The organism is Kitasatospora sp. NPDC005751 (genome assembly GCF_040630835.1).
GTDB lineage: Bacteria > Actinomycetota > Actinomycetes > Streptomycetales > Streptomycetaceae > Kitasatospora.
Window position 1 is genome coordinate 1 of record NZ_JBEXYC010000061.1, and the last position, 43,727, is coordinate 43,727.

The window sequence follows — 43,727 nt, forward strand, 5'->3', positions numbered from 1 at the left end:
GGCCGGATGTACCGCACCGGTGATGTGGTGCGCTGGCGTCAGGACGGTCTGCTGGACTTCCTCGGCCGTGCCGACGACCAGGTGAAGATCCGCGGCTACCGGGTCGAACCCGGCGAGATCGAGGACGCCATCGCCCTGGAGGCGGCCGTGGCCCAGGCCGCCGTGGTGGTCCGTGAGGACACCCCCGGCGTCAAGCGCCTGGTCGCCTACCTGGTGCCGGGTGAGGGTACCCTTATCGAGGCCGCCGCGGTCCGGCGTATGCTGGCCGCCCGGCTGCCCGAGTACATGGTGCCGTCGGCGTTCGTGGTGCTCGACGAGCTGCCGCTGACCGTCAACGGCAAGCTCGACCGCAAGGCCCTCCCCGCGCCCAGCGCCACCGACTTCACCGCGTCGGGACCGCTGCGCGGACCGAGGTACCCGAGCGAGCAGGCCGTGCACGCGGCGTTCACCGACGTGCTGGGCCTGCCCGCACTCGGGATCGACGAGAACTTCTTCGACCTCGGCGGCCACTCGCTGCTCGCGATGTCGCTGCTCCAGCGGATCCGGGCGGAGTTCGCCGGTGACTTCGGCCTCGCCGACCTGCTGGCCCGGCCGACCGTGGCGGCGCTCGCCGAGTTCCTCGTCGACCGTCTCGTCACGGCCTCGCTCGGCGAGGAGCCCGAGAGCACGCCGGCCTGTTCCGGCTGACCGCCCGTCCACCGACCACTACCCCAAGGAGACGACATGAGCGCCACCAACCCGTTCGAGGACGACGACGCCCGTTACTTCGTGCTCGTCAACGCGGAGAACCAGCACTCCCTCTGGCCCGCCTTCGCCGAGATCCCGGCCGGCTGGACGGTCGTGCACGGCGAGGACAGCCGTGAGGCGTGCACCGCCTACGTGGACGCCAACTGGACGGACATGCGCCCGGCCGGCCTGGTCGCCCGTACGGCCGCCGCCGGCGTCTGACCCACCACAGGGGGGACGGCCCGACCGGGCCGTCCCCCCGCCCCGTATTCGAATCAGTGACCAGACGGGCGAGCGATCGAGTGAGCGATGTGAGCAACCGACAGACGGAACCCGCCGCGGGGCCCCAGGACGGCCTGACGGCCGAGGACCTCGCGGACGAGGACCTGGCGCCCGGAGCACTCTCCCCGGAGCGCCGCCGTCGGGCCCGCGCCCTGCTGCGAAGCTCCCTGCGGCCCCACCGGGCCACGGTGGCCGCGGCGATGGTGGCGGCGGCGATCCGCCAGATCGCCCTCCTGGCCGTGCCGTGGTGCGTCAGCCAGGCCCTGGACGAGGGCATCAAGCCCGGCGACGGCGGCGCCCTGCTGCTCTGGTCCGGCGCCGCCGCCGGCGCCGCCGCGGTCCAGTTCGTCGGCCTCTACGGCTGGCAGTACTGGGCCGGCTACGCCGATGCCAAGGTGGGCGCCGACCTGAGGGGCCGACTGCTGCGCCACCTCTCCGGCCTCGACCGGGCCGCGCTCGCCTCGCGCGGGCACGGCGACCTCGCCATGCGCGCGACCCGCGACACCGACCTGGTCCGCGAGTGGGTGCACGGCCTGGCCGTCTGGGTGGTGCTGGCCACCACCTTCGTGGTCCTGCTGCCCGCCCTCGCCGCCCTCGACCTGACCCTGCTGCTGGTCACCCTGGCGACCCTGCCGTTCCTGGTCTGGGTCAACCTCCACTTCCCCAAGCGGTTCGCCGCCGCCAGCGGTGAGCTCTCCCGGGCCCACAGCGAACGCGCCGACGCCGTCGCCGACCTGCTCCAGGTGGGCACCGGCCTGCGCGGCACCGGCGGCCACCGGCCCCTGGTCGACCGCCACCACACCGCCAGCGCCGACGTCACCGACCGGACCGTCGTCGCTGCCCGGGTGGAGGCCGGCTGGGCGGCCGTGGCGCCGTTCGTCCCCCGGCTCGCCGTCGCGGCCGGCGTCGGCATCGGCGGCCTGGCCGTCCTCGACCAGCGGCTCTCCGTCGGCGACCTGGTCGCGTACACCTCCTGGATGGCGATCATCACCCTCGCCACCCGGGTCCTGGTGGACCGTCTGCTGGAGCGCGGCCAGGCCGACGTCGCGGCCGCCCGGATCGACGAGGCCCTGTGCATCCGCCCGGTGGTCGCCGAACCCGCCTCCGACCGGGCCGTGGACCTGCCCGCCTCCGGCACCCTGGTGCTGGCCGGCGCCACCGCCGTCCGGGACGGCCGGACCGTGCTCGGCCCGGTCGACCTGGCGGTCGGGGACGGCGAGTTCGTCGCCGTGGAAGGCGCCACCGGCTCCGGCAAGAGCACCCTGCTGCGCCTCGCCGTCCGCCTCGACGACCCGGACGCCGGAACCGTCTCCTACGGCGGCGTCGACCTGCGCGACGTCCGGCTGGACGAGGTCCGCTCGCGGATCGCCTACGTGTCCCAGCGGCCGGTCCTGCTCTCCGGCACCGTCGCCGACAACCTCCGGCTCGGCCGCGAGTTCGACGACGCGGCGCTGCACGAGGCCTGTCGGACCGCCGGCATCCACGACCAGCTCACCGCGATGCCCGACGGCTACCTGACCGAGCTGGGCGAGGGCGGCACCGCCCTCTCCGGCGGCCAGGTCCAGCGGCTGGCCATCGCCCGTGCCCTGCTCGGCGACCCCCGGGTGCTGCTGCTCGACGACTCGACCTCCGCGCTGGACACCACGACCGAGAAGCTCGTGCTGGAACGGCTGCGCGGCTGGGCCGCCGGCCGCACGGTCGTCTTCGCCTCGCACCGCGGCGCCGTCCTGGAGGCCGCCGACCGGGTGGCCCGGCTGCGCTCCCAGGCGTCCGACGACACCGCCACGACGACCCCCGGCACCCCCGGAGCCGACCCGACCGAAAGGCCCGAGAGCGCCATGACTGCGACCACCGCGGAGGCGGCCCATGGCTGAGCAGCCCCTGCTCCAGGACGAGGCGGACCACCGGGGGGTGCTGCGCCGGGCGGCGCCGTACCTGCGCCCGCACCGGGCCCGGCTCGTCGTCGCGCTGCTGGTCGGCCTCGCCGACTCCGCCGCGCTGGTCGCCGTCGCCCCGCTGGTCGGCGTGGCCGCCTACGCGCTCGACCACGAGGACCGCGGCGGCCTCGGCCTGGCCGTCCTGCTGCTCGCCGTGTTCGCGGTCGGCCAGCTGGTGCTGGCCCGGGTCGGCGAACTGCTGCTGATCCAGGGCGGCGAGCAGGTCGTCCGCACCCTGCGCGAGCAGTGCGTGGAGAACCTGGCGACCGCGCCGCTGCGCTTCCTGGAGACCCACCGCAGCGGCGAGCTGCTGCGCCGCTCGACCGGTGAGGTCGCCGCGCTGGCCGCGTTCGTCCGGCTGCACCTGCGCAGCCTGGTCGCCTCGGTGGCGACCCTGGTCTTCACCCTGGTGATGCTGGCCTGGTACTCCTGGGTGCTGCTCCTCGTCCAGCTGGTCGTCTTCGTCCCGCTGACCCTGCTGGTCACCCGCTGGTTCCAGCGCGACGCCGGCGCGGCCTTCGGCGCCAAGGCCGGCGCGGAGGCCACCGTCGCGGCCACCTTCTCCGAGACCCTGACCGCCCGTGAGGCCCTCCAGACCTCGCGCGGCCTGGCCGGGTGGACGCGCCGCTTCGACGGCGAGAACACCCGGGCGGTGCACGCCGCCCGCCGGGCGCTGCGGGTGGAGAACCGGATCGACCTGGTGAGCCTGATCGAGGGTCTGGCCCTCGTGGTGCTGCTGCTGGTCGGCGGCTGGCTGGTCGTGCGGGGCACCCTGACCATCGACGCCGTGGTCGTCTTCGTGCTCGCCAGCCGCAACCTCTTCGACTCCTTCGCCGACCTCTCGCAGCTGGTCGGCGAGGTGCAGACGGCGCGCACCGGCCTGGCCCGGCTGCTGGACCTGCTGGCGGCGACCGCGCCCGCGGACCGCCCGAAGACGGTCGCCGCCGCCCTGCCGGCCCGGGGCGACCTGCGCTGCGAGGGCGTCGAGTACGCCTACCGGGCGGACGGCCGCACCCTGCACGGGATCAGCCTGGACTTCCCCGAGGGGAGCCGCACCGGGGTCGTCGGTGAGACCGGCTCCGGGAAGACCACGCTGTCCAAGCTGCTCTGCGGCCTCTACCACCCGGACTCCGGCACCGTCAGCTTCGCCGGCACCGACCTCGCGGCCGTGCCCGAGGCGGAGCTGCGCCGCCGGATCGTGCTGGTGCCGCAGGAGGTCCGGATGGTCACCGGCACGGTGGCCGAGAACCTGGCCCTGGTCCAGGGCGCACCGGACCGGGCGGCCATCGAGCGGACGGTCGACCAGCTGGGCCTGCGGGCCTGGCTCGCCGAACTGCCGGGCGGTCTGGACGCGGAGGTCGGGCTGCGCGGCGGCAACCTGTCGGCGGGGGAGCGGCAGATCCTCGGCCTGGTCCGCGCGGTGCTGGCCGACCCGGCCGTCCTGGTCCTCGACGAGGCGACGGCCGACATCGACCCGGCCACCGCGGCCCGGCTGGAGCACGCCCTGGACGAGCTGCGGGCGGACTGCACGCTGATCGTGATCGCGCACCGGCCGGCCACCATCGCGCGGCTGCCCCGCGTCGTCCGGCTGGACGGCGGCCACCTGGTCGGTGACGAACCGGCAGGTGGACTGGCGATCGGGGCGACGCGACTGGTCTGACAATACGAGGTTAGGCTAACCTAATCGGAAGTGAGTGCTGGTGCCGCTCCCCGTTCACCGGGGGGCGGCTCCCGCGCCTCCCGGCCTGCGCACACCTCCCACCGGATTGGGCTGACCGATGACCACCGAAACCGCGCCGCCGCGCATGCGGATCGTTCGCCACCCGCTCAAGTACCGCCTGCTGGAAGTCCGGCGGGTCACCCGGGTCACGCCCGGCACGGTGCGGGTCACCTTCGGCGGTCCCGACCTCGAAGGTTTCTGCGAGCAGGCCCCGACCGACCACGTGAAGCTCTGCTTCGCCGAGGACGGGGCCGCCCTGCCGGTCGCGCCGGTGGTCGAGAACGACACCTGGATGGACGCTCCGGTCGAGCCGATCACCCGCGACTACACCGTGCGCCACTACCGGCGGGCCGAGCAGGAGCTCGACATCGACATGGTGCTGCACGGCACCGGCGTCGGCTCCAGCTGGGCCGAGGCCGCCGAACCCGGCATGCGGCTGGGCGTCCTGGGCCCGCGCGGGTCGGAGGAGATCCCCTTCGTCCACGACTGGTACCTGCTCGCGGCCGAGGAGACCGCCATCCCGGCGCTCGGCCGCTGGCTGGAGATGCTCCCCGCCGGCGTCAAGGTGATCGCCTTCGCCGAGGTGCCCGGGCCCGAGCACGAGCAGGTCTTCGAGACCGCCACCGACGCGACCGTCACCTGGCTGCACCGCGGCGACGCCCCGGCCGGCAGCACCGACCTGCTGGAGCGGGCCGTCCGCGCGGCGCAGCTGCCGCCCGGCCTGGGCTTCGCCTGGGTCGCGGGTGAGGCCAACGCGCTCAAGCCGATCCGCCGTCACCTGCGGGCGGAGCGCGGCCTGGACCGCCACCAGGTCGACGTGGACGGCTACTGGAAGCGTGGCGTCGCCAACCACGACCACCACGAGGGCGAGCACGAGCACGCATGACGACCGCCACTGTGCCGCGCGCCGCGGCTCCCGCCGCGGCCGGGGCGAAGACCACCCCGCCCGGGCGGATCGGCACCGGCCGGCGGCTGGCCTGGCTCCTCGGAGCACTGGTGCTGCTGGCCCTGCTCGCCCTCGCGGGCATCGCGATCGGCGCCCGTTACATCCCGCCCGGCCAGGTCCTGCACGTCCTGTTCCACCACGAGCCCACGTCCGAGGACTGGATCGTGGTGCACCACGCGCGGATCCCGCGCACGCTGCTCGGCATCGCCGTCGGCGCCGCCCTCGGGGTCGCCGGCGCGATGATGCAGGCGCTCACCCGCAACCCGCTGGCCGACCCCGGCCTGCTCGGCGTCAACGGCGGCGCCGCCGCGGCCGTCGCGGCCGGAACGGCCCTGTTCGACCTGCGGAGCTTCCACTCCTACATCTGGTTCGCCCTGGCGGGCGCCGCCGTCGCGGCCCTGGTGGTGCAGATCCTCGGTGGCGGCGGGCGGGCCTCGGCGACCCCCGCGCGCCTCGCGCTGGCCGGAACCGCCGTCACCGCCGTGCTGACCGCCTTCGTCAACGGCCTGATCCTGCTCGATCCGCTGACCCTCAACCGGTTCCGGTTCTGGCAGGTCGGCACGCTGGCCGGCGTCGACTCCGCGGTGCTCGGTCAGGTGCTGCCGTTCCTGGCGGCCGGCGGAGCGCTCGCCCTGCTGCTCGGCCGTCCGCTGAACGCCCTCGCCCTCGGCGACGACGCCGGGCACGCGCTGGGCGCCCACCCGGCCCGCACCCGGGCGTTCAGCCTGGTCGCCGTCACGCTGCTGTGCGGCGCCGCCACCGCGGCGGTCGGCCCGATCGCCTTCGTCGGCCTGGCCGTTCCGCACCTCGCCCGCCACGTCTGCGGCCCGGACCAGCGCTGGATCATGCTGCTCTCGGCGGTCCTGGCCCCGGTGCTGCTGGTCGGCGCGGACGTCCTCGGCCGGGTGCTCCTGCACCCGGCGGAGCTCCAGGCCGGCGTGGTCACCGCCTTCATCGGCGCGCCGCTCTTCATCGCCCTCGTCCGCGGCCGAAGGATCGCCCACCTGTGAACAGCCCCCTGACGGTCCCCCGGCCCGCCCCACCCGTCGTGACCGGGCCGGACGGGCCCGCCGCCCGGCCCCCCGTCCCGCTGCGCGCGCTGCGGCTGCCCGGCGGGCGCTCGCTGCGCTGGCACCGGCGGGCGACGGTGGTCGGCGGGCTGCTGGTGCTCGCGCTGCTCGGCGTCTGCGCCTGGCTGCTGACGGCCGGTGACTACCCGCTGCCGGTCTCCGACGTGATCGACGTGCTCACCGGCGGCGGCGTCCGCGCGGACCGCTACATCGTCATGGAGGTGCGGCTGCCGCGGCTGCTGACCGCCCTGCTGGTGGGCGCCGCGCTCGGCCTGGCCGGCGCGCTCTTCCAGACGCTCGCCCGCAACCCGCTGGGCAGCCCGGACGTCATCGGCTTCACGGTCGGCTCGGCCACCGGGGCGCTGGCGGTCATCCTGGTGATCGGCGGCAGCGCCGCCACCGTCGCCTTCGGCGCCGTGGCGGGCGGGCTGGTCACCGCGTTCCTGGTCTACCTGCTGGCCCGGCGCGGCGGCACCCAGGGCTACCGGCTGGTGCTGGTCGGCATCGGGGTCAGCTCGCTGCTCTCCTCGCTCAACGCCTACCTGATCGCCCGGGCCTCGTTCAGCGACGCGCAGAGCGCGGCGGTCTGGCTGACCGGCAGCCTCAACGCCCGGGGCTGGGAGCACTGCGGGCCGATGGCGCTCGCGCTGGCCGTCCTGCTGCCGGCGGCGGTGCTGCTCGGCCGCCCGCTGCGGATGCTGGAGATGGGCGACGACGCGGCCTCCTCGCTCGGGGTGCGCACCGAGCGGGTGCGGATCCGGCTGGTGCTGATCGGCGTCGCGCTGACGGCCGCCGCCACCGCCGCGGCCGGCCCGGTCCCGTTCGTGGCGCTGATCGCCCCGCAGGCCGTCCGCCGGCTGACCCGGGCCACCGGCCCCAACCTGGTGGGCTCCGCGCTGCTGGGCGCGGTGCTGCTGGCCGTCAGCGACCTGGCGGCGCAGCGCCTGCTCGCCCCCACCCAGCTGCCGGTCGGTGTGTTCACCGGCGTGGTGGGCGGCTGCTACCTGGTCTGGCTGATCGCCGGTCAGTGGCGGGCCTCGCGCGGCTGACCCCGCACAGCCGAAGTCCCCGGGTCCGATCACGGGCCCGGGGACTTCGGCGCTACGGCGGCGGTCTCAGCCCTCCAGCGTCCTGAGGAAGACCAGGGAGCGGCGGGCCGGGTCCAGCCGGCCGGCCCAGGCCCGCGGTGCGAGCGCGGCCGGGATCTCCTCGAAGCCGTAGCGGCGGAAGAGCGCTCCGCCGCCGGTGCTGGCGGTGACGAGGGTGCGCACCCCGTGCCGCCCGGCCTCGTCCAGCAGGGCGTCCAGGAGCTGCGAGCCGAGGCCCGCGCCGCGCAGGCCCTCGCGGACGCAGAAGTTGTGCACCAGCCCCGGGGCGGGGTGGGCCGGGAGCTCGGGGGCGAGCAGTCGCAGTGCCACGCAGCCGTCCGGTCCGGACGGGCCGTCGACCAGGAGGAAGCGGTCCTCCGGCGAGCGGTAGTCGGCCGGCCGGCGGCGGCGCAGCTCACCCGAGGCCATGGACGGCTCGGAGAGCGCGAAGAGCGCCGCCGCGTCGGCCGCCGTCGCCCGCCGTACCGGCAGGGTTCCGGTACCGGTGCGGCTCACCTGGTCCTCGACCGGTGTCCGGGTGCCATCGGGACCACCAGCGGGGTACCGGTCTGCGGGTCCTCGATCACCTGGCAGGGCAGGTCGAAGACCTTCTCGACCAGTTCGGCGGTGACGATCTCGCCGGGCGGGCCCTGGGCCACCACCGCGCCGTCCCGCATGGCGATCAGGTGACTGGCGTAGCGGGCGGCCTGGTTGAGGTCGTGGAGCACCGCGACGAGGGTGCGGTTCTGCTCCTCGTGGAGCCGGGCGCACAGGTCGAGGACCTCGACCTGGTGGGCGATGTCGAGGAAGGTGGTCGGCTCGTCGAGCAGCAGCAGCGGGGTCTGCTGGGCGATGGCCATCGCCAGCCAGACCCGCTGGCGCTGGCCGCCGGAGAGCTCGTCGACGAAGCGGGCGGCGAGGGTGGCGACGTTGGTGGCGGCCATCGACTCCGCGACCACCCGGTCGTCCTCCCTGGACCACTGCCGGAACAGCCCCTGGTGCGGGTAGCGCCCGCGGGAGACCAGGTCGGCCACGGTGATGCCGTCGGGCGCGGTGGAGCTCTGCGGGAGCAGGCCCAGCCGGCGGGCGAGTTCCTTCGAGGGCAGCGCGCTGATCTGCTCGCCGTCCAGCAGGACCCGGCCGGCGGCCGGCTTGAGCAGCCTGGCGAACGCCCGCAGCAGGGTGGACTTGCCGCAGGCGTTGGGGCCGACGATGACGGTGAAGGAGCCGTCCGGCACGCCGATCGACAGGTCGGTCGCGATGGCGCGGTCGCCGTAGCGCAGCGTCACGTGGTCGGCGTAGAGCCGCCCGGACTCCTCGGGCGCGGTCACGAGGCCTCCAGGAGCTGGTCGGTGGTCAGCACGACGGCGCACTTCTCGGCGGCCCAGCGCAGGCCCTCCAGGTGCTTCTCGGCGGAGAAGTCGGCGGTGGCGTCGGCCACCACGAAGGCCTGGATGTCGCGGCTCCAGGCGTCGGCCGCCGTCATCAGCACGCCGATGTGGGCGTAGACGCCGACCAGCACCAGTTGGTCGCGGCCGGACCGGGCCAGGATGTCGGCCAGTTCGGTGCGGGCGAAGGCGCTGTACTTCCACTTGAGCAGCAGGGTGTCGCCCTCGGCCGGGGCGACCGCCTCCGGGACGGCCTGCGCCCATGCGTCGGCGGGCAACCCGGGCCCCCAGAAGTCCAGTTGGAGGCCGCGCTGCTCGGGGGTCTGCCCACCGCGCTGGTGCGAGTAGACGACGGGCACGCCGTTCCCGCGGGCGTACTCCAGGACCTGGGCGGTCCGGGCGAGGGCCGGGGCCAGCGGCGGGCCCTCGGCGGGGAACGCGGACAGGAAGTAGTTCTGCAGGTCGTGGACGAGCAGGACGGCCCGGGCGGGGTCGACCCGCCACGGGACCTTGGGCGCGGGGAGCTGGTCGACCCGCGGGGGATCGTACGGGGCGATGGTGGGCAGAGCCATGGTGTCTGGACTTGCTCTCTTCCGGGGCGGAGCGTCAGGAGGTGGTGGTGCGGAGGTCCTTCTTGCTGACCTTGCCGATGCCGGTCTGCGGGAACTCGGTCACGAACTCGACCAGGTCGGGCACCTTGTAGTCGGCCAGGCCGCGGGCGCGCACGAAGGCCTTCAGCTCGACGACGCGCGGGCGGGGCGCCTCGGGGCGCAGGATCACGTAGGCCCGGCTGCGTTCGCCGAGGTGCTCGTCGGGCACGGCGACCACGGACACGTCGTGGACGGCCGGGTGGGCGAGCAGCACGTTCTCGACCTCCTCGGCGGCGACCTTCTCGCCGCCCCGGTTGATCTGGTCCTTGGCCCGGCCCTCGACCACCAGGTGGCCGGTGGCGGTCCGGCGGACCAGGTCGCCGGTGCGGTAGAAGCCGTCCCCGGTGAAGGCGGTGGCGTTGTGCCCGGGCGCGTTCCAGTAGCCGCGGATGGTGTACGGGCCGCGGGTGAGCAGGTGGCCGGTGGCGCCGTCGGGCAGGTCGCGGTCCTCGTCGTCGACCACCCGCACCTCGTCGGCGGGGGAGATCGGACGGCCCTGGGTGGTCAGCACGGTGTCCTGCGGGTCCTCGGGCCGGGTGTAGTTCACCAGGCCCTCGGCCATGCCGAAGACCTGCTGGAGGGCGCAGCCGAGCGCGGGACCGAGCCGGCGGGCGGCCTCCTCGCTGAGCTTGGCCCCGCCCACCTGGAGCAGGCGCAGACTGGAGAGGTCCCGGCCGGCGCCGGGCGCCGCGTTGGCCCAGGCGAGGGCGAGCGGCGGGACGACGCCGGTCAGCGTGACCCGCTCGCTCTCGATCAGCGCCAGCGCGGTGGCCGGGCTGGGCTCGGGGGCGAGGACCACCCGGCCGCCGGCGTGGAAGACGCCGAGGCTGCCGGGGGAGCTGAGCGGGAAGTTGTGCGCGGCGGGCAGCGCGCAGAGGTAGACGGTCTCCGCGCTCAGCTCGCAGATCGCGGCGGACTCGCGGACGCTGTACAGGTAGTCGAAGTGGTAGCGGGGGATCAGCTTGGGCAGACCGGTGCTGCCGCCGGAGAGCTGGAGGAAGGCCAGGTCGGTGGCGGCGGGAGGGTCCTGGACCGGGGCGGGCTCGTCGGCGCGCAGGTCGTCCAGCGAGGTGTGGGGCCCCGGGTCGCCGGCCACGAAGACCTCGGCGAGGGCGGGCACCGCCGCGGTGACCCGGCCGGCCATCTCCCGGTAGTCGAAGCCGGCGTGCCGGTCGGCCACGATCAGCGCGCGGGCCCCGGCGAACTCGCAGAAGTAGGAGATCTCGGCGTGCCGGTGGGCGGGCAGCGCCATCACCGGCACCACCCCGGCGCGCAGCGCGCCGATGAACACCTCGTAGAACTCGGCCACGTTGGGGAGCTGGAGGACGATCCGCTCGCCCCGGCGGATGCCCCGGGCCAGCAGCCCGGTGGCCATCCGGTCGGCCCGCCGGTCGAGTTCGGCGTAGCTCCACCGACGCTCCCCGTCGACGACCGCGATCTGCCCCGGCCGCTCGGCGGCGTGCCGGCGGACCATCTCGTCGAGCAGTTCGTCGGTCCAGTAGCCGGCCGCCCGGTAGCGGCGGACGTACTCCTCGGGCCAGTCGGTCACTTGTCGTCTCCCAGTCCGGCGGCGTGGAGAAAGGTGCGGAACTTCGCGCTGGTCTCGGCGAGTTCGTGCTCCGGCACGGAGCCCGAGACGACGCCGGCGCCGGCGAACAGCCGCAGGCCGTCCCCGTCGGCCTCCGCGCAGCGGAGTGTGACGACCCATTCGCCGTCGCCGTCGGCGTCCCCCCAGCCGACCACCCCGGTGTAGAACCCGCGGTCGAAGGGCTCCAGCGTACCGATCAGCGCGCGGGCCCGGTCGGTCGGCGTCCCGCAGACCGCCGGCGTGGGGTGCAGGTCGAGCGCGAGGTCGAGCGCGCTGGTGGCGGGGTCGCGCAGGGTGCCGGTGACGACCGTGGACAGGTGCCACATCGCGGCGGTGCGGATCACCGACGGCTGCTCGGGCACGACCAGGTCGTAGCAGTGGGGTTCGAGCGCGCGCCGGACGGCGTCCACCACGAAGGCGTGCTCCGCGAGGTCCTTCGGGGACTCCAGCAGGGCGGCGGCGCGCCGCCGGTCCTCGACCGGGTCGGCGCTGCGCGCGGCCGAGCCGGCCAGCGGGTTGGAGGTGACGGCGGTGCCGCGCCGGGAGACCAGCAGCTCGGGGCTGGCGCCGACCAGGGTCGCGCTGCCCTGGCCGGGGACGGCGAAGGTGTAGCCGTGCGGGTCACGGTGGATCAGCCGGCGGAGCATGGCCGGGAGGTCGGCGCCGCCGGGGGTGGACAGTTCCAGGGTCCGGGCGAGGACGACCTTGCTGAGTTCGCCGTCCGCGGCGAGGATCCGGACGGCGTCGGCGACGGCGTCCCGGTAGCCCTCGGGGGCCGGGACGGCACGGCTGGTCCAGACCGGGCCGGTGCGGTCCCCGGGCGCGAGCCGCAGCAGCGGGTCGTCGTGGACCGGCTGGGCCCACTGGGTCCGGTCGGGTATGAAGAGCGCGGCCGGGCGGCCGGGGGCGAAGGGGACGGCGCCGACCACGAGCGGGTCGGGCCGCTCCGGGGTGCGCGCCTTCCGCAGCAGGCGGGTGGCCTCGGCGGGATCTGGGACGGCCGCCCGGCTGCCCGTGGCGAGCAGCGTCCGTCTCGGACCGGCGAAGAACGCCCGGTCGGGCCCCGGGCGGTAGGCGGCCAGCAGGGCGCCGCCGACGCGGTGGTCCGCGGTGGTGCCGCCGGTCTCGTTCACTGTGGTCATGCTGCTCCGTTCGGAAAGGCGGGATCGGCTCTGCCCGGTGGATCGTCCGACCGGTGGATCGAGTGCGGGGGAGAGGACGGCTCAGGCGCGCAGGGTGGCGCCGCCGTCGACGTAGAGGTCCTGCATGGTGATGTGCCGGGCCCGGTCGCCGGCCAGGAACACCACGGCCTCGGCGATGTCCTCGGGGTCGGCGATCCGGCCGAGGGGTATCCCGACCCGGTAGCTGGCCGGGTCGCCGTCGATGACGCGCTGTTCGGCGGCGTCGTCGCGCCACAGGGAGCGCTGCATCTCGGTGTCGGTCGAGCCGGGGGAGACCAGGTTGCAGCGGACGCCCGACCGGGCGAGCTCCAGGCCGAGGCAGCGGACGAACATCGCGGTGGCGGCCTTGGAGGCGGCGTAGGCGGCCATCGTGGTGCGCGGCACCCCGGCGGCGTTGGAGCCGACGGTGACGATGCTGCCGGCGCCGCGCTCGGCCATCCGGCGTCCGACCGCCCGGCAGGTGTGGAACACCCCCGTGGTGTTGACGGCGAAGGTGGCCGCCCAGTCCTCGTCGGTGGTCTCCACGGCGAGGGCCGGGCGCAGGATCCCGGCGACGTTGACCAGGATGTCGATCGGGCCGACCGTGCGCTCCACGCGCTCGACCTCGGCCTCGACGGCGGCGGCGTCGGTGACGTCCAGCAGGCCGAGCCCGGGGCCGTCGGCCCGCCGGTCGGTGGCCACGACGTGGGCCCCGCGCTCGGTGAGCAGGCGGGCGACCGCGGCGCCGATGCCCTGGGCCGCGCCGGTGACGAGCGCGACGCGCCCGTCGAACTCCGCGGTGCGGTCGGGGCCGGCCGAGGCCCGGACTCCCGTGTCGGTGGCGGGCGGAGCGGGGGCGTCCACGGGGGAAGTCGGCATGAGAGATCTCCGGGAGCGGGCAGGTCGGTCGAATGGGCTGAGCGCAACAGTTCGGTAAGGCTAGCCTAACCATGTTTCCCGGGGGCGACCAGGGTGGGTGTGCCCCGGAATGCGAGCGGTGCCGGGGTGCGGCTCGGGGTGCCTCGCCCGGCGCGGCCTGCGCAGGTCGTGGTGCGCGGCTCGCCCTGAAGCCCCCGCCGGGCTCGCTGTCCCGGATTCCCTCGACACTCCTTCGGCCGCCGAGGGATCCTTGACGTGACTTCATTAGTGAGGCGAGGCTAACCTTATGTCGATCGGTCCCGGGTCACGGGCCGGCCGGGGTGGCCGAGGCCCGTCCCGCGCCCCCGTGCGGACGCGCGCACGCCGATCGGCTGCTCCCCGGCGGCGGGTCCCACGACCCGCCGGCCGTGGCCGACGTCCGGGCCGGCGGCGGCTCCGCCCCGCATGTGCAACGGCTCCCGTCCGGGCCCGTGTCCCGGTGAAGATTGGCTGACCGGATGAATCCCTCCGCACCAGGGCTGCTGACACTGAGCAGCTTTCTCATGTCCCGCACCGGCCAGGCCGCCCGTCGACGCCTCGCGACCCAGGCGGAGCGCCGCGGGCTCCGGCTCTGGCACGTGATGGTGCTCTGCGCACTGGAGGAGGAGGGCAGCCACTCCAAGGGCGAGCTGGCCGCCCGGCTGGAGATCGGCTCCAGTGACGTGATCAAGGTGGTCGACGACCTGGTCGTCGCCGGGTACGTCACGTGCACCCGCTCCTCGGCCGACCGCCGGCGGGTGCACGTCGACCTCACCGCGCCGGGCCGGTCGGCGGCGGCCGGGATCAACTCGGACCTGGCCGCCGCCGACGACGAAGTCCTCGCCCCGCTGTCCGGCGAGGAGCGCCTCCGGCTGTTCGACATGCTGAACCGGCTGAACGGCCACCTGGGGCAGGCCGAGGCCGGGCCCGACCGGCCCGCGCCCCGGCCCGCGCCCCGGCCGGTCCGCGGGCACGGCCGGTGAGGTGTCGGCCCGTCAGCAGCCGCACCCCCACTCGGGTGCCCGGGGCGTGTCGGGAAGCGCGGTGGCGCGGAGCGCCCCGGCGGGCGCGGGGTGGACGGTGCGGCCGGCCTTGATGGTCTCGACGACGGTGATGTCCTTGATCTCCTCGGGGTCGACGGCCAGCGGGCTGGCGCTGAGGATCACCAGGTCCGCGAGCTTGCCGACCTCGATGGTGCCCTTGCGGTCCTCCTCGAAGTACTGGCGGGCCGCGTTGACGGTGATCGCGCGCACGGCGTCCAGGGCGTCGACGCACTGCTCGGGGCCGACCACCACGCCCTCGGTCCGGCTGCGCCGGGTCACCTGGCTGGACAGGATGGCGATCGAGTTGGGCAGCGCCACCGGGGCGTCGTGGTGCGAGGTGTAGGCGAGGCCCTCGTCCAGCGCCCAGCGGGCCGGCGAGATGGTCGCGGCCCGCTCCTCCCCGAGGACGGTGCCCCGGTACCAGTCGCCCCAGTAGTAGGTGTGCATGGAGAAGAAGGACGGGATGACGCCCAGCCGGGCGAACTCCCGGACCTGGTCCCGGCGGGCGGTCTGCGCGTGGATCGCCACCGTCCGCCGGTCGGCGGAGCCGGTCAGCTCGGTGGCGCCCTCGACCGCCTTGAGGAACTGGTCGATCGCGGCGTCCCCGTTGACGTGGGCGAGGACCTGCCAGCCCCGGGCGTAGGCGGTGCCGACCTGCTTCAGGACGGTGCTGTCGTCCTCGATCGCGGGGTAGCCGCGGTAGTCGTCGGGCAGTCCGGCCGGCGGGGTCAGGTACGGCTCGGTGAGCCAGGCGGTGCGGCCCTGCGGCGAGCCGTCCAGGACCAGCTTCACACCGGCCGCGCGCACCCCGTCGACGTACCCCCGGCTCGCGCCGACCGGGTCGTCCTCCGGGGCGTCGGCGAGCAGGTCGGCCTTGACGTAGGCGACCACGTCGATCTTGAACGGCACGGCGGCGGCGGTGTCCCGCAGCGCCTTGAGGTTGGCCGGGCTGGTACCGCCCTCCTGCACGGTGGTGAAGCCGAACCGCGCCGCCGACTCCGCGCCCTCGATGAACAGGGCCAGCAGCGCGGCCTCGGGCAGGCCCGCCATCGCCAGCTCCGAGGCGGGATTGAAGGCCTTCTCCTCCAGCACCCCGTCGGGCTCGCCGTAGGAGGGCGGTACCGCGAGCTCCCGGCGGCGGATGACCCCGCCCTCCGGGTCCGGCGTGGCGGCGCCGTACCCCAGCCGCTCCAGGCCCAGGCTGTTCACCGCGCCCAGGTGGAAGGACTGGTGGATGGCCAGCACCGGGCGGCTGGTGGAGACTTCGTCGAGGTCGTCACGGGTCGGGTGGACGCCCTCGGCGAGCATCGCGTCGTCGTAGCCGAAGCCGATGATCCAGTCGGAGTCCCGGCCCACCGGGCCCTCCGCCCAGGCCCGCAGCTTCTCCTTCAGCGTGGCGAGGTCGGCGACGTCCCCGTCGGGCGCGGCCAGCAGGTCGGCGATGGTCGCCTGCAGCCCGATCCCGCCGAGGTGCCCGTGCGCGTCGACGAACCCCGGCAGCAGCGCCCGTCCCGCGAGGTCGCGCAGCCGCGTCCGAGGCCCCCGCCAGCCGTCGACCGCTTCGTCGAGGCCGCCGACGAAGACGATGAGCCCGTCCTTGACCGCGACGGCCTCCGGCGCCGGCCCTTCGGCGACGGTCACGATGTCGCCGCCGTGGAAGATGAGGTCGGCCTGCTCGGCCATGCTGCTGCCCCTTGGGTGGGATGCGAATGGTGACCGGGCCACTACCCCACGTGATCGTTCGTCAACCCTCCACCGGACCGCGCCCCGCGCCCCTGCGGCGAGCCGCCCGACCCCGGCACGATCGCCGGGCCGCCCGGTCGGTGGCCGTCCGCTGCCCGGGCCGCCCGGAGTTCCGGGCGCCCGGCATGTGCGCGGACCCGCGGCGCACTGGCATGATCGCCGCATGGCAGAACGCATCATCGGCGCTTGTGACGGCGCTTCGAAGGGCAACCCCGGTCCGGCCGCCTGGGCCTGGGTCATCGCCGACGCCGACGGCCGGCCGCAGCGCTGGGAGGCCGGGCCGCTCGGCCGCGCGACCAACAACGTCGCCGAACTGACCGCGCTGAAGGAGCTGCTGGGCGCGGTCCGGCCGGGAGTGCCGCTGGAGGTCCGGATGGACTCCCAGTACGCGATGAAGGCGGTCACCCAGTGGCTGCCCGGCTGGCGCCGGAAGGGCTGGAAGACCGCCGCCGGGACACCGGTCGCCAACAAGGACCTGATCGTGGCGATCGACGCGCTGCTGGCCGGGCGCGACGTCGAGTTCGTCTACGTCCCCGCGCACCAGGTCGACGGCGATCCGCTGAACGCCGTCGCCGACCGGGCGGCGAGCGACGCGGCGGTGGCCCAGCAGCCGGCGAGCGGCACCTCCGTCGACGCGCCGCTGCCCGCCCCCCGCGCGGACGCCGCACCGTCGGCCGGGTCCCGGCAGGCCGGGGCCCCGGCCGCCAAGCGGACCGGCGGCCGGGCGGACGCCAAGTCCGCCGGGGGCCGGACCAAGGCCAAGTTCCCCGGCTCCTGCCGCTGCGGTCGCCCGTACGCCGTCGGCGACCCGATCGCCAAGAACCCGGACGGCTGGGGCCACCCCGACTGCGCCCAGGCCGCCGAGGCCGGCACCCGCTCCACCTGAGCCGTCCCGGTCCGCCCGGCCTGCCCGAGCCGTCCCGCTCCACCTGAGCCGTCCCGGTCCGCCCGGCCTGCCCGGGTGGACCGCCGGCCGGGCGGTCAGCCCCGGTCCGACCCCTTGCGGGAGTTCAGTAGCAGCGGTAGCAGCGAGAGCACCACGACGCCGCCCACCAGCAGCCACAGGTAGCTCTCGATCCCGGGGACGGCGGCGCCCAGCCAGTACCCCAGCAGCACCAGGCTCTGCGACCAGAGCACGCCGCCGACGATCTGCCACACGGTGAAGGTCCGGGTGGGCACGTCCAGCATGCCCGCCAGCGGACTGAGCACCGTTCGGACCAGCGGCACGAAGCGGCCCAGGACGATCGCCTTCCGGTACCCGTAGCGGCGCAGCAGCGCCTCCCCCCGGGCCGCCGCCGACTTCAGCCGCCCGCTGCGGCTGCGGGCCAGCGCCGGCCGGCCGCCGTGGCGCCCGAGCAGGAAGCCCACCTGGGCCCCGGCCACCGCCCCCACCGCGGCGCAGAGCATCACCTGCCAGAGCGACAGGTGGGGCCCGGAGCGGCTGCCGGCGGCGCAGAGCACCCCGGCGGGCAGCAGCAGGGTGTCACCGGGGAGGAAGAACCCCACCACCAGCAGTCCCGACTCGGCGAACACCACCACCAGTACGGCCAGCGCGCCGAAGGCGGCGAGCAGGGAGTCCCCGCTCGTCGGGTCGACGGCCAGCGGCACGCCGCTCACCCGGTCCCGGCCGCGGCCGTCCGACGGTCCGGGTGTCGTCCTGCGGGAGAACTGGGCACGTGGTGAACCGTACTCGCGCGCCCGCGCCACCCGCCACAGCAAGCGGTGCGCGGCCCGGCGGGGCCCGCCGTCCGGCCGCCGCCGGCGAGGGTGAGTTGCCCGCCTGTGCACCGGGCCGACACGCGCGGGACGCCCGGAGGTCACGCGGATCGAGTGGGATCGGCCCGGCTCTCCCGTTCCCGAGCGACCCCTGGACCCCCCATGCGACGCACCCTCACCTCCACCGTGGCGCTGGCCGCTTCCGCGCTGCTGTCCCTGGCCGTGGCCGTCCCCGCCCAGGCGCACGGCGGCCCGGCGGCGGGCCCGGCCTTCGGTACGCCGGCCGGCGCCACCACCAAGGCGCCCTACCGGCCGCTGCAGAGCGTCCGTAGCCTGCAGCAGGCACCGGACGGCTACACCGCGGTCTTCACCCAGACCGTCTCCCGGCACGGCGCCCGCGCGCTCAGCGACAGCGAGGACGGCGACCTCCTGGTGAAGCTCTGGCAGCAGGCCGCCGACGAGGGTGCGCTGACCCGGGTGGGCAAGGGCTTCGGCCCGGACGTGCGGGCGCTGCTGGACGCCAACGCGAAGGTGGGCTACGGGGCGCTGACCGGGCAGGGCCGGCGGGCGCTCCAGGACACGGCCGAGCGGATGGAGCAGCGGCTCCCCGGCCTCTTCCGGCGGATCGCCGCCGGGGCCGACGACCCGGCGGGCCCGGACCGGATCGACGTGGTCAGCTCCGGCCAGCCCCGGGCGGTCGACTCGGGCACCGAGTTCACCAAGGGCCTGCTGGCGGGCGAGCCGGCGCTGGCGAAGGCCGTCGACCCGGCCCGGACCGACACCGACCTGCTCTACTTCCACAAGTCCGCCGTGAACAAGGACTACACCGACTACGTCAAGAAGGACCCGCGGCTGGCGGCCACCCTCGCGGCGGTCCGGGACCAGCCGCGCAGCCACCGGGCGGCCCGGAAGGTGCTGGAGCGGATCTTCACCGGGCCGTTCGTCGACCGCCTCGCGGCCGGCGGCTACCCCTTCGCCGGGAACGAGGTCGACGCGGCCCAGGCCGTCTTCAACCTGTACAGCGTCACCGCCGACCTCACCGACGAGGGCGACTGGCACCTGGGCCGCTACATCGGCTCCGAGGAGGCCGCCTGGTTCGGCTACCTCGACAACGCCGAGGAGTACTACACCAAGGGCCCGGGCTTCGCCGGTCAGGACATCACCTACAAGATGGCCGGAGTGCTCCTCGACGACCTGTTCCGCAAGGCCGAGAACCGCCGGGCGGGCACCGGCGGTCCGGCCGCCGAGCTGCGCTTCACCCATGCCGAGGAGATCATCCCGCTCGCCGCGCTGATGCGGCTGCCCGGCAGCACGACCCAGGTCACCGAGGCGTCCCCGTACACCTACGCGAGCAACGCCTGGCGCGGCGCGACGGTGGCCCCGATGGGCGCGAACATCCAGTGGGACCTCTTCCGCAAGGGCGACGACTACCTGGTCCGGATGCTCTACAACGAGCAGCAGACCGCCTTCCGGCCGGGCTGCGCGCCGGTCTCGAAGGGCAGCTACTTCTACGACCTGGACGAGCTGGAGCGCTGCTTCGGCCGGACCGCGTAGCGGACGGGGCGCCGGGCGGCCGGTGGCCGCGGGCCCGGTGGCACGGAGGGTCAGCCCCGTGTGCTGTACTACGCGTTCACCGATTCCCCACAGCCCCTCAGGAGTGACCCGCCGGATGAGTGCCACCTGCCCGCAGTGCGAGGCGTCCGACCGGTCCGTCCCGGTGTCGCTGGCCCTCGCGGACACCACGGAGCCGCTTGAGGAGCCGGTTCGCGCGCTGCTCGCCCCGCCGCCCGAGCCGAAGCCGGCCCGGGAGCTGAGCGGCGGCGCGATCGCGCTGTCCGCCCTGGCGGCGATCTTCGCCGTGGTCGGGATCCTCTCGCTGGTCCGCGACCGGGAGGACCTCTCCGGGTACGACGCGGCCTACCGGGCGGGCTACCTGGCCGGTCCGTTCATCCTCCCGCTGATCCTGCTGGCGGCCGCCGCGATCGTGGAGCTCGTCGCGCGCTCCCGCCGCCGGCCCGGCTCCGGGTCGCCCGAGGAGGCGGCGCACCGGCAACCGCACGCCCGGGTGTGGCAGGCCGGGTGGCTGTGCCGGCGGTGCCGGGTCGCGTTCTTCCCCGAGGCGTCGATCCGCCCGGGATTCCCCGCCTCGCCGGCGATCCCGCTGGAGCAGTTCCCGCACTGGGTGATGACCGCCGCCGAGCGGGCCTTCGGCGCGCAGGCCCGGCCCGTGGCCGGCTGACACCGTCCGGGCGGGTCCTCCGCCGGCGCCCGGTACGGCCGGTGGCGGCCCCGGGGCCGGGGGAGGAGGATGGCCACGCCGAGGAGGTGTGGCCGAGTGGCGGACGAACAGGGCATCCCTACGGGCGCGGTGAGCGGCGCGGTGGGGTCCGGCGACGGCCCGGCGCTGCGCCTGGAGGAGGTCGCGCGGGAGGGGCCGGGCACCCGGCGACCCGCGCTGAGCGTGGCCGACGCCCGTACCGGGCGCGGCACCGGGATCCCGCCCGGGCGGCGGATGCTGCTGCGGGTCGGTGTCCGGCTGGGCTGTGCCGGCGGCCGGATCGGGGCGGGGGACCTGCGGGCCGCGCTGGTCGGTGACGTCCTGCAGAGGGTCGCCGAGATCGAGGGCCTCCAGGTGGTGCGGGTCCTCGCCGTGCCGGAGGGCGCCGCCGCCGACTTCGGGCGCGCCGCCGCCGCTCTCGGTGTCCACCCGCCGGTCGCCGTCGTCGCCTCCGGTGATCCGGACGGTCCGCTGGGCGGTCCGCCGGACGTCCAGGTCCTGGCGGCGGACGCCGAGCGGGCGGGCGCGGCGGGCGTCTGGCTCGGGGTCGGCCCCGCCGGGCCGGACCGGGGCGGCGAGCTGGCGGCCGGTCTCGGCTCCGGCGCCGTCGACGCCTCCGCGCTGCGGCTGGCCCTGCTCGCCCGCCCGTACGGCGAGCCGGTCGTGGCGGGTCCGCGTGAGCTGGCCGAGGCGGCGGGCACGCTGCGGGACTGGCGGCGGCAGGTCGCCGACTGGGCCTGGGGGCCCTCGAAGCCCGTGCCGGACGAGATCCGGCGGGAGGCCGCTGCCGCGTTCACGGGGGACCTCGACACCCCTGCGGTGCTGGCCCTGCTGCACCGCGTCGGGGTGGCCTCGGGGCTCGCGGACGGGGCCCGCTTCGAGACCTTCGCCGCCCTGGACCGGGTGCTGGGGCTGGAACTCACCCGCGACGTCGGCCGCCACTGACCGGTCCGCCCTCCCGCCACCGACGCGCCGTCAGCCCCCTTGAGCCCTGGGCACGGCGGACGCCGGCGGCCTCGCCCCGGGCGGGCACCGGCGCCGCCGCGGCCCTCGGCCGTGGACGCCGCCCGGCCGGGGATCAGGCCTGTGGCCGGGGTGTGACCAGGGTGCCGTTGATGACGGTGCGCAGGATCCAGGCCAGCCGCTGCTCGGGCGTGCCGGAGAGGAGGTCCGCGCCGAGCGCGGTGATGCGCGGGTGGTCGGCCGCGGTGGTCGCCCGGAGCGCGTCGGCCAGCGCGCCCTGCTCCGCCTCGGCGCGGGCGTCCTGCTCGCGGCCGGCCTGCTCGGCGGCGATCGCGGTGGCCGCCAGGAGGAGGACGTCGACGCCCCAGGCGGCCTGGCCGTCGGGGACGTCCCCTTCGTGCAGCAGGGCGAGGACGGCCTCGACGAGCGCGAGGTAGTTCGACCCCGAGGGGCGGGCCAGCAGGGCCGAGTGCGCCAGGCTGGGGTGCTGGAAGAGGACGTGCGTGTACGAGCCGAGGACGGCGGCGAGCCGCTCGCGCCAGTCGCCCGGCGCGCTCAGCGGCCCGAGGTCGACGGCGCCCAGCAGCTCCTCCAGGATCGCCGCGTGGAGCTCGGCGGTGTTGGCCAGGTAGACGTACAGCGACGCCGGGCCGGTGTCGAGCTCCTGGGCGAGCCGGCGCATGGTGACGCGTGGAAGGCCTTCGGCCCGCATGATCCGGACGGCCGTGTCGACGATGCCCTCGTAGGTGAGCGCGGGCTTGGCGGGCCGCTCTCGGCGGCTACGAGGAGCGGGGGAGCGTGACGTCACGCCGCCGAGCCTAACGATCGCGTTCGGGACGAACAAGTTCGACGCGCTGACGAACATGTTCGTTAGAACCTTGTTCTTGACGAACATGTTCGTTACGTTGGGGGAGGAGGGCGCGCCGCCCGCTCGTCCCGAGCCGCCGGCCCGACCGCCCCCACCCGCGACCCCACGCCCGTACCCGCCCGAGGAGCACGCCATGACCACCACCCACCACCCCCTCGCGATCGTCGGCGCCGGCCTCGGCGGTCTGACCCTGGCCCGCGTCCTCCAGGTGCACGGCATCGCCGCGACCGTCTTCGACCAGGAGCCCTCCCGGGAGGCCCGCACGCAGGGCGGCATGCTCGACATCCACGGCGACACGGGCCGGCGTGCGCTCCGCGCGGCCGGCCTGCACGAGCCCTTCCTCGGCCTCGTCCACCCGGGCGGCCAGGCCATGCGGATCGTCGCCCCGGACGGCGCCGTCCGCCACAGCGAGGAGGACGACGGCAGCGGCGACCGCCCCGAGGTGGACCGCGGCCGGCTGCGCGACCTGCTGCTCGACTCCCTCGCGCCCGGTACCGTCCACTGGGGGCGGAAGGCGACCGGCGCCCGCCCGCTCGGCGACGGCCGTCACGAACTGCGCTTCCAGGACGGTTCGGCCGTCACCACCGACCTGCTGGTCGGTGCGGACGGCGCCTGGTCCCGGATCCGCCCGCTGCTCTCCGCGGCGACGCCGGCCTACACCGGCGTCTCCTTCGTCGAGGCCGACCTGCACGAGGCGGACACCCGTCACCCGGCCGCGGCGGCCCTGATCGGCGGGGGCTTCTTCTTCTCCCTCGGGGAGGGCAGGGGCTTCCTGGCCCACCGGGAGGGCGACGGCAGTCTGCACGTCTACACCGCCCTCAAGGTCGCCGAGGAGTGGCTGGACGGCATCGACCTGGCCGACACCGCCGCCGCCAAGGACGCCGTCCTGGCCCACTTCGACGGCTGGCACGAGAGCCTGCGGGCGCTGGTGGGGGAGGCCGACGGCGCGCTGGTCGGGCGGCGCGTCCACGCCCTGCCGATCGGCCACCGCTGGGAGCGGACCCCCGGTGTGACCCTGCTGGGCGACGCCGCGCACCTGATGTCCCCGTTCGCGGGGGAGGGTGCCAACCTCGCGATGCTCGACGGGGCCGAACTCGCCCTGGCCCTCGCCGCCCACCCGGACGACGTCGAGGCCGCCCTGCGGGCCTACGAGGAGCCGATGTTCCCGCGCGGCGCGGCCTCGGCCGCCGAGTCCGCCGCGAGCCTGGCGCAGATGTTCGGCGAGCGCGCGCTGGAGGGCCTGCTGGAGCGGTTCGCCGCCACCGGCTGATCGGCCGCCGGTCCGGGCTCCTCGCGCTCGCGGCCCTACGCGGGGGCGACGGCCCGTTCCAGCAGGCCGTGCAGCAGCTGCCTCTCCTGTGCGGTGAGGCTGCCCAACGGCGAGCCCTCGGTGAGGAGTTCGAGGAGCCGTTCGCGCAGCGCGGTGCCCTCGGCGGTGAGCACGAGCTGCTTGGCGCGGCGGTCGGTGGGGTGCGGGTGCCGCTCGATCAGCTGCTGCTTCTCCAGCTTGTCGACGACGAAGGTGGTGTTGGAGGGCTCGCAGCTCATGCGCTCGGCGAGCTCGCGCATGGTCATCGGCCCGCTCATCTCCCGCAGCGCGGCCGCCTGGGAGGGGGTGAGCCCGAGGGTGGCCGCGCGCACGCGCACGTGCTCGACGATCCGCTGGTTCAGCCCGTTCACCAGGCCGCACAGCTGTCGCACGGCGATGGCCTGCGGCTCGGAGAACGTCGTCATGGCGCCCACTCTAGCAGTTCGTCAAGCCAACATAATTGCAGTTTGAATGATTCGAACTTGATGCTTATGGTGGCGACGACGGCGCCGGAACCCCGGCGCCGAACTGACGTCGACACACGGGAGAGAACTCATGGCCGACATGACGGCGGGTCAGAGCGAGCGACTGCGCCGGCCGGCGGGGGTCCGCTCGATGCGGCTGGGCGACACCACGGTGTCGTACGTGCCGGACGGTGATGTGCGGCTGCGCCCCCTGGACGTGCTCCCGGACAGCACCGGCGAGGTGTGGGCCGCGCACCCGGAGTACCTGGACGCCGGGGGCCACCTGGTCGGGAGCGTCGGCAGCCTGCTGGTGGAGCACGGCGACCGCGCGCTGCTGATCGACGCGGGCTTCGGCCCCCGGTCGCACGCCGCGCCGGCCGGGCCCCTCGCCACGATCCGCGGCGGCGCGCTCCCGGACGGCCTGGCCCGGCTCGGCCGCGCCCCCGAGGACATCGAGGCGGTGGCCTTCACCCACCTCCACGCCGACCACCTCGGCTGGGCCGCCCTCCCCGCCCCCGGCGGGGACCGGCCGCTGTTCGCCCATGCCGACTACCTGGTCTCCGCGCCGGAATGGGAGCAGCGGGACCTCGCGGACGAGCAGGTCGCGGCCCTGGTCCCGCGCGTCCGGACGATCACGGACGGGCAGGAGGTCTTCCCGGGCGTCCGCGTCCGGATCCTCCCCGGGCACACCCCCGGGCACGCCGAGTACGTCATCACCGGGGGCGGCCGGCGGCTGATCGCCTTCGGCGACACCGCGCACTCGCCGATCCAGATCGACCACCCGGACTGGTCCTCGGGCTTCGACCACGACCTGACCCGGACCGCCGAGCACCGCCGCCGACTGGTCGCCGAGCTGGCGGAGCCCGGCACGATCGGCTTCGGCGTGCACTTCGCCGACGTGGTGTTCGGCCACGTCCGGCGGGGTGGGTCCGGCCCGGCGTGGCAGCCGCTGGACGCCTGACCCGACGGCCCGGTCAGCCGGCCTGCCAGCCGTGTTCGAGGAGGTCGAAGGCGGCGTCCAGGGCCCGCGCCGGGTCCGCCGAGTCGCGGGCGAGCGCCGAGGCTTCGAGGGTGAACCGGGCCAGCGCGGCGCAGCGCGGGTCGTCGGGCTCGGCGCCGGTCGCGTCGGCGACGGCGTGGGCCAGGGCCTCCTGGTGGCGCGTCCACATCCGGCGGGCGTACTCACTCAGCGCGGGGGTGTCGCGGACGAGGTCCGCGAAGGCGCGGAACCGGGGATCGGCGTCCGGGGCGCGCAGCTGGGCGTCCTCGACGTACGCGCGCAGCGCGCCGGGGACGGACCGGTCCGGCGCCCGGTCCCGGACGGCCGCCACCAGGTCGGCCTCCCGGTCGGTCTCCTGGTCGAAGACCAGGGCCTCCTTGCTGGGGAAGTGCTTCAGCAGCGTCGTCGTCGACACGTCGGCGGCCTCGGCGACGTCCCGGACGGTCACCCGGTCGTAGCCGTGTTCGGTGAAGAGGCGGAGGGCGGCGTCCGCGAGGGCCTGGCGGGTGGCGGCCTTCTTGCGTTCGCGGCGTCCGACGGTGGCATCCATGCCGGCATCGTACGGGAAGGTGTGCGAGACAAAAAGTTGTGTCGTTGCACTTTTGTACTCGGTGTGCTTTTGTGAGGGTGCGGCCGGTGAGCCGGGGCCCCGGCCCGGCCGCACCTCCCTCCCTCCCTCCGTCCCGCCTACCCGCCTCCGCGTGGCCCGTCGGGAGCACCGTCCGGTCCACCGCCCCGCACCGTGCCGCTCAGCAGGAAGGCCACTCCCATGTCCACCAGCACGCCCCGCATCGCGATCGTCGGCGCCGGTCCCGGCGGTCTGATCTGCGCCCGCGTCCTCCAGCGCCACGGCGTCCCCGTCACCGTCTACGACCTGGACCCCTCCCGCACCGCCCGTGACCAGGGCGGCAGCCTCGACATGCACCCCGACTCCGGCCGGCGCGCCCTGGCCGAGGCCGGAGTGCTGGACGCCTTCCTCGCACTGGCCCGCCCCGAGGGCCGGCGGATGCGGGTGGTCGGCCGCGCCGGGGCCGTCCTCTTCGACACCCTCGGTCCGGAGGACGACGAGGAGGGCAACCCCGAGATCGACCGAGGTCAACTGCGCGTGCTGCTCCTCGACTCCCTCGCACCGGGCACCGTGCGGTGGGGGCACCGGCTGGAGAGCGCCGAACCGCTCGGCGACGGCACCCACCGGCTGCGCTTCGCCAACGGCGCCACCACCGAGACGGATCTCCTGGTCGGGGCCGACGGCGCGTGGTCCACGGTCCGCGCGCTCGTGTCGCCCGCCCGGCCCGGCTACACCGGCGTCACCTTCGTCGAGACCGGCCTGGACGACGCCGACGCCCGCCACCCCCGGCTCGCCGCCCTCACCGGCGACGGCACCATGATGGCCCTCGACGACAACCGGGGGATCATCGCCCAGCGCAACAGCGGCGGCCACATCCGGGTCTACGCCGGGCTGCGCACCGACGAGGCCTGGCACCGGCGGGCCGGCCTCGACCTGACCGACACCGCCGCCGTCCGGGCCGCGCTCGTCGGGGAGTTCGACGGCTGGAGCGGTGACCTGCTCGGCCTGGTGACCGACGGCGACACCGGCTACGTCAACCGGCCCCTGTACGCGCTGCCGGTGCCGCACCGCTGGCCGCACACCCCCGGCGTCACCCTGCTGGGCGACGCCGCCCACCTGATGTCCCCCTTCTCCGGCATGGGCGCCAACCTCGCCATGCTGGACGGCGCCGACCTCGCCCGCGCCGTCCTGGACCACCTGACCGTCGACGGCGCCGTCACCGCGTACGAGCGCGTCCTGCTGCCCCGTTCCGCCGCGGCCGCCGCCGACGCGGCGGAGGGCATCGAGGGTGCCTTCGCCCCCGACAGTGCCGAGCAGCTCCTGGCCCACTGGGGGGACCACCAATGACGGCCGGTACGTCGCGGGAAGGCCCGCCCGCCCCCGGATCCGGCGCGGCCGCCGTTCGGGGGGCGGCCCCGACGGCCCGGTGAACGGGATCAGCCGGATACCCCGAGCGGTGTCCGCCGCCACCGGTTCGGGGGAGGCCGCCGAACGTGACATCGTGTGCGTGAAGCCGTCAACCGGCAGCACCCTTCCAGGAGGTCCCGTATGAGCAGCGAATCAACGTCGTCCGACCACGCCGAGAACACCGAGAAGGCCACCGGCGCGGAGGCCGACCAGGCCGCCGCGGCGCCCGCCACGCAGGACGACGTCAAGGCCCGGTTCCTGGCCGCGCTGGAGCGCAAGCACGGCACCAAGGGCGGCGCCGCGTCCGGCGGCCCGAACGGCGACTCGAAGATCCACGGCGCCCACGCCGCGGCCGGCGGCAAGCGCAACTTCCGCCGCAAGAGCGGTGGCTGAGCACTCGACCGCTCGGGCGGCGCCGGATCCGGCGCCGCCCGGTCCACCTGGCGTCTCCGCCGCCCGGTCCCTCGCGGGGCGGGCGGCGGAGCCGTTCACCCGGGCCACGGTCCGCGGCCCGGTCGGGCCGGCCCGACCGGTCAGGCGGGCAGGGAGGCCAGCCAGTCGGTCAGGAGCCGGTTGACCTCGTCCGGTCGTTCCTGCTGGATCCAGTGCCCGCAGCCGTCGAGGACGTGGCAGGAGAGCAGACCGGGAAGCGTGACGGGGTAGGCCGCGATCGCCTCGGCCAGCCAGGTGGTGGAGGCGTCCAGGCCGCCGCCGGCGAACAGCGAGGGCTGGGTGATCGGGGCGCCGTCGAAGCGGGCGAGGTCCTCCCAGTCCCGGTCCATGCTGCGGTACCGGGCCAGCGCCCCGCGCAGGCCGGTCCGCTCGAACTCACCGGCGTAGAAGTCGAGGTCCTCCGCACTGAGCCAGCCGGGCAGCCGGCCGGCGGGGAACCGGTCGCGCAGCGTCCCGCCCGGGCCGACGAAGTGCGGATCGGGTGCGCCCGGGGCCGGCATGGTGTCGGCGGACAGCGCCGCGTAGAAGCCCGCGAGCCAGCCGCGCACATCGGGTTCGATCTCGGCCTCGGCGCGGCCCGGCTCCTGGAAGTAGGCGACGTAGAACTCCTCGTCGCCGCCCATCCCCGTGAAGACCTCGCTGGGGCGCGGACCGCCGCGCGGCAGGTACGGGACGCTCAGCAGTCCCACCGCACGGAACACGTCCGGCCTGACCAGGGCGGAGTCGGCGGCGATGGTCGCCCCCCAGTCGTGCCCGACGATCACCGCGGACCGTTCGCCCAGGGCGTGCACCACCGCGACGTTGTCCTCGACGAGGTCGAGCATCCGGTACGCGGCCGGGTCCTCGGGGGCGGTGGAGCGCCCGTACCCCCGGACGTCGACGGCGACCGCGCGGTACCCGGCCGCGGCCAGCGCGGGCAACTGGCGGCGCCAGGAGTACCAGGACTCCGGGAACCCGTGCACCAGCAGGACCAGCGGCCCGCTGCCCTGTTCCACCAGGTGGATCCGGCCGCCGGGGGTGGGGACCAGCCGGTGGGTGGCGCCCGCGAGGTGGGGTGACATGCGTCCTCCTGACGATTCGGTCGGCCGGGCGCGGGGTGGCGATCCGGCGCACGCTGTCTCGCCGCCGATCATGGTGCGCCCGGTGGGCTCCGGGCGAGGACTGTTGCCGGTTCGGCAAACCGCCCGGCCGGCTTCGGCTCCCGCGCTCCCCGCTACCGCTACCGGTTGCCCGCGCTCCCCGCTACCGCGCCGCGAACGGCCGGCCGGGGCCGAAGGCCAGGGCGGCGAAGCGCTCGCCGATGCGGCGGTGCGCGGCGGTGTCCGGGTGGAGCGCGTCGGGCAGCGGCAGCTCGGCGAAGTCCGCCTCGCCGTACAGCTCGCGGCCGTCGAGGTGGTGCAGGTTCGGGTCCTGGGCGGAGCGCTGCCGGACGATGCGGGCCAGCTCCTCCCGGATGACGCGCAGGGTGAGCTTCCCGCCCGCCCGCTCCGCCGGGTCGCCGGTGGCCAGGAACCGCAGGCGCCCGGTGGCGAGGGCGGTGGGGTCCGGGGCGCTGGGGCCGGGGGTGTCCTCGTGGATGGGGCAGAGGATGGACGAGACCACCAGCAGCGGCGCGTCCGGGTGCCCCTCGCGGATGGTGTCGAGGAAGCCGTGGACGGCCGGGGTGAAGGCGCGCAGCCGCATCAGGTCGGTGTTGACGAGGTTGATGCCGATCTTGACGCTGATCAGGTCGGCGGGGGTGTCGCGCATGGTCCGGGCGGTGAACGGGTCGAGCAGGGCGCTGCCGCCCAGGCCCAGGTTGACCAGCTCCGCACCGCCGAGCGCGGCGGCGAGCGCCGGCCAGGTCGTGCTGGGGCTCGCGGTGTCGGACCCCTGGCTGATCGAACTCCCGTGGTGCAGCCAGACCTTGCGGCCCCGGTCGGCCGCGTGCTGCTCGACGGGGGCGTCGGTGCGCAGCGCCACCAGTTCGGTGGTCTCGTTGTGCGGCAGCCAGATCTCGACGTCCTTGACGCCCTCGGGCAGTGCGGGGAACCGGGCGGTGCCGACCGGCCCGGGCCGGGTCCGCGCGGACCCGGTGGCCAGGTCGATGGTCAGGGTGTTGCCGGTGGGAACGGTGGACTGCCCGGCCGGGCGGCCGTCGACGAGCAGGTCGTACACGCCGTCCGGGCGGGGCGGTGCGCCCGGGTAGACCCGCTTGGTGGGCAGGGTGTCCAGTTCGATCGCGGTGGCCCGGGTGCGGAAGGCCAGGCGTACGCCGGAGGGCTGGGACTCGGCCATGGCCAGCTGGCCGTCGGTGTTGCGGGCGCGGACCCAGGCGGGCAGCCGGTGCGGGAGCAGACCGTGCTCGGTCCGCTCCAGGTCCAGGGCGCCGCGCAGCAGCTCCGCGGTGACGGGCGTGGTGATCCAGGTGTGCGGGGTGCTGTTCATCGTCTCAACCTTGTGCTTCGGGACGTGCGGGGGCGGCGGCCCGGACGCGGGCCGGTCGGCCGGTCGGGCGCCGCCCGTGGCGGGCGAGGGGCCCGGGTCAGGGCGCGGGCCAGTTGCGCAGCAGGGCGTCGAGGGCGTCCAGGATCCGTGTCCAGGACTCCTGGGAGTCGGGGGCGCTGTGGCGGAAGGCCTCGGCCAGCTCCAGGCTGACGTAGCCGTGGAAGACGCTCCCCAGCAGGCGGACGGCGTGGGTCTGGTCCGGTTCGGTGAGGTCGTACCCGCGCAGGATCGCCCGCGTCATCTCCGCGTGGCGGCCGCCGGCGCTGGCCGCCGCCGCCTCCGGGGTGAGCGGCTGACGGGTCGCCGCGTAGCGGCCGGGGTGCTGCCGCGCGTAGTCGCGGTAGACGTCGGCCAGCGCCGTCAGGGCGTCCTTGCCCGCCCGCCCGGCCAGCGCGTCGGCGCCGCGGTCGGCGAGCTCCTCCAGGGCGAGCAGGGCGATCCTGGTCTTGAGGTCCTGGGAGCTCTTGACGTGCGAGTACAGGCTCGCGACCTTGACGTCGAACCGCCTGGCGAGTGCCGAGACGGTCACCTGCTCGAAGCCGACCTCGTCGGCCAGCTCGGCGCCTGCCCGTGTCAGGCGCTCGGTGGTCAGCCCTACGCGTCCCATGTCCCGTCCTCTCGTTCGACAGAACCGATGATGCATTTGCCTAATACCTTTAGGCAAATCGACGGGAGATGTAGGGAAGGGCGGTGCGGCGGCCAGGGTGCGGGCGGGTAGCGGGAGCGGGCCCCCGTTCAAGTGATTGACAGCGTTCCGTCATGGGAGTTCACTTCGTGAAGAAAGCTCCCGGCCGGGCTCTCCCACGACCCCTCCAGACCAAGGCGGTTGCGTATGCCCTCGTCGATCCACCGGCAGTCCCTGGCAGCCACGTTCGGGCTGCTGCTGGCCATGGTCGCGACCTTCGCCTGGGGACCGGCCCAGGCCACGGCGGCCCCGACCTCCGTTCAAGCAGTGAACTTCGAGGACGACTTCGACGGCCCCGCCGGGTCGGCGGTCGACGCGGGCAGGTGGCAGACCGAGACCGGCGACAACGTCAACAACCACGAGCGCCAGTACTACACGGCCGGGAACGCGAACGCCGCGCTGGACGGCCAGGGCCACCTGGTGATCACGGCGCGCCGCGAGAACCCGGCCAACTACCAGTGCTGGTACGGAACCTGTCAGTACACCTCGGCCCGGCTGAACACCTCCGGCCGGTTCGCCCAGGCCTACGGGCACGTCGAGACCCGGATGAAGGTCCCGCGCGGCCAGGGCATGTGGCCGGCCTTCTGGATGCTGGGCAACGACATCGGCCAGGTCGGCTGGCCGAACAGCGGTGAGATCGACGTCATGGAGAACGTCGGCTTCGAGCCAGGCACGGTGCACGGGACCATCCACGGCCCCGGCTACTCGGGCAGCGGCGGCATCGGCGCCGGGTACAGCCTCCCGGGCGGCCAGGCCTTCGCGGACGCCTTCCACACCTTCGCCGTCGACTGGGCGCCCGACTCGATCTCCTGGTCCGTGGACGGCACGGTCTACCAGCGCCGCACCCCGGCCGATCTCGGCGGCCGGAGCTGGGCGTTCAACAAGCCCTTCTTCCTCATCCTCAACCTCGCCGTCGGCGGCTACTGGCCCGGTGACCCGGACGCCGGCACCGCCTTCCCGCAGCAACTGGTCGTGGACTACGTGCGGGTGACCACCTCCGGCGGCACCCCCACGGGCGGCACCCTGACCGGGCTGGCGGGCAAGTGCCTGGACGTGGCCGCCGCGGGCACCGCCAACGGCACCCAGGTCCAGCTCTACACCTGCAACGGGACGGCCGCGCAGCGCTGGACGGTCGGCACCGACGGCACGGTGCGCGCGCTCGGCAAGTGCCTGGACGCCAATGCCGCGGGAACCGCGGACGGCACCAAGGTGCAGCTGTGGGACTGCAACGGCACCGGCGCCCAGCACTGGTCGTACAACGCGGCCACCCGCGACCTGGTCAATGTGCCGGCGAACAAGTGCCTGGACGTGGCCGGCAACAACCCGGCCGATGCCACCGCGACCCAGCTCTGGACCTGCACCGGGGCCGGCAACCAGAAGTGGACGCTGAACCCCTGACGAACAGCGCCGTGCCCCGGTCGCCGGAGGGCGGCCGGGGCACGGCGGTTCGTCAGGGTCGGGTGACCCGCGGTCAGCGCAGGTCGAAGCGGTCGAGCTCGGACACCTTGGTCCAGGCCGCGACGAAGTCCGTCACGAACTTCTCCTTCGCGTCGTCGCTCGCGTAGACCTCGGCGAGCGCCCGCAGCTCCGAGTTGGAGCCGAACACCAGGTCGGCGCGGGTGCCGGTCCAGCGGACCTCGCCGGTGACGGCGTCCCGGGCCTCGAAGGTGTTCGCGTCCGCGGCGGTGGCCTTCCACGTCGTGCCCAGGTCGAGCAGGTTGACGAAGAAGTCGTTGGTCAGCCGGCCGGGGGTGTCGGTCAGGACGCCCAGCGAGGACTGCTGGTGGTTGGCGCCCAGCACGCGCAGGCCGCCGACCAGGACGGTCAGCTCCGGGGCGCTCAGGGTCAGCAGGTTGGCCCGGTCCAGCAGCAGGTACTCGGCCGGCAGCCGGTTGCCCTTGCCCAGGTAGTTGCGGAACCCGTCGGCGGTCGGCTCCAGCGCCGCGAAGGACTCGACGTCGGTCTCGTCCTGGGCGGCGTCCACCCGGCCCGGGGTGAACGGCACCACGACCGGGAAGCCGGCGTCGGCGGCGGCCTTCTCCACACCGGCCGCGCCCGCGAGGACGATCAGGTCGGCGATCGAGATCGCCCTGCCGTCCGTCCGGCCGGCGTTGAACGAGTCGCGCACGCTCTCCAGGGTGCGCAGCACGGTCGCCAGCTCGTCGGGCCCGTTGACCTCCCAGCCGCTCTGCGGTTCCAGCCGGATCCGGGCGCCGTTGGCGCCGCCGCGCAGGTCACTGCCGCGGAACGTGGAGGCCGAGGCCCAGGCGGTGGAGACCAGCTGGGCGACGGTCAGGCCGGAGGCCAGCACCTGCTGCTTGAGGGCGGCGATGTCCGCGGCGTCGACCAGCTCGTGCGTGACGGCGGGCAGCGGGTCCTGCCACAGCAGGGTCTCCGACGGGACCTCGGGGCCGAGGTAGCGCACGACCGGACCCATGTCGCGGTGGGTGAGCTTGAACCAGGCCCGGGCGAAGGCGTCCGCGAAGGCCGCGGGCTCGGCCAGGAAGCGCCGGGAGATCTGCTCGTAGACCGGGTCGACCCGCAGCGCGAGGTCGGTGGTCAGCATGGTCGGCGCGTGGGTCTTCGAGCCGTCGTGCGCGTCCGGGACGGTACCGGCGCCGCCGCCGTCCTTGGGCCGCCACTGGTGGGCGCCGGCCGGGCTCTTGAACAGCTCCCACTCGTAGCCGAAGAGGATCTCGAAGAAGGTGTTGTCCCAGGTGGTGGGCGTGGTGGTCCAGATGCCCTCAAGGCCGCTGGTGATCGTGTCGTCGCCCTTGCCGCTGCCGTAGGTGCTCTGCCAGCCCAGGCCCTGCAGCTCCAGCGGGGCGGCCTCGGGGTCGGGGCCGACGTTGTCGGCCGGGCCCGCGCCGTGGGTCTTGCCGAAGGTGTGGCCGCCCGCGATCAGGGCGACGGTCTCCTCGTCGTTCATCGCCATCCGGCGGAAGGTCTCGCGGATGTCGCGGGCCGCGGCCATCGGGTCCGGGGTGCCGTTGGGGCCTTCCGGGTTGACGTAGATCAGGCCCATCTGGACGGCGCCCAGCGGGCTCTCCAGGTCACGGTCGCCGGTGTAGCGCTCGTCGTCGAGCCAGGTCGTCTCGGGGCCCCAGTAGACGTCCTCCTCCGGCTCCCAGACGTCCTCGCGACCGCCGCCGAAGCCGAAGGTCTGGAAGCCCATCGTCTCCAGCGCGACGTTGCCGGCCAGGATCAGCAGGTCGGCCCAGGACAGGCTCTGGCCGTACTTCTTCTTCACCGGCCACAGCAGGCGGCGGGCCTTGTCGAGGTTGGCGTTGTCCGGCCAGCTGTTCAGCGGCGCGAAACGCTGCTGGCCGGCACCGGCGCCGCCGCGGCCGTCGCTGATCCGGTAGGTGCCCGCGCTGTGCCAGGCCATCCGGATGATGAAGGGGCCGTAGTGGCCGAAGTCGGCCGGCCACCAGTCCTGCGACGTGGTCAGCACCTCGGCGAGGTCGCGCTTGACGGCGGCGAGGTCGAGCGTCTTGAACGCCTCGGCGTAGTCGAAGTCCGCACCGAGCGGGTTGGCCACGGCCGGGTTCTTGGCAAGGATCTTCAGGTTGAGCCGGTCCGGCCACCACTGGCGGTTTCCACCGCCCTGGGTCGGGTGCGCGGCGCGCCCGTGCGCGACGGGGCAGCCTCCCCCCTCCGCCTTCGCATCGGTGACGATCGCGTCGTGGTTCTCAGACATGGGAATCCTTCCGGGCCGGGCGGATCACGTTGTTCAGGAACGATCGAAGGGCGGAGCACCTGGGGGGGTCGTTCAATGAGGAGGACTAGCTCACCCGACGCGGAGGTGCTCACCGCCGTTCCGGAGCCTCACTGCCCCCTAGGCTATCGCCGGAACCGATCCTACGATGGACAGATTCCAAGTCAAGAACCACACCGAGTCACTATCCCGTCGGGGTTCGGAAGGCCACTGCTAGAATCCGGGGTTCCCCCATGAGCCTGAATAGGTGAACCGATATGAGTGACCTGCTGGTACGGCTGAGAGGGCGCGGCTGGCGACTGACCGCCCAGCGGCGCGTCGTCGCGGAGGTCCTCGACGGCGATCACGTCCATCTCACGGCCGACGAGGTGCACGCCCGCGCGGTCCAGCGGCTGCCGGAGATCTCCCGCGCGACCGTCTACAACACCCTCGGCGAACTGGTCGGCCTCGGCGAGGTCATGGAGGTCGCCACCGACGGCCGGGCCCGGCGCTACGACCCCAACGCCCACCGCCCGCACCAGCACCTGGTGTGCTCCGGCTGCGGCACGATCCGCGACGTCCACCCGGCCGGGGACCCGCTGGCCGACCTTCCGGCCGAGCAGCGGTTCGGCTTCGCCGTCGCCACCGCCGAGGTCACCTACCGCGGGATCTGCCCGGACTGCGCCTGACGCCCGGGGCCGGCGGCTCGCCGACCCGCCGAAGGGGCCGGCCGAACCCAAGGGCTCGGCCGGCCCCTTCGGCTGCGGTGCGGTCGACGGACGGCCGCTCAAGGTGCTCGAACCGCTGCTGCTCTCGTCGACGACGATGATCTCCCCGCTGGAGCTCGACGAACCACCGCCCCGGCCGGCGCCGTCGGCGACGAGGGCGCGGCCGTCGGGGCTGGATGCGTAAAGGGCGGGACAGGGGGTGTACAAGCGTTTACCCTGGGATGGGTGAACGTCTGTGCACCCTTCTGTGGACCAGCGTCTGGAGCACCATGACCCCGGTGACGGCCGAGCCCGGCCAGACCTCCCCCGTCCCGTCCGCCAGGACGCCGCGGGCCGATCTGATCGTGCCCGTCCTCGCCTTCTGCGGCGTCGTGGTCGCGGTCATGCAGACCCTGGTCGTGCCGCTGCTCCCGCACGTGCCCGCGCTGACCGGCAGTTCGCCGGGCGCGGCCGGCTGGCTGGTCACCGTCACCCTGCTGACCGGCGCGGTCTTCACGCCCGTGCTCGGCCGGGTCGGCGACATGTACGGCAAGCGCCGGGTGCTGCTCGCCTCGCTGGGCGTGCTCACCGCCGGGTCCGTGCTGTGCGCCGTGAGCTCGCAGATCGGCGTGCTGATCGCCGGCCGCGCGCTGCAGGGCGCGGCCCTCGCCGTCATCCCGCTCGGCATCAGCATCATCCGCGACGAACTGCCGCCCGAGCGCGTGCTGCCCTCCATCGCCCTGATGAGCTCCACCCTCGGCATCGGCGCCGCGATAGGCCTGCCGGTGGCGGCGCTGGTCGTGGAGAACTTCGACTGGCACACCATGTTCTGGGCCTCCGCCGCGCTCGGCGTGCTGGACATCGCCCTGGTGCTCCGGACCGTGCCGGAGTCGCCGCTGCGCTCCCGGGGGCGCTTCGACCTCCCCGGGACCCTCGGCCTCGGCGCCGTCCTGGTCGGCCTGCTGCTCGCGATCACCCAGGGCGCCGGCTGGGGCTGGACCTCGCCGCGCACGCTCGGCCTGCTCGGCGGCTCGCTGCTGCTCGGGCTGCTCTGGGGCCGGTACGAGCTGCGCACCGCCTCGCCGATGGTCGACCTGCGGGTCTCGGCCCGGCCCGCGGTGCTGCTGACCAACCTGGCCGCGATGCTCATCGGCTTCGCCTTCTACGCGAACTCCCTGGTCACCGCGCAGATGGTGCAGGAGCCCAAGGAGACCGGCTACGGTCTCGGCGCCTCGATCGTGGTGGGCGGGCTCTGCCTGCTGCCGGGTGGCCTGGCGATGGTCGCGCTGTCCCCGCTGTCCGCCCGGATCTCCGCCAAGTACGGCCCCCGGACGACGCTCGCCGTCGCGGCGTCCGTGATGGTGGTCGGCTACCTGGTGCGGTTCTTCACCAGTCACAGCCTCTGGCTGATCGTGGCCGGGGCCACCGTCGTCGCCTCCGGCACCGCCCTCGCGTACTCGGCGCTGCCCGCGCTGGTGATGCGGGCGGTGCCGGTCAGCGAGACGGGCGCGGCGAACGGGCTGAACACGCTGATGCGCTCGGTCGGGCAGGCCTGCTGCAGCGCGGTGGTGACCGCCGTGCTCGCCCACGTCACGTTCACCGTCGCCGGGCGCACCGCCCCCACCCTGCACGCCTATCTGCTGATCTTCCTGATCGCGGCCGGGATGGCCGCCGCCGCGCTGGTCGCGACCCTCTTCCTGCCCGCCGGCCGCACGGCGCGCCCGGGCCCCGCCGCAGCCGGTACGGTCGGGGTGACGACCCCGGCGGCCCCGGCCCAGGAGAGCGCATGACCATCGCCGACGAGACCGGCGCGACCGAACCGGCCACCGGGCCGGTGACCGGGCGGCCCGAACAGCCCGGCGAGGCCGAGCAGGGCACCGGGCGGGACGCGATCCTGCGCGCCGCCCGCCGGGCCTTCGCCCTGCGCCCCTACGCCGACGTCACCATGCGGGGGATAGCGGCCGACGCGGGCGTCAGCCCGTCGCTGATCGTGAAGCGGTTCGGCAGCAAGGAGCACCTGTTCAACACCGTCGCCGACTTCGGGCCGGCGGCGGACGAGCTGTTCGCCGCCGAGCCCGGCGCGCTGGGCCGCCACCTGGTGCTCACCGTGGTCCGGATGCGCCGGGAGCAGCGCGGCGACCCCCTGCTGCGCGTGGTCTTCTCGCTCGGCAACGACGACGAGCGGACCCTGCTGCGCGAGCGGTTCCGCCGCCAGGTGACGGACCGCCTCGCCGCCTCCCTGCCGGGGCCGGACGCCGAACTGCGCGCCGAACTGATCGCCGGCCAGCTGCTCGGGCTCGGCGCGACGCTCAGCCTGCACCGCCCGGGCGCGGGCGACCACGCCACCCCCGAGCGGCTGGCCGAGCTGTACGCCCCGGCGCTGCAACGGCTCGTCGACGGCGCCTGAGACGGCTGGCCCCCGTGCGGGCCCCGACCGGTCACGCCGGTCGGGGCCCCGCCGTCAGGCCGGTTCGACCGGCTCCGGGGTGGTGGCGCGGGTGCGGCGCAGTGCGGCGAGGGCGGTGGCGACGGCCAGGAAGGCGGCCACGACCCCGGCGTCGCGGGCGAGTTCGGCGAACCCGATCGGCGGCGCCCAGTAGTAGGGCGGGGCCAGCATGGCGGTCCAGGGGAGGACGGCCAGGGCGGCGCCGGCGGCCCGCAGCCGGTCTGGGCGGGCGGCGGCGAGCTGGACGAGGTAGGCGATCGTCATCACCAGGGCGGGCCAGGCCGTGGAGACGTCGAGGAGGGTCTGCAGGCTGTCGGAGAAGACGGGCTCGGAGAAGTCCCCGGGGCCGGCCCACGGCCAGCGCAGGACGAGCGCGGTCATCGGCAGTGCCACGGCGACGGCGGCGAGCGCCGCCCCGGTGCGGCCGCGCGCGGACCGGTCGACGGCGTCCGGCGGGGCGATCAGGACCGGCCCGGCGAGCAGCAGCCAGAGCGGGAGCAGGAAGACGTACTGGAGGAACGCCCCCGACGGGTACACGAGGAAGGCGGCCGGAGCGCCGGCCCCGGCGAGGACGCCGGCCAGGACCAGCAGTCGGGCGTGGCCCCAGCGCCCGAGTGCGGCGAGGACCAGCGCGAGGATCCAGGGCGCGGTCTGCACCGCGCCCACCACGGCGGTGGCCGTGGCGTTCGGGCTGAACAGGTCCACCCGGGGCACCGTGAGGAAGAGGCTCATCACCAGGTGCACGGTGGCCAGGGCCGCGCCGCCGGCGAGGGTGAACGGCGCCGCGCCGGCGAGGACGCGGCCGGCGGGGTCGCGTGAGCTGAGCCGGGTCCGCAGCCGGACGGCGTGCGCGGCGAGGGCCGTCCACTCGCGCAGGACGGTGCGGCGGTCGCCGTCCTGTACGGACTCCGCGAAGACGGCGGCGATCTCCTCGCCGTGCGAGGACCGGTAGGCGGCGGGGTAGAGCCCCAGCAGGGCGAGCCTGGCGGGCGGCGGGGTGGCCTGGGCGTGCGTGCTCATGCGGTGGCTCCGTTCAGTCGGGGCATGCTGAGGCCGGTCCCGCGGCCGGGGTTCGGCCCGCGGCCGAGGGCGAGCCTGCGGTCGGCCTCGGCGACGCCGGCGCGCAGGCGCTCCGTCTCCTCGCCGAGCACCTGCCGGCCCTCCTCGGTGAGGGCGAAGGTGCGGCGCATCCGGCCCGCGACGGTCTCCTCGTGGTCGATCCGGATCAGCCCCTGCTGGAGGAGGCGGTCCAGTGCCGTGTAGAGGGTGCCGGTGAGGAGCTTGGTCCGGCCGCCGGAGATGGCCAGCACCTCCTGGACGATCGCGTAGCCGTGCCGGGGGGCGTCGGCCAGCGCGGTGAGCACGAGCCTGGTCGGCTCCTGTAGTTGACGGTTAGCCATGGGGGCGAGCATAGCTAAATGATCAGAGTATGTCGATGATTGAGCTATCGGGCCGTCAGAAGATGCGGGTAGGGGGCGATCGGCCAGTGGGTCTACGCCCTCCTGATGCGGGGCGCCGCCGGGCGCCGGCACCTCCGGTGAGCGGCCCGGGGTAGCCGGCCGGCCACGTGTCGTGGGTCTCATCGGGGGCCGTGGCCAGTTCGTCCGCGTCCCAATGTGGTGAGATGTGCGCGTCACAGAGTGATGGCGCTGACGGGGGTGCGTGATGAGGAGTGGACGGCTGTTCGGGCTCGGGTCGGACACCGGTGCGGCGGATCTCGCCGCCGTGGGGCTGATCCGGCTGGCGACCGGCGAACGGCTCGGGGCCGGGGCCCGGCCCTGGCTGTGGCAACTGCGGGCGGCCTCGTTCGCCGACACCTGGCTGGCCTTCGCCGACCCGGCCGCGCCCGGGCTCCGGGTGCCGGCGGGCGCGGCCCTGCACCAGCTCGTCCGCCGGGCGGCGGAGCTGGTCCTGCTGACCCGCGAGGGGGACGGCCCGGCGGCGCTTGAGCTGCTGGGCCGGGAGTCGGCCGAGGCGCACGAGCGGTCGCGGTGCTCCGACACCGCCCATCCGGTCGAGCCCGTCGCGCTCGCCCTGCTCTGGCACGGCGTGCAGGCGGCGACCGCCGACGGCCCCGACGCGGCGGCGGAGCGGGAGTGCCACGACCGCCGCATCGCCGAACGGTCCGAGGCCTACGTCCGCCGCCGGCACCGCCGCCAGGACACGCTCGCGCTCATCCTCGCCTGCGCCCGCTCCGCCGCCACCGCCCTGGCGGAACTGAGCGGCGACGACCCGGGTAGGGCGGCCGCCCGGCTGGAGGAGTACGCCATCCGGTCGATGGCCCAGGCCGGTCCGGTGCCGCTCTGGGTGCCGGGGCGGCCCGGGCAGCTCACCTCCTGAGCCTCCGGCCGGCCGGCCCGGCGGCCTCCGTATGCTGGCCCGATGCCTTTGCGGAGCCTGCACGACCGAGCCGCCCTCGAAGCCCGTTTCCGACGGGACCCGGCGTTGCACCTGATGGAACTCGGTGACCTCGACGACCTGCTGTGGCCGCACACCTCCTGGTACGGCCTCGCCCCGGACGGCCCGGTGGCGCTGCTGTACGCGGTCGGCGACACCCCCACCCTGTTGGCCTTCGGCGGGGCCGCCGAGGCACCGGAGGTGGCGGAGCTGGTCCGGGAACTGCTGCCGGTCCTGCCGCGCCGCTTCTTCGGCCACCTGACCGGCGACGCGGCCGAGGTGCTGGCCGAGGCGTACGAGGTGCGCCGCCACGGCACCCTGCTGCGGATGGTGCTGACCGACCCGGAGCGCGCGGCGGCGCACCCCGCCGACCCGTGGGCGCCGGTCCCGCTGGGCCGCGCGGACCTGCCCGAGCTGGTGAAGCTGTTCGCCGAGGCCTACCCGGGGAACTGGTTCGACGACCGGATGCTCGACACCGGCCAGTACGTCGGCGCCCGCCGGGACGGCCGGCTGGTCGCCGTCGCGGGTGTGCACGCCTGGTCGCCCGTCCAGCGGGTGGCCGTGCTCGGCAACGTCACGACGCACCCCGCGGTCCGGCGCCAGGGCGCGGCCGGGGCCTGCGTGGCCGCGCTCTGCCGGCAGCTCGCGGACGGCAGCGACCACATCGGGCTGAACGTCCGCGCGGACAACGCGGCCGCCGTGGAGCTGTACCGGCGGCTGGGCTTCACCGAGGTCATCTCCTTCACCGAGGGGACGTTCACCGCGCGCTGACCGGTACGCCGCCGTCCCGGGCGCCCGCCCGCCGGTCGCCTGCCCGGGGCGGTCACCCGTCCTCGGGGGGTCGCGCGGGGCGGCCGGAGTTCAGGCGGAGGCCGCGGTCGTCCCGCGCGTCCTCGCCCGCCCCGACGACCACGCGGCCGCACCCCCCACCAGCAGGGCCGCCCCCAGCGCGTAGACCGGCAGCCAGTGGGTCGTCGTCGCCGCCAGGCAGTCGTCGACGACCGCGCGGCTCTGCTCCCGCTGCGCGGACTCCAGTGCGTCGGGGTCCGCGCCAGCCAGGCCACCCAGGGCGGCCTGGGTCCGCAGGCTCTCGTACCGGCCCGCCTCCGGGCAGGACTGCCGGGTGCCCGGCATCGGGAACAGCCAGTCCCAGCGCTGCAGCGCCGGGGCCAGCGCCAGGGCCACACAGAGGCCCACGACCAGCGCGTACGCCGCCAGGCCGCAGGCATAGCCGACGCGTCGGCCCGGCGTGCGGACCGGCACCCGGCCGAAGGAGAGGACCACCGCGAGCAGCGTCACACCGAGGTAGGTGGAGAACCACTGCCAGGAGCCCTCGGCGAAGGAGAACGCCAGCACCACGGCGAGCGCCGTCCCGAGTACCCCGGGGTCGGCGGACAGGTCCGCACCGCCCACCGCCGCGCGGCCGCGGACACCTCGACGGCTGGGCTCACTCACGGGCTCTCTCCTGCCTGCCGCCGGCTCCGGAGCACCAGCCTCCCGCCCCGACCCGTGGTCACCCCCTGCTCCCACACCGGTCCCCGCCCGACCCCACCCGCTCGGCCCAGCGGCGCGGGCCGGTGGCCGGTCAGCCGTGGGCGGTGTCGGCCGGGCGGCAGAGGTGGAGGCTGTAGGAGGCGCGGCACTCGGTCTGCGCGGGCACCACCCCCGAGCCGCGCACGCCCTGGACCAGGCTGACCAGCACGACGGCGACCAGCGCGGCCTTGACGGCCCCGGTCAGCGCCCCGTCGTACCGGGCCGCCGAGAAGCGCCTGAACGCGTAGACGGCTCCGCAGAGCGCGGCGACGATCGCCGAGACGCTGAGGTAGCTGTAGCCGGTGATCTCGCCGTTCTCCCGGACGGTGTTCTCGAAGTGGAAGTCGGCTACCACCGGGAGGAGCGCCAGGAGGGCCGCCGCCCAGCCGATCCTGACGGCCCGGCCGCGGCCACGGAAGTACTCGATCATCGGCGTCCCCCTGGTGTACCGGAGCGGGGCCGCCCGACCCGAGGGACGGCCGCCCCCGCACCCCGGCCGTCCTCGTCGTGGAGGAGGACGCCGGGGGGCGACACCCGGTTCCGGTAGGCGAGGTGACGCGGCGTCAGTCGAGCGTCGCCGCCTTGCGCAGCAGGACCGACCGCTCGCGGGCGTTGCGGCAGAGCCGGGCGGCGAGTTCCAGCTCCGCCCGCGCCTCCGCGGTGCGGCCGAGCCGGGAGAGCAGCTCGCCGCGCACGCTCGGCAGCAGGTGGGAGCCGGACAGTCGGCCGGCGGCGGCCAGCGTGTCGACCAGGGGCAGCGCCTCCTGCGGCCCCGACGCCATGGCGACGGCGACCGCCCGGTTGAGTTCGACCACGGGGGAGGGCGCGACCCGGCCGAGCGCCTCGTAGAGCAGCACGATCCGGTCCCAGTCGGTCTCCGGGACGGAGGGGGCCGTGGCGTGGCAGGCGGCGATCGCCGCCTGCAGGCCGTACGGCCCGAGGCCGCGCCCGGCGGCCGTCGCCCGGGTGAGCGCGGCCAGGCCTCGGCGGACGGCGGAGCGGTCCCACAACCGGCGGTCCTGGTCCTCCAGCAGCACGGCCTCGCCGTCCGGACCGGTGCGCGCGGGGAAGCGCGCGGCGGTGAGCTCGAAGAGGGCGAGCTGCCCGAACACCTCCGGTTCCGCGGGCAGCAGCGCGGTGAGCGTGCGGGCCAGCCGGATCGCCTCGTAGGCGAGACCGGGGCGCAGCAGCCGGTCGCCGGACGTCGCCGTCGAGCCCTCGGTGAAGATCACGTAGAGCACGCTGAGGACCCCGCCGAGCCGCTCGCGCCGTTCCGTCGCCGGGGGCAGCTCGAAGGGCACCCCGGCCGCGCCGATCGTCTTCTTCGCCCGGGTGATCCGCGCCTGGACGGTCGGCACGGGTACCAGGAAGGCCCGGGCGATCTCCTCGCTGGAGAGGCCGGCCACCACGCGCAGGGTCAGCGCCGTGCGGGCCTCGGGTGACAGCACGGGGTGGCAGGCCACGAAGATCAGCGCGAGGACGTCGTCCTCGATCCGGTCCGGGTCCCAGGGCGGGTCGTCGGACCGGTCCGCGGGCGGCTCGGCGCCCGAGCTCGCCCCGCCCTCGCCGAGCCCGCCGGCCAGCGCGGCGTAGCGGTCGTCGAGGGCGGCGCGGCGGCGGAAGTGGTCGATGGCGCGCCGCCGGGCGGTGTTCAGCAGCCAGCCCACCGGGCTGGCCGGCTCGCCGTCGCGCGCCCAGGCGACGAGCGCCTGGGCCAGGGCCTCCTGCGCGACGTCCTCGGCCAGGTCGAAGTCCCCGGTGTACCGGGTGAGTACGCCGACGATCCGCGCGGACTCGATCCGCCAGAGGGCCTCGACCGCCCGCCGGGCGGCCGCGCCGCCCGGCGGATCGTCCGGTGCCGGAGGTGTCAGAGCTGGCCGGTCCGCTCGCGCCATGCCCGTTCCTTGATGATCCACTCGTTGTCCTGCGGGAACTCGTCGATCCCCGGCACGCGCCGGATCTCGATCTTGGTGCCGGGGAAGGACGGCAGCCGCTTGGCCCACTCGACCGCCTCCTGCTTCGAGGCCACGTCGAGGATGTAGAAGCCGCCGAACAGTTCCTTGGTCTCACCGTACGGGCCGTCGGTGACAACCGGGGTCTCCCCGCTGACGTCGACCACCACGCCCTGCGCCGCGTCGTCCAGGCCCTCGGCCGCGACGAGCACGCCGGCCCGGATCAGCTCGTCGTTGTAGCGGCCCATGGTCGCGAGCATCTCGTCGAACGGCGTCTCCATCATCTTCGCGATCGACTCGTCGCTGCCCCGCATGATCAACATGTACTTCGCCACGACTGCTCTCCTTCGTCCCGGGGACCGTTCTTCGGTCCTCTCTATCCCAGGTCGAACGGGACGGCCGCGGATCGACACGGCGGCGAAGGAATGTCCGGGCCGGGTCCCTCCCGGCCCGACCGGCGGCCGACCGTTCCCGCCGCCGGCGCCGCCGAGCACGGCTACCGGATGCGGTTCATCGAGTCCATGCCGCTGGACGCGCAGGGCGCCTGGGACCGGGCGAC

The 43,727-nt window shown here is 75.0% G+C and carries 43 protein-coding genes; 22 read left to right on the forward strand and 21 right to left on the reverse strand.

The annotated features are described in order from the left end of the window. The 7 genes from ABZ497_RS31590 to ABZ497_RS31620 form a co-directional block, all read left to right on the forward strand. A partial coding sequence (locus tag ABZ497_RS31590) for a phosphopantetheine-binding protein (RefSeq protein ID WP_359810243.1) occupies positions 1-687 on the forward strand: 687 nt, incomplete at its 5' end. 36 nt (positions 688-723) lie between these two features. After that, entirely contained in the window at positions 724-948 is a 225-nt protein-coding gene (locus tag ABZ497_RS31595; RefSeq protein ID WP_329491520.1) for an MbtH family protein, read from the forward strand. Positions 949-1,037: 89 nt separating this feature from the next. Then, entirely contained in the window at positions 1,038-2,882 is a 1,845-nt protein-coding gene (locus ABZ497_RS31600) for an ABC transporter ATP-binding protein (RefSeq protein WP_359810246.1), read from the forward strand. Beyond that, positions 2,875-4,605, forward strand: a complete 1,731-nt coding sequence (locus tag ABZ497_RS31605; RefSeq protein ID WP_359810249.1) for an ABC transporter ATP-binding protein — start codon at positions 2,875-2,877, stop codon at positions 4,603-4,605. Before ABZ497_RS31600 ends, ABZ497_RS31605 begins: the two co-directional genes overlap by 8 nt. A 118-nt stretch (positions 4,606-4,723) precedes the next feature. Continuing rightward, a complete protein-coding gene (locus tag ABZ497_RS31610; RefSeq protein WP_359810252.1) occupies positions 4,724-5,551 on the forward strand; it encodes a siderophore-interacting protein in 828 nt (275 codons plus the stop codon). Continuing rightward, complete coding sequence (locus tag ABZ497_RS31615) at positions 5,548-6,621, forward strand: iron chelate uptake ABC transporter family permease subunit (RefSeq protein WP_359810255.1); 1,074 nt, start codon at positions 5,548-5,550, stop codon at positions 6,619-6,621. The genes ABZ497_RS31610 and ABZ497_RS31615 overlap by 4 nt, the downstream gene beginning before the upstream one ends. Continuing rightward, positions 6,618-7,730: an iron chelate uptake ABC transporter family permease subunit gene (locus ABZ497_RS31620; RefSeq protein ID WP_359810258.1), complete on the forward strand. Its 1,113-nt coding sequence runs from the start codon at positions 6,618-6,620 to the stop codon at positions 7,728-7,730. The genes ABZ497_RS31615 and ABZ497_RS31620 overlap by 4 nt, the downstream gene beginning before the upstream one ends. A 66-nt stretch (positions 7,731-7,796) precedes the next feature. On the opposite strand, the gene ABZ497_RS31625 is transcribed toward ABZ497_RS31620, so the two are convergent. The 6 genes from ABZ497_RS31625 to dhbA form a co-directional block, all read right to left on the reverse strand. Then, on the reverse strand, positions 7,797-8,285 hold the full coding sequence (locus ABZ497_RS31625; RefSeq protein ID WP_359810261.1) for a GNAT family N-acetyltransferase: 489 nt from the start codon (positions 8,283-8,285) through the stop codon (positions 7,797-7,799). After that, complete coding sequence (locus tag ABZ497_RS31630) at positions 8,282-9,100, reverse strand: ABC transporter ATP-binding protein (protein WP_359810264.1); 819 nt, start codon at positions 9,098-9,100, stop codon at positions 8,282-8,284. The genes ABZ497_RS31625 and ABZ497_RS31630 overlap by 4 nt, the downstream gene beginning before the upstream one ends. Continuing rightward, positions 9,097-9,729 carry an isochorismatase family protein gene (locus ABZ497_RS31635; RefSeq protein WP_329491528.1) on the reverse strand — a complete coding sequence of 211 codons (633 nt, stop codon included), beginning with the start codon at positions 9,727-9,729 and terminating at the stop codon, positions 9,097-9,099. The genes ABZ497_RS31630 and ABZ497_RS31635 overlap by 4 nt, the downstream gene beginning before the upstream one ends. A gap of 34 nt (positions 9,730-9,763) precedes the next feature. Further along, positions 9,764-11,356 (reverse strand): (2,3-dihydroxybenzoyl)adenylate synthase, encoded by a 1,593-nt coding sequence (locus ABZ497_RS31640; RefSeq protein ID WP_359810266.1) that lies wholly within the window; start codon positions 11,354-11,356, stop codon positions 9,764-9,766. Further along, on the reverse strand, positions 11,353-12,537 hold the full coding sequence (locus tag ABZ497_RS31645; RefSeq protein ID WP_359810269.1) for an isochorismate synthase: 1,185 nt from the start codon (positions 12,535-12,537) through the stop codon (positions 11,353-11,355). The genes ABZ497_RS31640 and ABZ497_RS31645 overlap by 4 nt, the downstream gene beginning before the upstream one ends. A gap of 81 nt (positions 12,538-12,618) precedes the next feature. Continuing rightward, on the reverse strand, positions 12,619-13,434 hold the full coding sequence (gene dhbA, locus ABZ497_RS31650; RefSeq protein WP_359810272.1) for a 2,3-dihydro-2,3-dihydroxybenzoate dehydrogenase: 816 nt from the start codon (positions 13,432-13,434) through the stop codon (positions 12,619-12,621). Positions 13,435-13,976: 542 nt separating this feature from the next. Between dhbA and ABZ497_RS31655 the strand changes: the two genes are divergently transcribed. After that, positions 13,977-14,435 carry a MarR family winged helix-turn-helix transcriptional regulator gene (locus ABZ497_RS31655; protein WP_359810274.1) on the forward strand — a complete coding sequence of 153 codons (459 nt, stop codon included), beginning with the start codon at positions 13,977-13,979 and terminating at the stop codon, positions 14,433-14,435. Between the two features lie 12 nt (positions 14,436-14,447). Here ABZ497_RS31655 and ABZ497_RS31660 read toward each other — a convergent pair whose 3' ends face one another. Further along, positions 14,448-16,178, reverse strand: coding sequence for an amidohydrolase family protein (locus tag ABZ497_RS31660; protein ID WP_359810276.1), 1,731 nt, complete (start codon positions 16,176-16,178; stop codon positions 14,448-14,450). Between the two features lie 223 nt (positions 16,179-16,401). Between ABZ497_RS31660 and ABZ497_RS31665 the strand changes: the two genes are divergently transcribed. Beyond that, positions 16,402-17,124: a ribonuclease H gene (locus ABZ497_RS31665; RefSeq protein ID WP_359810279.1), complete on the forward strand. Its 723-nt coding sequence runs from the start codon at positions 16,402-16,404 to the stop codon at positions 17,122-17,124. 95 nt (positions 17,125-17,219) lie between these two features. On the opposite strand, the gene ABZ497_RS31670 is transcribed toward ABZ497_RS31665, so the two are convergent. Then, complete coding sequence (locus tag ABZ497_RS31670; protein WP_329491535.1) at positions 17,220-17,846, reverse strand: DedA family protein; 627 nt, start codon at positions 17,844-17,846, stop codon at positions 17,220-17,222. A gap of 270 nt (positions 17,847-18,116) precedes the next feature. On the opposite strand from ABZ497_RS31670, the gene ABZ497_RS31675 reads away from it, so the two are divergent. The 3 genes from ABZ497_RS31675 to ABZ497_RS31685 all read left to right on the forward strand — a co-directional run bounded on the left by ABZ497_RS31675 (position 18,117) and on the right by ABZ497_RS31685 (position 21,177). Continuing rightward, positions 18,117-19,508, forward strand: a complete 1,392-nt coding sequence (locus ABZ497_RS31675; protein WP_359810282.1) for a histidine-type phosphatase — start codon at positions 18,117-18,119, stop codon at positions 19,506-19,508. Positions 19,509-19,623: 115 nt separating this feature from the next. After that, entirely contained in the window at positions 19,624-20,193 is a 570-nt protein-coding gene (locus ABZ497_RS31680) for a hypothetical protein (protein WP_359810285.1), read from the forward strand. A gap of 96 nt (positions 20,194-20,289) precedes the next feature. Next, positions 20,290-21,177, forward strand: coding sequence for a hypothetical protein (locus tag ABZ497_RS31685; protein WP_359810288.1), 888 nt, complete (start codon positions 20,290-20,292; stop codon positions 21,175-21,177). A gap of 133 nt (positions 21,178-21,310) precedes the next feature. Here the strand turns inward: ABZ497_RS31685 and ABZ497_RS31690 are convergent, their stop codons facing one another. Then, positions 21,311-22,003: a TetR/AcrR family transcriptional regulator gene (locus ABZ497_RS31690; protein ID WP_359810340.1), complete on the reverse strand. Its 693-nt coding sequence runs from the start codon at positions 22,001-22,003 to the stop codon at positions 21,311-21,313. Positions 22,004-22,196: 193 nt separating this feature from the next. On the opposite strand from ABZ497_RS31690, the gene ABZ497_RS31695 reads away from it, so the two are divergent. Continuing rightward, positions 22,197-23,333, forward strand: a complete 1,137-nt coding sequence (locus tag ABZ497_RS31695) for an NAD(P)/FAD-dependent oxidoreductase (protein WP_359810291.1) — start codon at positions 22,197-22,199, stop codon at positions 23,331-23,333. Positions 23,334-23,368: 35 nt separating this feature from the next. Here ABZ497_RS31695 and ABZ497_RS31700 read toward each other — a convergent pair whose 3' ends face one another. Then, positions 23,369-23,797, reverse strand: coding sequence for a MarR family transcriptional regulator (locus tag ABZ497_RS31700; protein WP_329491540.1), 429 nt, complete (start codon positions 23,795-23,797; stop codon positions 23,369-23,371). A gap of 130 nt (positions 23,798-23,927) precedes the next feature. On the opposite strand from ABZ497_RS31700, the gene ABZ497_RS31705 reads away from it, so the two are divergent. Next, the gene (locus ABZ497_RS31705) at positions 23,928-24,797 is read left to right on the forward strand and encodes an MBL fold metallo-hydrolase (RefSeq protein ID WP_359810293.1); all 870 of its coding nucleotides are present in this window, start codon (positions 23,928-23,930) and stop codon (positions 24,795-24,797) included. Between the two features lie 13 nt (positions 24,798-24,810). On the opposite strand, the gene ABZ497_RS31710 is transcribed toward ABZ497_RS31705, so the two are convergent. Next, positions 24,811-25,386 (reverse strand): TetR family transcriptional regulator, encoded by a 576-nt coding sequence (locus ABZ497_RS31710; RefSeq protein WP_359810296.1) that lies wholly within the window; start codon positions 25,384-25,386, stop codon positions 24,811-24,813. A gap of 219 nt (positions 25,387-25,605) precedes the next feature. On the opposite strand from ABZ497_RS31710, the gene ABZ497_RS31715 reads away from it, so the two are divergent. Further along, positions 25,606-26,751 (forward strand): NAD(P)/FAD-dependent oxidoreductase, encoded by a 1,146-nt coding sequence (locus tag ABZ497_RS31715; RefSeq protein WP_359810299.1) that lies wholly within the window; start codon positions 25,606-25,608, stop codon positions 26,749-26,751. Positions 26,752-26,952: 201 nt separating this feature from the next. Next, positions 26,953-27,204, forward strand: coding sequence for a DUF5302 domain-containing protein (locus tag ABZ497_RS31720; protein WP_359810302.1), 252 nt, complete (start codon positions 26,953-26,955; stop codon positions 27,202-27,204). Between the two features lie 140 nt (positions 27,205-27,344). Here the strand turns inward: ABZ497_RS31720 and ABZ497_RS31725 are convergent, their stop codons facing one another. From ABZ497_RS31725 to ABZ497_RS31735, 3 genes are all read right to left on the reverse strand, one after another. After that, positions 27,345-28,325 carry an alpha/beta hydrolase gene (locus ABZ497_RS31725; protein WP_359810305.1) on the reverse strand — a complete coding sequence of 327 codons (981 nt, stop codon included), beginning with the start codon at positions 28,323-28,325 and terminating at the stop codon, positions 27,345-27,347. A gap of 181 nt (positions 28,326-28,506) precedes the next feature. Then, positions 28,507-29,691, reverse strand: coding sequence for a GDSL-type esterase/lipase family protein (locus tag ABZ497_RS31730; RefSeq protein ID WP_359810308.1), 1,185 nt, complete (start codon positions 29,689-29,691; stop codon positions 28,507-28,509). Between the two features lie 97 nt (positions 29,692-29,788). Next, positions 29,789-30,358: a WHG domain-containing protein gene (locus tag ABZ497_RS31735; protein WP_359810310.1), complete on the reverse strand. Its 570-nt coding sequence runs from the start codon at positions 30,356-30,358 to the stop codon at positions 29,789-29,791. Positions 30,359-30,640: 282 nt separating this feature from the next. Between ABZ497_RS31735 and ABZ497_RS31740 the strand changes: the two genes are divergently transcribed. Next, positions 30,641-31,834 (forward strand): family 16 glycosylhydrolase, encoded by a 1,194-nt coding sequence (locus ABZ497_RS31740; RefSeq protein ID WP_359810343.1) that lies wholly within the window; start codon positions 30,641-30,643, stop codon positions 31,832-31,834. Between the two features lie 73 nt (positions 31,835-31,907). On the opposite strand, the gene katG is transcribed toward ABZ497_RS31740, so the two are convergent. Next, on the reverse strand, positions 31,908-34,136 hold the full coding sequence (katG, locus tag ABZ497_RS31745; protein WP_359810312.1) for a catalase/peroxidase HPI: 2,229 nt from the start codon (positions 34,134-34,136) through the stop codon (positions 31,908-31,910). 275 nt (positions 34,137-34,411) lie between these two features. Here katG and ABZ497_RS31750 point away from each other — a divergent pair, with 275 nt between their 5' ends. The 3 genes from ABZ497_RS31750 to ABZ497_RS31760 all read left to right on the forward strand — a co-directional run bounded on the left by ABZ497_RS31750 (position 34,412) and on the right by ABZ497_RS31760 (position 37,247). Continuing rightward, entirely contained in the window at positions 34,412-34,822 is a 411-nt protein-coding gene (locus tag ABZ497_RS31750) for a Fur family transcriptional regulator (RefSeq protein ID WP_329491548.1), read from the forward strand. A gap of 260 nt (positions 34,823-35,082) precedes the next feature. Then, the gene (locus ABZ497_RS31755; RefSeq protein WP_359810314.1) at positions 35,083-36,630 is read left to right on the forward strand and encodes an MFS transporter; all 1,548 of its coding nucleotides are present in this window, start codon (positions 35,083-35,085) and stop codon (positions 36,628-36,630) included. Beyond that, entirely contained in the window at positions 36,627-37,247 is a 621-nt protein-coding gene (locus ABZ497_RS31760; RefSeq protein WP_359810317.1) for a TetR family transcriptional regulator, read from the forward strand. Before ABZ497_RS31755 ends, ABZ497_RS31760 begins: the two co-directional genes overlap by 4 nt. Before the next feature lie 54 nt (positions 37,248-37,301). Here the strand turns inward: ABZ497_RS31760 and ABZ497_RS31765 are convergent, their stop codons facing one another. After that, positions 37,302-38,306 (reverse strand): hypothetical protein, encoded by a 1,005-nt coding sequence (locus tag ABZ497_RS31765; protein ID WP_359810320.1) that lies wholly within the window; start codon positions 38,304-38,306, stop codon positions 37,302-37,304. Continuing rightward, on the reverse strand, positions 38,303-38,686 hold the full coding sequence (locus ABZ497_RS31770; protein WP_359810323.1) for a PadR family transcriptional regulator: 384 nt from the start codon (positions 38,684-38,686) through the stop codon (positions 38,303-38,305). Before ABZ497_RS31770 ends, ABZ497_RS31765 begins: the two co-directional genes overlap by 4 nt. A 265-nt stretch (positions 38,687-38,951) precedes the next feature. On the opposite strand from ABZ497_RS31770, the gene ABZ497_RS31775 reads away from it, so the two are divergent. Together ABZ497_RS31775 and ABZ497_RS31780 are read left to right on the forward strand one after the other, a co-directional pair. Further along, positions 38,952-39,626 carry a hypothetical protein gene (locus ABZ497_RS31775; RefSeq protein WP_359810326.1) on the forward strand — a complete coding sequence of 225 codons (675 nt, stop codon included), beginning with the start codon at positions 38,952-38,954 and terminating at the stop codon, positions 39,624-39,626. A 42-nt stretch (positions 39,627-39,668) separates the two neighbouring features. Next, positions 39,669-40,454 (forward strand): GNAT family N-acetyltransferase, encoded by a 786-nt coding sequence (locus ABZ497_RS31780; protein ID WP_359810329.1) that lies wholly within the window; start codon positions 39,669-39,671, stop codon positions 40,452-40,454. Between the two features lie 90 nt (positions 40,455-40,544). Here the strand turns inward: ABZ497_RS31780 and ABZ497_RS31785 are convergent, their stop codons facing one another. From ABZ497_RS31785 to ABZ497_RS31800, 4 genes are all read right to left on the reverse strand, one after another. Then, complete coding sequence (locus tag ABZ497_RS31785) at positions 40,545-41,138, reverse strand: hypothetical protein (protein ID WP_359810332.1); 594 nt, start codon at positions 41,136-41,138, stop codon at positions 40,545-40,547. A 130-nt stretch (positions 41,139-41,268) separates the two neighbouring features. Next, complete coding sequence (locus ABZ497_RS31790; RefSeq protein ID WP_359810334.1) at positions 41,269-41,646, reverse strand: hypothetical protein; 378 nt, start codon at positions 41,644-41,646, stop codon at positions 41,269-41,271. 133 nt (positions 41,647-41,779) lie between these two features. Then, entirely contained in the window at positions 41,780-43,111 is a 1,332-nt protein-coding gene (locus tag ABZ497_RS31795; RefSeq protein WP_359810337.1) for a sigma-70 family RNA polymerase sigma factor, read from the reverse strand. Beyond that, positions 43,084-43,503 (reverse strand): YciI family protein, encoded by a 420-nt coding sequence (locus ABZ497_RS31800; RefSeq protein ID WP_329491558.1) that lies wholly within the window; start codon positions 43,501-43,503, stop codon positions 43,084-43,086. Before ABZ497_RS31800 ends, ABZ497_RS31795 begins: the two co-directional genes overlap by 28 nt. Positions 43,504-43,727: the final 224 nt, after the last annotated feature.

Coding starts and splice junctions, on each gene's coding strand:
- ABZ497_RS31780 (WP_359810329.1), top strand. CDS start 39,669: ATGCCTTTGCGGAGCCTGCACGACCGAGCCGCCCTCGAAGCCCGTTTC.
- katG (WP_359810312.1), bottom strand. CDS start 34,136: ATGTCTGAGAACCACGACGCGATCGTCACCGATGCGAAGGCGGAGGGG.
- dhbA (WP_359810272.1), bottom strand. CDS start 13,434: ATGCCGACTTCCCCCGTGGACGCCCCCGCTCCGCCCGCCACCGACACG.
- ABZ497_RS31615 (WP_359810255.1), top strand. CDS start 5,548: ATGACGACCGCCACTGTGCCGCGCGCCGCGGCTCCCGCCGCGGCCGGG.
- ABZ497_RS31700 (WP_329491540.1), bottom strand. CDS start 23,797: ATGACGACGTTCTCCGAGCCGCAGGCCATCGCCGTGCGACAGCTGTGC.
- ABZ497_RS31675 (WP_359810282.1), top strand. CDS start 18,117: ATGCGACGCACCCTCACCTCCACCGTGGCGCTGGCCGCTTCCGCGCTG.
- ABZ497_RS31715 (WP_359810299.1), top strand. CDS start 25,606: ATGTCCACCAGCACGCCCCGCATCGCGATCGTCGGCGCCGGTCCCGGC.
- ABZ497_RS31655 (WP_359810274.1), top strand. CDS start 13,977: ATGTCCCGCACCGGCCAGGCCGCCCGTCGACGCCTCGCGACCCAGGCG.
- ABZ497_RS31730 (WP_359810308.1), bottom strand. CDS start 29,691: ATGAACAGCACCCCGCACACCTGGATCACCACGCCCGTCACCGCGGAG.
- ABZ497_RS31635 (WP_329491528.1), bottom strand. CDS start 9,729: ATGGCTCTGCCCACCATCGCCCCGTACGATCCCCCGCGGGTCGACCAG.
- ABZ497_RS31765 (WP_359810320.1), bottom strand. CDS start 38,306: ATGAGCACGCACGCCCAGGCCACCCCGCCGCCCGCCAGGCTCGCCCTG.
- ABZ497_RS31795 (WP_359810337.1), bottom strand. CDS start 43,111: ATGGCGCGAGCGGACCGGCCAGCTCTGACACCTCCGGCACCGGACGAT.
- ABZ497_RS31695 (WP_359810291.1), top strand. CDS start 22,197: ATGACCACCACCCACCACCCCCTCGCGATCGTCGGCGCCGGCCTCGGC.
- ABZ497_RS31775 (WP_359810326.1), top strand. CDS start 38,952: ATGAGGAGTGGACGGCTGTTCGGGCTCGGGTCGGACACCGGTGCGGCG.
- ABZ497_RS31665 (WP_359810279.1), top strand. CDS start 16,402: ATGGCAGAACGCATCATCGGCGCTTGTGACGGCGCTTCGAAGGGCAAC.
- ABZ497_RS31770 (WP_359810323.1), bottom strand. CDS start 38,686: ATGGCTAACCGTCAACTACAGGAGCCGACCAGGCTCGTGCTCACCGCG.
- ABZ497_RS31680 (WP_359810285.1), top strand. CDS start 19,624: ATGAGTGCCACCTGCCCGCAGTGCGAGGCGTCCGACCGGTCCGTCCCG.
- ABZ497_RS31750 (WP_329491548.1), top strand. CDS start 34,412: ATGAGTGACCTGCTGGTACGGCTGAGAGGGCGCGGCTGGCGACTGACC.
- ABZ497_RS31735 (WP_359810310.1), bottom strand. CDS start 30,358: ATGGGACGCGTAGGGCTGACCACCGAGCGCCTGACACGGGCAGGCGCC.
- ABZ497_RS31755 (WP_359810314.1), top strand. CDS start 35,083: ATGGGTGAACGTCTGTGCACCCTTCTGTGGACCAGCGTCTGGAGCACC.
- ABZ497_RS31720 (WP_359810302.1), top strand. CDS start 26,953: ATGAGCAGCGAATCAACGTCGTCCGACCACGCCGAGAACACCGAGAAG.
- ABZ497_RS31740 (WP_359810343.1), top strand. CDS start 30,641: ATGGTCGCGACCTTCGCCTGGGGACCGGCCCAGGCCACGGCGGCCCCG.
- ABZ497_RS31710 (WP_359810296.1), bottom strand. CDS start 25,386: ATGGATGCCACCGTCGGACGCCGCGAACGCAAGAAGGCCGCCACCCGC.
- ABZ497_RS31725 (WP_359810305.1), bottom strand. CDS start 28,325: ATGTCACCCCACCTCGCGGGCGCCACCCACCGGCTGGTCCCCACCCCC.
- ABZ497_RS31790 (WP_359810334.1), bottom strand. CDS start 41,646: ATGATCGAGTACTTCCGTGGCCGCGGCCGGGCCGTCAGGATCGGCTGG.
- ABZ497_RS31610 (WP_359810252.1), top strand. CDS start 4,724: ATGACCACCGAAACCGCGCCGCCGCGCATGCGGATCGTTCGCCACCCG.
- ABZ497_RS31760 (WP_359810317.1), top strand. CDS start 36,627: ATGACCATCGCCGACGAGACCGGCGCGACCGAACCGGCCACCGGGCCG.
- ABZ497_RS31605 (WP_359810249.1), top strand. CDS start 2,875: ATGGCTGAGCAGCCCCTGCTCCAGGACGAGGCGGACCACCGGGGGGTG.
- ABZ497_RS31645 (WP_359810269.1), bottom strand. CDS start 12,537: ATGACCACAGTGAACGAGACCGGCGGCACCACCGCGGACCACCGCGTC.
- ABZ497_RS31595 (WP_329491520.1), top strand. CDS start 724: ATGAGCGCCACCAACCCGTTCGAGGACGACGACGCCCGTTACTTCGTG.
- ABZ497_RS31705 (WP_359810293.1), top strand. CDS start 23,928: ATGGCCGACATGACGGCGGGTCAGAGCGAGCGACTGCGCCGGCCGGCG.
- ABZ497_RS31660 (WP_359810276.1), bottom strand. CDS start 16,178: ATGGCCGAGCAGGCCGACCTCATCTTCCACGGCGGCGACATCGTGACC.